The 57,370-nt window shown below is 46.7% G+C and carries 59 protein-coding genes, 1 other RNA gene, 1 pseudogene and 2 riboswitches (2 of these 63 cut by a window edge); of the genes and pseudogenes, 15 read left to right on the forward strand and 46 right to left on the reverse strand.

Annotated elements, in window-relative coordinates:
* The 7 genes from OF158_RS08915 to OF158_RS08945 all read right to left on the reverse strand — a co-directional run.
* A protein-coding gene (locus tag OF158_RS08915; protein ID WP_035184743.1) for a DnaD domain-containing protein crosses the window boundary here: on the reverse strand, positions 1-655 show its 5' portion. It extends 308 nt beyond the left edge of the window; 655 of the gene's 963 nt are visible here — the first part of the coding sequence; its start codon is at positions 653-655; the stop codon falls past the left edge of the window.
* A gap of 12 nt (positions 656-667) precedes the next feature.
* A complete protein-coding gene (locus tag OF158_RS08920) occupies positions 668-1,033 on the reverse strand; it encodes a hypothetical protein (RefSeq protein ID WP_035184742.1) in 366 nt (121 codons plus the stop codon).
* 163 nt (positions 1,034-1,196) lie between these two features.
* Positions 1,197-1,388 (reverse strand): hypothetical protein, encoded by a 192-nt coding sequence (locus tag OF158_RS08925; protein ID WP_035184741.1) that lies wholly within the window; start codon positions 1,386-1,388, stop codon positions 1,197-1,199.
* A gap of 86 nt (positions 1,389-1,474) precedes the next feature.
* A complete protein-coding gene (locus tag OF158_RS08930) occupies positions 1,475-1,756 on the reverse strand; it encodes a YqaH family protein (RefSeq protein ID WP_043052499.1) in 282 nt (93 codons plus the stop codon).
* 12 nt (positions 1,757-1,768) lie between these two features.
* Positions 1,769-2,038, reverse strand: coding sequence for a group-specific protein (locus OF158_RS08935; RefSeq protein WP_035184739.1), 270 nt, complete (start codon positions 2,036-2,038; stop codon positions 1,769-1,771).
* 24 nt (positions 2,039-2,062) lie between these two features.
* Positions 2,063-2,584, reverse strand: coding sequence for a helix-turn-helix domain-containing protein (locus OF158_RS08940; protein ID WP_035184735.1), 522 nt, complete (start codon positions 2,582-2,584; stop codon positions 2,063-2,065).
* 288 nt (positions 2,585-2,872) lie between these two features.
* Positions 2,873-3,100 (reverse strand): helix-turn-helix domain-containing protein, encoded by a 228-nt coding sequence (locus OF158_RS08945; RefSeq protein WP_035184732.1) that lies wholly within the window; start codon positions 3,098-3,100, stop codon positions 2,873-2,875.
* Between the two features lie 145 nt (positions 3,101-3,245).
* Here OF158_RS08945 and OF158_RS08950 point away from each other — a divergent pair, with 145 nt between their 5' ends.
* The 7 genes from OF158_RS08950 (at position 3,246) to OF158_RS08980 (ending at position 9,809) form a co-directional block, all read left to right on the forward strand.
* Positions 3,246-3,665: a helix-turn-helix domain-containing protein gene (locus OF158_RS08950; protein ID WP_035184731.1), complete on the forward strand. Its 420-nt coding sequence runs from the start codon at positions 3,246-3,248 to the stop codon at positions 3,663-3,665.
* A gap of 128 nt (positions 3,666-3,793) precedes the next feature.
* A complete protein-coding gene (locus tag OF158_RS08955; RefSeq protein ID WP_035184729.1) occupies positions 3,794-4,711 on the forward strand; it encodes a BRCT domain-containing protein in 918 nt (305 codons plus the stop codon).
* Between the two features lie 29 nt (positions 4,712-4,740).
* Entirely contained in the window at positions 4,741-5,703 is a 963-nt protein-coding gene (locus tag OF158_RS08960; protein WP_052042163.1) for an exonuclease domain-containing protein, read from the forward strand.
* Positions 5,704-5,748: 45 nt separating this feature from the next.
* Positions 5,749-7,749: a DEAD/DEAH box helicase gene (locus tag OF158_RS08965; protein WP_035184727.1), complete on the forward strand. Its 2,001-nt coding sequence runs from the start codon at positions 5,749-5,751 to the stop codon at positions 7,747-7,749.
* Between the two features lie 3 nt (positions 7,750-7,752).
* On the forward strand, positions 7,753-8,019 hold the full coding sequence (locus tag OF158_RS08970) for a hypothetical protein (RefSeq protein ID WP_035184725.1): 267 nt from the start codon (positions 7,753-7,755) through the stop codon (positions 8,017-8,019).
* 95 nt (positions 8,020-8,114) lie between these two features.
* Complete coding sequence (locus OF158_RS08975) at positions 8,115-8,633, forward strand: ImmA/IrrE family metallo-endopeptidase (RefSeq protein WP_337680427.1); 519 nt, start codon at positions 8,115-8,117, stop codon at positions 8,631-8,633.
* 42 nt (positions 8,634-8,675) lie between these two features.
* Positions 8,676-9,809 carry a site-specific integrase gene (locus OF158_RS08980; protein WP_264302922.1) on the forward strand — a complete coding sequence of 378 codons (1,134 nt, stop codon included), beginning with the start codon at positions 8,676-8,678 and terminating at the stop codon, positions 9,807-9,809.
* Positions 9,810-9,917: 108 nt separating this feature from the next.
* Here the strand turns inward: OF158_RS08980 and glnA are convergent, their stop codons facing one another.
* From glnA to OF158_RS08995, 3 genes are all read right to left on the reverse strand, one after another.
* Complete coding sequence (gene glnA / locus OF158_RS08985) at positions 9,918-11,255, reverse strand: type I glutamate--ammonia ligase (RefSeq protein WP_014098212.1); 1,338 nt, start codon at positions 11,253-11,255, stop codon at positions 9,918-9,920.
* A gap of 69 nt (positions 11,256-11,324) precedes the next feature.
* Positions 11,325-11,714, reverse strand: coding sequence for a MerR family transcriptional regulator (locus OF158_RS08990; RefSeq protein ID WP_014098211.1), 390 nt, complete (start codon positions 11,712-11,714; stop codon positions 11,325-11,327).
* Positions 11,715-11,806: 92 nt separating this feature from the next.
* Positions 11,807-15,406, reverse strand: coding sequence for a dynamin family protein (locus tag OF158_RS08995; RefSeq protein WP_017550446.1), 3,600 nt, complete (start codon positions 15,404-15,406; stop codon positions 11,807-11,809).
* A gap of 165 nt (positions 15,407-15,571) precedes the next feature.
* Between OF158_RS08995 and OF158_RS09000 the strand changes: the two genes are divergently transcribed.
* Positions 15,572-15,775 (forward strand): hypothetical protein, encoded by a 204-nt coding sequence (locus tag OF158_RS09000; protein ID WP_014098209.1) that lies wholly within the window; start codon positions 15,572-15,574, stop codon positions 15,773-15,775.
* Positions 15,776-15,899: 124 nt separating this feature from the next.
* Positions 15,900-16,738: pseudogene (locus tag OF158_RS09005) on the forward strand (SPFH domain-containing protein).
* A 46-nt stretch (positions 16,739-16,784) separates the two neighbouring features.
* Here the strand turns inward: OF158_RS09005 and OF158_RS09010 are convergent.
* From OF158_RS09010 to OF158_RS09055, 10 genes are all read right to left on the reverse strand, one after another.
* Positions 16,785-18,098: a nucleobase:cation symporter-2 family protein gene (locus OF158_RS09010; protein WP_014098207.1), complete on the reverse strand. Its 1,314-nt coding sequence runs from the start codon at positions 18,096-18,098 to the stop codon at positions 16,785-16,787.
* Positions 18,095-18,682, reverse strand: a complete 588-nt coding sequence (locus OF158_RS09015) for a xanthine phosphoribosyltransferase (RefSeq protein WP_014098206.1) — start codon at positions 18,680-18,682, stop codon at positions 18,095-18,097. Before OF158_RS09015 ends, OF158_RS09010 begins: the two co-directional genes overlap by 4 nt.
* Positions 18,683-18,834: 152 nt before the next feature.
* Positions 18,835-18,936, reverse strand: a riboswitch (purine riboswitch).
* Positions 18,937-19,228: 292 nt separating this feature from the next.
* Positions 19,229-20,749, reverse strand: coding sequence for a carboxypeptidase M32 (locus OF158_RS09020; RefSeq protein WP_014098205.1), 1,521 nt, complete (start codon positions 20,747-20,749; stop codon positions 19,229-19,231).
* 81 nt (positions 20,750-20,830) lie between these two features.
* Entirely contained in the window at positions 20,831-21,976 is a 1,146-nt protein-coding gene (locus tag OF158_RS09025; protein WP_014098204.1) for a THUMP domain-containing class I SAM-dependent RNA methyltransferase, read from the reverse strand.
* A 154-nt stretch (positions 21,977-22,130) separates the two neighbouring features.
* Positions 22,131-22,522: RNase P RNA component class B (rnpB, locus tag OF158_RS09030), an RNA gene on the reverse strand.
* A 183-nt stretch (positions 22,523-22,705) separates the two neighbouring features.
* Positions 22,706-23,008, reverse strand: a complete 303-nt coding sequence (gene gpsB / locus OF158_RS09035; protein ID WP_013859462.1) for a cell division regulator GpsB — start codon at positions 23,006-23,008, stop codon at positions 22,706-22,708.
* 80 nt (positions 23,009-23,088) lie between these two features.
* Complete coding sequence (locus OF158_RS09040) at positions 23,089-23,640, reverse strand: SLOG family protein (RefSeq protein WP_014098203.1); 552 nt, start codon at positions 23,638-23,640, stop codon at positions 23,089-23,091.
* Positions 23,641-23,709: 69 nt separating this feature from the next.
* Positions 23,710-23,961, reverse strand: a complete 252-nt coding sequence (locus tag OF158_RS09045) for a CotD family spore coat protein (protein ID WP_014098202.1) — start codon at positions 23,959-23,961, stop codon at positions 23,710-23,712.
* Between the two features lie 338 nt (positions 23,962-24,299).
* Positions 24,300-25,598 carry a ribonuclease H-like domain-containing protein gene (locus OF158_RS09050; RefSeq protein ID WP_014098201.1) on the reverse strand — a complete coding sequence of 433 codons (1,299 nt, stop codon included), beginning with the start codon at positions 25,596-25,598 and terminating at the stop codon, positions 24,300-24,302.
* On the reverse strand, positions 25,579-27,879 hold the full coding sequence (locus OF158_RS09055) for a DEAD/DEAH box helicase (protein ID WP_035184719.1): 2,301 nt from the start codon (positions 27,877-27,879) through the stop codon (positions 25,579-25,581). Before OF158_RS09055 ends, OF158_RS09050 begins: the two co-directional genes overlap by 20 nt.
* A 149-nt stretch (positions 27,880-28,028) precedes the next feature.
* On the opposite strand from OF158_RS09055, the gene OF158_RS09060 reads away from it, so the two are divergent.
* A complete protein-coding gene (locus OF158_RS09060) occupies positions 28,029-28,472 on the forward strand; it encodes an Hsp20/alpha crystallin family protein (protein WP_014098199.1) in 444 nt (147 codons plus the stop codon).
* Between the two features lie 65 nt (positions 28,473-28,537).
* Here OF158_RS09060 and OF158_RS09065 read toward each other — a convergent pair whose 3' ends face one another.
* The 3 genes from OF158_RS09065 to OF158_RS09075 all read right to left on the reverse strand — a co-directional run bounded on the left by OF158_RS09065 (position 28,538) and on the right by OF158_RS09075 (position 29,773).
* Entirely contained in the window at positions 28,538-29,032 is a 495-nt protein-coding gene (locus OF158_RS09065) for a YppG family protein (RefSeq protein ID WP_014098198.1), read from the reverse strand.
* A gap of 71 nt (positions 29,033-29,103) precedes the next feature.
* Complete coding sequence (locus OF158_RS09070) at positions 29,104-29,466, reverse strand: YppE family protein (RefSeq protein ID WP_014098197.1); 363 nt, start codon at positions 29,464-29,466, stop codon at positions 29,104-29,106.
* Positions 29,467-29,533: 67 nt separating this feature from the next.
* The gene (locus OF158_RS09075; protein ID WP_014098196.1) at positions 29,534-29,773 is read right to left on the reverse strand and encodes a hypothetical protein; all 240 of its coding nucleotides are present in this window, start codon (positions 29,771-29,773) and stop codon (positions 29,534-29,536) included.
* Positions 29,774-30,036: 263 nt separating this feature from the next.
* On the opposite strand from OF158_RS09075, the gene OF158_RS09080 reads away from it, so the two are divergent.
* From OF158_RS09080 to OF158_RS09090, 3 genes are all read left to right on the forward strand, one after another.
* The gene (locus OF158_RS09080; protein ID WP_014098195.1) at positions 30,037-30,147 is read left to right on the forward strand and encodes a hypothetical protein; all 111 of its coding nucleotides are present in this window, start codon (positions 30,037-30,039) and stop codon (positions 30,145-30,147) included.
* 182 nt (positions 30,148-30,329) lie between these two features.
* Positions 30,330-30,935, forward strand: a complete 606-nt coding sequence (gene recU, locus OF158_RS09085) for a Holliday junction resolvase RecU (RefSeq protein ID WP_014098194.1) — start codon at positions 30,330-30,332, stop codon at positions 30,933-30,935.
* Between the two features lie 92 nt (positions 30,936-31,027).
* Entirely contained in the window at positions 31,028-33,763 is a 2,736-nt protein-coding gene (locus tag OF158_RS09090) for a PBP1A family penicillin-binding protein (RefSeq protein ID WP_035184715.1), read from the forward strand.
* 87 nt (positions 33,764-33,850) lie between these two features.
* On the opposite strand, the gene nth is transcribed toward OF158_RS09090, so the two are convergent.
* Both nth and OF158_RS09100 read right to left on the reverse strand, forming a co-directional pair.
* Positions 33,851-34,510: an endonuclease III gene (gene nth, locus OF158_RS09095; RefSeq protein WP_014098191.1), complete on the reverse strand. Its 660-nt coding sequence runs from the start codon at positions 34,508-34,510 to the stop codon at positions 33,851-33,853.
* Between the two features lie 47 nt (positions 34,511-34,557).
* Positions 34,558-35,253, reverse strand: coding sequence for a DnaD domain-containing protein (locus OF158_RS09100; protein ID WP_014098190.1), 696 nt, complete (start codon positions 35,251-35,253; stop codon positions 34,558-34,560).
* Between the two features lie 509 nt (positions 35,254-35,762).
* Here OF158_RS09100 and ltrA point away from each other — a divergent pair.
* Entirely contained in the window at positions 35,763-37,172 is a 1,410-nt protein-coding gene (ltrA, locus tag OF158_RS09105) for a group II intron reverse transcriptase/maturase (protein WP_014098189.1), read from the forward strand.
* An 85-nt stretch (positions 37,173-37,257) separates the two neighbouring features.
* Here ltrA and asnS read toward each other — a convergent pair whose 3' ends face one another.
* The 13 genes from asnS to OF158_RS09170 form a co-directional block, all read right to left on the reverse strand.
* Positions 37,258-38,550: an asparagine--tRNA ligase gene (asnS, locus tag OF158_RS09110; protein ID WP_035184709.1), complete on the reverse strand. Its 1,293-nt coding sequence runs from the start codon at positions 38,548-38,550 to the stop codon at positions 37,258-37,260.
* A gap of 95 nt (positions 38,551-38,645) precedes the next feature.
* Positions 38,646-39,833 (reverse strand): pyridoxal phosphate-dependent aminotransferase, encoded by a 1,188-nt coding sequence (locus tag OF158_RS09115; RefSeq protein ID WP_017550453.1) that lies wholly within the window; start codon positions 39,831-39,833, stop codon positions 38,646-38,648.
* 22 nt (positions 39,834-39,855) lie between these two features.
* Positions 39,856-40,308 (reverse strand): cell wall elongation regulator TseB-like domain-containing protein, encoded by a 453-nt coding sequence (locus tag OF158_RS09120; protein ID WP_014098186.1) that lies wholly within the window; start codon positions 40,306-40,308, stop codon positions 39,856-39,858.
* A 192-nt stretch (positions 40,309-40,500) separates the two neighbouring features.
* Positions 40,501-43,293, reverse strand: coding sequence for an ATP-dependent DNA helicase DinG (dinG, locus tag OF158_RS09125; protein WP_035184704.1), 2,793 nt, complete (start codon positions 43,291-43,293; stop codon positions 40,501-40,503).
* 134 nt (positions 43,294-43,427) lie between these two features.
* Positions 43,428-43,811 (reverse strand): aspartate 1-decarboxylase, encoded by a 384-nt coding sequence (panD, locus tag OF158_RS09130; RefSeq protein WP_014098184.1) that lies wholly within the window; start codon positions 43,809-43,811, stop codon positions 43,428-43,430.
* 26 nt (positions 43,812-43,837) lie between these two features.
* Entirely contained in the window at positions 43,838-44,683 is an 846-nt protein-coding gene (panC, locus tag OF158_RS09135) for a pantoate--beta-alanine ligase (protein WP_026104511.1), read from the reverse strand.
* Between the two features lie 14 nt (positions 44,684-44,697).
* Positions 44,698-45,537 (reverse strand): 3-methyl-2-oxobutanoate hydroxymethyltransferase, encoded by an 840-nt coding sequence (gene panB, locus OF158_RS09140; RefSeq protein ID WP_014098182.1) that lies wholly within the window; start codon positions 45,535-45,537, stop codon positions 44,698-44,700.
* A 265-nt stretch (positions 45,538-45,802) separates the two neighbouring features.
* Positions 45,803-46,780 carry a biotin--[acetyl-CoA-carboxylase] ligase gene (locus OF158_RS09145; RefSeq protein WP_017550456.1) on the reverse strand — a complete coding sequence of 326 codons (978 nt, stop codon included), beginning with the start codon at positions 46,778-46,780 and terminating at the stop codon, positions 45,803-45,805.
* Positions 46,753-47,955 carry a CCA tRNA nucleotidyltransferase gene (locus tag OF158_RS09150; RefSeq protein ID WP_017550457.1) on the reverse strand — a complete coding sequence of 401 codons (1,203 nt, stop codon included), beginning with the start codon at positions 47,953-47,955 and terminating at the stop codon, positions 46,753-46,755. Before OF158_RS09150 ends, OF158_RS09145 begins: the two co-directional genes overlap by 28 nt.
* On the reverse strand, positions 47,909-49,093 hold the full coding sequence (gene bshA / locus OF158_RS09155; RefSeq protein WP_014098179.1) for an N-acetyl-alpha-D-glucosaminyl L-malate synthase BshA: 1,185 nt from the start codon (positions 49,091-49,093) through the stop codon (positions 47,909-47,911). Before bshA ends, OF158_RS09150 begins: the two co-directional genes overlap by 47 nt.
* Positions 49,090-49,797 carry a bacillithiol biosynthesis deacetylase BshB1 gene (gene bshB1, locus OF158_RS09160; protein ID WP_014098178.1) on the reverse strand — a complete coding sequence of 236 codons (708 nt, stop codon included), beginning with the start codon at positions 49,795-49,797 and terminating at the stop codon, positions 49,090-49,092. The genes bshA and bshB1 overlap by 4 nt, the downstream gene beginning before the upstream one ends.
* A gap of 18 nt (positions 49,798-49,815) precedes the next feature.
* Positions 49,816-50,616: a 4-hydroxy-tetrahydrodipicolinate reductase gene (gene dapB / locus OF158_RS09165; RefSeq protein ID WP_013859487.1), complete on the reverse strand. Its 801-nt coding sequence runs from the start codon at positions 50,614-50,616 to the stop codon at positions 49,816-49,818.
* Positions 50,617-50,622: 6 nt separating this feature from the next.
* On the reverse strand, positions 50,623-50,967 hold the full coding sequence (locus tag OF158_RS09170) for a nucleotide pyrophosphohydrolase (RefSeq protein WP_014098177.1): 345 nt from the start codon (positions 50,965-50,967) through the stop codon (positions 50,623-50,625).
* A gap of 151 nt (positions 50,968-51,118) precedes the next feature.
* Here OF158_RS09170 and OF158_RS09175 point away from each other — a divergent pair, with 151 nt between their 5' ends.
* Positions 51,119-51,982 carry a YitT family protein gene (locus OF158_RS09175; protein WP_014098176.1) on the forward strand — a complete coding sequence of 288 codons (864 nt, stop codon included), beginning with the start codon at positions 51,119-51,121 and terminating at the stop codon, positions 51,980-51,982.
* 26 nt (positions 51,983-52,008) lie between these two features.
* On the opposite strand, the gene OF158_RS09180 is transcribed toward OF158_RS09175, so the two are convergent.
* The 8 genes from OF158_RS09180 to OF158_RS09215 all read right to left on the reverse strand — a co-directional run.
* Entirely contained in the window at positions 52,009-52,491 is a 483-nt protein-coding gene (locus tag OF158_RS09180) for a QueT transporter family protein (protein ID WP_017550459.1), read from the reverse strand.
* A gap of 6 nt (positions 52,492-52,497) precedes the next feature.
* Positions 52,498-52,542, reverse strand: a riboswitch (PreQ1 riboswitch).
* Between the two features lie 101 nt (positions 52,543-52,643).
* Entirely contained in the window at positions 52,644-53,330 is a 687-nt protein-coding gene (locus tag OF158_RS09185; protein WP_013859491.1) for a zinc metallopeptidase, read from the reverse strand.
* Between the two features lie 63 nt (positions 53,331-53,393).
* Positions 53,394-54,185, reverse strand: coding sequence for a sporulation protein YpjB (gene ypjB / locus OF158_RS09190; RefSeq protein WP_014098173.1), 792 nt, complete (start codon positions 54,183-54,185; stop codon positions 53,394-53,396).
* 115 nt (positions 54,186-54,300) lie between these two features.
* Entirely contained in the window at positions 54,301-54,897 is a 597-nt protein-coding gene (locus OF158_RS09195) for a lipoprotein heptaprenylglyceryl N-acetyltransferase LhaT (RefSeq protein ID WP_017550460.1), read from the reverse strand.
* An 87-nt stretch (positions 54,898-54,984) separates the two neighbouring features.
* Positions 54,985-55,749 carry a menaquinol-cytochrome c reductase cytochrome b/c subunit gene (locus tag OF158_RS09200; protein ID WP_014098171.1) on the reverse strand — a complete coding sequence of 255 codons (765 nt, stop codon included), beginning with the start codon at positions 55,747-55,749 and terminating at the stop codon, positions 54,985-54,987.
* Positions 55,750-55,787: 38 nt separating this feature from the next.
* Positions 55,788-56,462 carry a menaquinol-cytochrome c reductase cytochrome b subunit gene (qcrB, locus tag OF158_RS09205; protein WP_013859495.1) on the reverse strand — a complete coding sequence of 225 codons (675 nt, stop codon included), beginning with the start codon at positions 56,460-56,462 and terminating at the stop codon, positions 55,788-55,790.
* 10 nt (positions 56,463-56,472) lie between these two features.
* Positions 56,473-56,985 carry a QcrA and Rieske domain-containing protein gene (locus OF158_RS09210; RefSeq protein WP_013859496.1) on the reverse strand — a complete coding sequence of 171 codons (513 nt, stop codon included), beginning with the start codon at positions 56,983-56,985 and terminating at the stop codon, positions 56,473-56,475.
* A gap of 162 nt (positions 56,986-57,147) precedes the next feature.
* Positions 57,148-57,370 carry the 3' portion of a YpiF family protein gene (locus OF158_RS09215; RefSeq protein ID WP_014098170.1) on the reverse strand. It continues 239 nt past the right edge of the window, so the window shows 223 of its 462 coding nt (coding positions 240-462); the start codon falls outside the window, past its right edge; the stop codon is at positions 57,148-57,150.

Below are 57,370 nucleotides of genomic sequence, written 5' to 3' on the forward strand. Positions count from 1 at the left end.
TTTTCATCGATTCTACAACCAAATCCGCTGACAGATCATCACACCAGCTATAAATTTTTTCAGCGACATAAGATCCGACCACACCAAAGCCATTTTGTTCAAAAAACGCAATAGCCTTTTTTGCTTCTTCGTCTTTTTTCGGAATGCACTCTTCCGAAGAAGAAGAAGTAATCTCTGTCGTAATCTCTGAAGTAATCTCTGTAGTACTCTCTGGTATTGGTCTGTTCAAAATGAACACATCGTCTGTCCATTTTGAACAGATGGACTGCTCATTTTGGACAATCGTCTGTTCATTTTGAACAGTCGACTGCTCATTTTGAACAGATGGACTGTTCAACCCCTCCACCTTTTCAAAATCAATTGTGTACCATTTTGTTTTATCAATTTGTGACCGGTTGAAATTGTTTGTAATGATGAATCCTTCCTTTTCAAGCTTGGAAATAGCCCGGCGGATGGTGCTGATAGACCAGAACGGGAATTGCTCTTCCCAATCCTCATAGGTGTTGTAGACCCATGGTTTTCCTTCATAGATGTGGTTGCTTTTTTGCAGCCAGTAATTTAACTGTTGCAAGATGATTGCCTCATTCAAGCCGATTTTTTCAGCCAATGAAGGAATAACAATAATTGGTCTTTCATCCAGAAGCAAATTACCCATGGTTTCCCTCCTTTAATTGCGTACTTTTTCTAATAAGTTCAAATGAATCATTCTCCTATGCACCGAAACCGGCGTCCGGTTCAAGCGCATTGCAAGGTGCTCGTCATCATATAAGCTTGCATGATGGATGAGGTAAAAATCTTCTTCTTCCGTCCAAGTGCCGGTTTTCGCCAAGCTGTGATCCAGTTGCTTTTCATCCTCTATAAGTTTGAATGCCAATTCTTGCAGAAGAGCACCAACCAGGCAGTTTTTCCGGCAATAAATCGTGTTATGATTGATTTTTTTGTTCCCGCGAATTGGGCAAGACTTGCAATAAAGGTCCATATTACGGCAAATTTCAAGCCTGATCTCCCGTTTTTCTTTCCTGGTGAGCGTCAATCATTCCACCTCCTCTTTATTCAGTTGTCAAAGATCAGTAGTGCCTTATTCGCACCGTGAGACGCTGAAAATGCAGGTTTCCGGGTTTTGTGGAAATAATTCCTAGGTTACCAGGCCCTATTTCAGCCTCTCACGGCAAGAATAAGGATTCTCGCCGATATGGTTATATGGACGTTGCGTGTTGAATTGACTTTTTCAACGCATCACATAATTCTTCTTTCGAAATGGTTTCTTTATTTTTTAATAAAGCCTTGATACGGCCTAAGAAAAAAGGGAAAACTGCTATTTGATGTTCCAAATCAATTGGCACATCCAAAAAATCTGCCCACAGCGTATCAAAATCCGTTTCATTCATCTCCATCACCCACCCACGCGCAAAGTACGCCATAACCGATCAGCAGCGCCGGCAGAAACAAAATTAGAAAAAATACGCCACCCATCTCATATACCTGCTTTCTTCAAAACGATCGTTTTGATATCAACATTTTGTTGTTGTAACTCAACAGCCACCTTATGGATCCGCTCCAGCATTTCCCTTTTCTCTTTCATCTTCTGCAATGCTTTAAGCGATTTCAGCAGATCTTCCGTATACTGGATGCTCTTTTCAAAGTCATTTTCACGGATCAGCAATGCTGTAGCCTCTTTGCTTAGTTCAAATGCGCATTTGTACTCAACGATTGCCTTGGCCAAATCCTGCCGCAAAAATTGGTCAACTTTCAACATTTCATTTCCTCCTCAATGTCTCGGCTGCTCTTTTAGCCAAGTTAATAGAAACTGTTTTGTTTCTTCCGCCGGGAAGCGCCAATCTCGGCCAACTTTGTATTTTGGAAAGCGTTCGTCGTAGAAAAATTCCTTTAGAATGGTGTTCCAGCTCATACCAGTGCGACGCTTCAGCTCGGCTGAATCCCAAAACACAAGCTCTGCATCCACTTGTTTCAGTTTTTCTTCGATTCTTTCCAGGTAAAGATTCCGTACTTCCTGTTCATCGATTTCAACTTTTAACATGGACATTTGGCATCACCTCTTGCATTAAAAATCTTTATCAATGTAATTACGAGATCGGAGAGACAGCCGCCACTGCGTAAAAAGTTGTTTCATGGAAAATTGGTGCTCATTACATATCACCCCTACAAGATTGACCATGCTGGCTGCCGCATCCAGTAATTCGAAAATGAGTTTCTTCGTTTCCTCGAGCTCTTGTGCTGTTCGTGTATGTACCGGTTTTGCCCAGGGAATGTCTTGCAGTTTATCCAACGCCTCGTTCGTTTCTGCCTGCACCAGAAAAGCCATGCTTGTCGGATGATGATCGATGTTTTCACCATTGAAATATGGGATCGACACCTTTCCTGCAGCATCGCACCAGGCCAGAAAGTAAAATTCCACATCATCCAGCTCATTGGCCATTACCGAACGCAAATCATCTGGAAATGTCCTGGCACCCGTTTCATATTTGGCAATGCTTTCCCGAGAAACCGGCGTATTCGATGCGAGACTTTCCTGGGTAATCCCTTTCCGCTTCCGGGCATTCGCCATTTCTTTTCCCAGCTTCATTTGAAATTTCCCCCTTTGTACCAGTAGATTAATAGGAATGTGACGACTTGCTGTGGTATTTTCTGAATTAGAAATAGAATATTTATGGACTTTCCTGCCTTCCTGCCGAATAATTAGTTCTTGTACTGAACCATCACAATCACAGCAATAGGAAGAGATAAAATTGAAATAGCCCAAGAGAGAATTGTTAATAACGAGTTTAAATTCAACACATTCACCTTCTTACAGCCGCCGTTGCCGCGGTGGCCACGGTGGCGTTCTTTTCAAGAGTAGCAACACGTTGTTCATTCAGCTCACCTCCTTGGATTTTTGTGTATTTTTTACACAATCATCATCAAAAAAAAATGTCCAATCAAATCCAAGATGATAGCCTAAAGCCTTTGCCACTTTTACGCTCGGAGTCAAGCCATTTTCAATTTTGGTATAGTAAGAGCGATCGATACCGACTAGATCAGCTACATCCTGTTGAGAGTAACCTAGCAGTTCACGGCGCTGAACCAGAAGTTTCTTTTCCATTACTTCACCACCTTTGTGCAATTTCTACACCAATTATAATGTGCATTTTTTACACTGTCAATAGTTTTTGTTCATTTTTTACACAAATATTTTAATGTGCATATTTTTCACTTATAATATAGGCAAATGGAAATGGAGAATCATTATGGGATATGGAGATCGCTTAAAAAGACTAAGAGATAAAAGGAATTTGTCACAGCAACAATTGGCTGATGCCTTAAACATCAATCGTTCAACCTATGCACGATATGAATTGGGACAAACTCAACCTGACTTTGAAACTTTGGAAAAAATTGCCTCCTTCTTTGATGTCTCAATTGATTACTTAATAAAGGGGGAAGACACTACAAACAATTCTGTAAAGTCAAATCTCCCAGAGCACAAAAACGATTCACTGGCTGAAATCAACAAACTGATTAAAGAATATGGCATTGAGCAAATTGGCTTTTTTGACATTGATAAATGGAAGAATCTTTCAAAAGATGATATTGATGAAATCAGGCGGCATTTTGAATGGGTTGCCCAGAAAGCAAAAGAACGGAATGATGAAAAGCCTTCGGATTAGTTGACGACCCAAAAACAAAAATTTAAAAAACATATATGTAAATTAAAAGAGAATGACTAGGCATTCAGAGTTTTGGCTTTGGATGCTTTTTCGAAACACAAATTTTTTGACCAGGGGGAAATGGTAAAATGGGAAAACAATATTCCGAAGTCAATGAATACCGTATGTATACAACAAAAGCTGAATTACATAAAGCTGTTAATTCTCTTATGGGACTGATCAGAGGTATTCAATATGACGGCATTATTACTAATGAAGAACTGGCTGAAGTTTTTCATTGGTGCAATCTTCATCGGCATTTGGAAAACAAGTCTCCGTTTAATGAAATCATACCTATGATTGATAGCGTTTTAGATGATGGTCAGCTCGACGAAGAAGAAATTCAGGATATCCAATGGCTTTGCAATCGTATTCTCCATCAGGACGAGTTTGATGAATTTTATGACCTAGTCACCGTGTCCATTCAAGAACTGGAAGGTATTCTACATGGCATGCTGGCAGATCGTAAATTGGATGATACTGAAATTGACCAGTTGGAAGAATGGATGGAAAATCATAGTTTTCTTCTGAAAGGTACCTACCCATTTGACGAAATCGATAGCTTACTAACTGCAGTAAAACATGACGGGGTCGTTACAAAAGAAGAAAAAAGCATGTTGACCGCGTTTTTTGCTAACTTTATTGACACGAAACTCTCCCATAATATTCATGAACCGGAGATTCGGTCCTTGCAAGAAAAATTTTCAATTAATGGTATTTGTGCTGTTTGTCCAGAGATCACTTTTGAAAATAAGATTTTTTCCTTTACCGGCACGTCTGCTCGAGCAACAAGAAATGAAATCGCCGAAGTTATCAATAACAAAGGTGGAATCTTTAATAATAACGTCAATAAAAAGACAAATTATCTGATTGTCGGAGCTGATGGCAATCCATGTTGGGCTTACTCCTGCTATGGCCGGAAAGTTGAAAAAGCCGTTCAACTAAGAAAAGCAGGCTCCCCTATCGTGATTGTCCATGAAAATGACTTTTGGGATGAAACTTATTAAAATTTATAAATTTACAAGTGGGGGTTCACATGAATATCTATAAAGAAAAATGGTATCATTCGCCCTGGCTGATCTGCCTGTTGGCTGTTCTTTGGAAAGCAAGTGTCTTCTTCCTTTTTATCTCTATCATTCTTCTAATCACGCGATCTGTTTCAATCAAAAGGTTTAAAAAACATATGCAGCAGTCCAAGCCTGCCACCCACGAACCAGATCCAATCAAAGGAGAGATTCAACAGTTGAAACTGAAAAAAGAAAATGTTGTCCGGGATACGATCAAGCTGCAGCAAGAAAAAGATGCACTCGAAAAGCAAATCAGCATGCTAAACACTGAAATTACTGCACTGAAAAAAGAAATCGAGAGCGCAAAAACTGAGAATAAAAAACCTGTTGAAAACATAGTGCCGGCGCCCGCCAAAAGGAACATGACAAAGGTCAGCAAAGCCGATTATTTTAAATACACAAAAGCGAGAGTTTATCCGGATAATTATACTGTTATTGATTTTGAAACAACCGGATTGAAACCAGAAAACAGCAAAATCATTCAGATCGGGGCCGTCAAATTTCAAAACCATCAAAAGATTGATGAATTCGTCACTTTAATCAACCCTGACGTGCCCATCCCTACGAACATAACCAGGATAACCGGCATCACAAATGATGACTTAATCGGCGCACCGTCCATCAAAGAAAAATTGCCCGAGTTGCTTTCTTTCATTGGATCTGATACACTAGTCGCCCATAACGCGCCATTCGATATGAAATTCTTGCTACATAACATGTATGCTGAAAATCTGCCTTATCAAAAATTTAGAGTCGTCGATACTCTCACCCTTGCAAGAAGGCACATCAAAAACACGGATAACCATAAACTCGAGACCCTAAAACAATATCTCGGCCTTGACACCTTCTCTTCCCACGAAGCGTTGAGTGACTGTCTGGTTACAGGGGAACTTTATCAGCATTGTTTGGAAATGCAGAGGGCGTATGTATAAAACAATTGAATTTTTTTCAAAAAAATATACAAGGGGGTAATTTATTTGAACAAATTTCAAAGTACTCAAGCCAACATTCACAATAACAATTCACTTTATGAAGCTCAAAAACAAGCATATAAAGCAGCATTTGCTCATTATCAAGAGTTTCCTGATTTTAAATTTAGAGAAACTTTGATTGTTATGCCTACAGGAACTGGAAAAACAGGCGTTATGGCTATATTGCCATATGGAATATCAAAAGGTAGAGTTCTTATAATAACTCCAGGAAAAATTGTTCGCAAGACAGTATATGAACAATTCGATTCAGCACAAAATCCGGAAAGAACTTTTTGGATAAAAAGAAATGTTATTTATGATAGAAAAGCTCTTCCAAATTCTTACTTATATAAGGGATACAATCCAAAAATAGATGGTGAAAAAGAATTGACTATGAAAAAGCTTACGATGTCTGACATCGTAATAACTAACGTGCATAAACTTGGGAGTAGCAATGACGAAGTAAATTTAATGAGTTTGGTTAAAAAAGACTTTTTTGACATGATCATTGTTGATGAAGCTCACCATGTTGCAGCTAATATGTGGAAAGAAGCACTGGAGTACTTTTCCGCCAGTAAGGTGATTAAATTAACTGCTACTCCATTTCGAAGTGACAATCAGTCCATTTCAACAAATGAATATGACCCAATTTATGAATATACACTAGGAGAAGCAATAAATGATGGTTTAATTAAAAATATTGTTAAGCAGGAAGAAATACCTGGAGAAATTATCTTGAAAAATCAAGTTACTGGGCAAATCTATTCTCTTGAGAAAGCCAAAGAAATTTTAGGAAACGATTTTGTAAGCAAACAAATTGCAATGGATGAACATTGTTCCAAACAAGTAATTGAAAGGACTAAGGATATATTGCTAAAAAAGAGGAAAAGTTATCCTAACCATCAAGTTCTTGCTGTAACTTGTAATGATGAACATGCAAAAGATATCTGTAAATGGTTTAATGACTATGATCTGAAGGCTACTTATGTAAGTACAAAAAGCCTATCTGAAAATGAAATTGAAAAAAGATTAAATGATTTTGCAAATGGTGTTTATGACGTAATGGTCAGCATTCAAATGCTTGGAGAAGGATATGATAACCCAAATATATCAATAATTTCCTTATTTAGGCCTTTTAAAACAATAAGTCCTTATGCCCAAGCTATTGGAAGAGGATTACGCAGAATTTATGCTGAGAATCTAAATCCAATTGACAATTATTGTAATGTTGTTTACCATCAGGAGCTTGGATTAGAACAATTATGGAAATATTATAAAGAACAAGAGACTTACGGTGAAAAAATAAAATTGCAACGCAAAAAATTATTTGAGCAGTTGTCTTTTAATTTTGATGAGTTGGGATTTGTAGAAAGAAGACCTTCCCCTAATGCTAGCAACACAAGAAATGAAAGTGATGACGACTTCTTTAATTCTATTCAAAAAATTTTATCTGTTTCTTCAATGACGTCAAGAGGTTTGGGAAAAGAAGATTCTTTCACGCAGGACGGTATGAAAAATTACAAACAACAATTAGAGGCACTTTTACAACAAGAGAAACAGGAACTTGATGATTATAAGCAAAGCGTTTTCGAGAGGGTCCGAAAAGGAGAATTAGATCAATTTGAAGCTGATTTACTAATTAAAACAAAAGAAGAAGCAACACAACATTCAGTTAACACCAATTATTCCGATTTTCGTGATTTCATTATTTCTGATTCGCTCAGGGAAGATTTTACAAATTGGCTTAATATAAAGTTAGAGGAATTTTTTAACTCATCAATCCTTAATAAAGAGGGCTTTGAGTTATTCAAAGACGATCCTTCAGTTGACAAACAAGAAGTAAATAATATAGGATATATTTCAAGAAACATAAGACAGTCATTATATAGTGCTTCTAAAAAACATGTTTCAGCATATAACCAAACAGATTTTGCAATAGCGAAACAACGGGTTGTTGATAAACTTAGCTTTTGGTTAAAACAATATGGGCAAAATAAGGAGGAGTAAAAATTGAAAGTATGCAAAAATACAAAGTTTCGCCCGAATATTCATTACCTAGATATTATAGCAAAAATTCAATCGCAAAATGGTCGGGTTGTGGATATCATAGTTTCCGAAACTCAAGATAAATTTTTTGTTGAATTTAAGCACAGCTATCCTTCAAATGAAGTCATCTTTACGGAAAAGTTAATTTATAATTCTACCCGGGAAATTTTAAGATGGGTAATTGAGACAAACATCAAAGTTGTTACCATTTACGATGAGTTGTCAAATTAATATTGATAAGATTGTTCAATTATTTCTAAATCTCCTTCTTTTAATTGAAGGAGATTTATTTTATAATCTTAATTGGGAACATATGTTTTTGCGAGGTGATTGAAGTGAAATTCCATGATTACTGCACAACTTCTTTAGAAGATTGGGTTACAAAATTTTACTCAAGAATCGGTATTACCAAACCGAAGCAAATCGACATTACGGCAATTTCCCGGTGTTTGCGCATTTATGTCCATTATAAGCCGATTTATTCGTATTTTGAAGTGATTGGCCGTTACCAGGGAATTGTTATTGATTGCCGGGAGCCGCCTGAGAAGCACCGGGAGATCTTTTTCCACGAGCTTTGTCACATTTTACGGCATGCCGGTGTACAGTCGATGATGCCTAAGGCTTTCCGCGAGCTTCAGGAGTGGGATGCACGGCATTTCGTAAAGTATGCCGCTATCCCCTTTCACATGCTGCAATACATCAATTTTGATGATCCACATGTTGTGGAGCAAATGACAGACATATTCAAGGTAAGTCCGGAGCTATGCCTGGAACGGCTGCTACAGCTGCAGCGAAACGGTTATTTCCGTCAATCTGTACCTACCCAGTCATTTCATTGGGACTGATTTTTTGGTAGAGTAAAGTCATTTTAGAGAGGAGAAATGAACATGGCCACTTATAGAAAACGCGGCGACAAATGGGAATACCGGATATCATATAAGGACCCCGTCACTGAAAAATATAAAATAAAGTCAAAATCCGGTTTTTCAACAAAAAAAGAAGCGCAGATAGCCGCTCAAAAAATGGAGAATGAAATTTTGGAAGGTGTTGAGCAGTCCCCTATTTCTTTGAAAAACTTTTTGAACACCTGGCTTTATGAGTTTAAAAAAGATACGATCCGAAAAAATACTTTCAATCTTCATAAACAGAATATCGAAAAGCATATTCTCCCCTATTTTAAGGAAATTAAGCTGGCCAACGTCAAGCCGATTCTATATCAAAAATTTCTATATCAGTTAATTGACCAAGGTTACAGCAAACGCACAGTCGAAATTGTACACAGCACTTTGTTTAATGCATTTGAGAAGGCCGTGATCTTGGGGAAAGTTACCAAAAATCCATGCATTGGGGCGATTGTAAAGGGGCAGGAGAAAAAAAGAGATTTGAAATATATTGAAACCGACCGTATTGCCGATTTTTTGAAAGAAGCTTACAAGTATGATTATATTTATTGGATGTTTTTCAATGTATTGCTGGAAACTGGCATGAGAAAAGGCGAAGCAGCCGCTCTGCAATGGTCAGATATCGATTTAAAAGCCGGTACGATCAGCATCACCAAAACATTGGACTTTCAGGCAAAATCAAAAGAAGAGCTGTTTGGCGATCCAAAAACTTACAATTCAAAACGGGTGATCACAATTAGCAAGGGCCTGATTAACGATCTGACTTTCCATAAAAAATATCAAAATCAAAATAAGCTCGCCCTGAACGAAATATATCACCACGACTTAAATTTGGTTTTGTGCCGTAATGATGGGAATTTTATGCCGAAGTCCAGCCTGTTTAATGCCTTTTCCCGTATCCTTAAGAGAGCAGGCATTCCTCCCCTTCCGATTCATTCGTTGCGCCATACGCATGCGGTTATTCTGCTGGAAGCCGGAGCTGATTTAAAATACATCCAGGAGCGCCTTGGACATGGCAGCATCCAAATTACATCTGATGTATACAGCCATATCTCGAAAAAAATCGAACGCGAGAAAATCGAAAAGTTTGATGACTATTACAGCCGGATCAAAAACTGAAATTTTTTTGGTCAAATTTTGGTCAACTAATTATTCACCACCCCAAAAAAGCAATTTGACCAAAATACAAAAACCCCTCAAAGCCTTACGCTTCAAGGGGTTTCTTGCTTAATACATTTCGATATACTGGTCGCGTTCCCATTGGTGGACTTGTGTGCGGAACATATCCCATTCAATTTCCTTAGCTTCAAGGAAGTGTTCGAGAATGTGATCGCCAAGGGCGTCTACCATTACATCATCCGATTTTAAGTTTTCCAGCGCCTGCAGCAGTGTGCCCGGGAGGTCGACAATGCCGGCTTCTTCTCTTTCTTCTTTCGTCATGACATAGATGTTGCGGTCGACCGGTTCCGGCGCCTGCAATTTGTTCGCGATGCCGTCAAGCCCTGCTTTTAACAGGACGGCGAGCGCGAGATACGGATTGGCAGACGGGTCAACGCTGCGCACCTCAACGCGCGTGCTTAAACCGCGGGAAGCCGGAATCCGCATGAGCGGGCTGCGGTTGCGAGCGGACCAGGCAACATAACAAGGCGCTTCATAACCCGGCACAAGCCGTTTATAGGAGTTCACCGTCGGATTCGTGACAGCCGTAAAGTTCGAAGCATGCTTCATAATGCCGGCAATGAACTGGTATGCCGTATCGCTCAGCTGCAGTTCTGCATCGTTCGGGTCATAGAATGCATTTTCTTTTCCTTTAAAAAGCGAAAGATTGGTGTGCATCCCGGAACCGTTCACGCCAAACAACGGTTTCGGCATAAACGTCGCATGCAGGCCATGTTTGCGTGCAATCGTCTTGACCACCAGTTTAAAGGTCTGGATATTGTCGCATGCCCTGACTGCATCCGCATATTTAAAATCAATTTCGTGCTGGCCGGGTGCAACTTCATGGTGGGACGCTTCAATTTCAAAGCCCATTTCCTCGAGTTCCAATACGATGTCGCGCCGGCAGTTTTCGCCAAGGTCCGTCGGCGCCAGGTCAAAATAGCCGCCGTTGTCGTTCAGCTCCAGTGTCGGTTCATTTTTTTCATTCAGCTTGAAGAGGAAGAATTCCGGTTCAGGCCCAAGATTAAAACTCGTGAAGCCAAGTTCTTCCATTTCTTTCAATACCCGTTTCAAATTATTCCGCGGATCACCTTCAAACGGGGTGCCGTCCGGATTATAAATATCGCAAATCAGACGGGCGACTTTCCCTTTCTCAGCGGTCCACGGGAAAATGACCCATGTATCATAGTCCGGATACAGATACATATCCGATTCTTCAATCCGGACAAACCCTTCAATCGAAGAGCCGTCGAACATGATTTTATTGTCGAGCGCTTTTTCAAGCTGGCTGAGCGGGATTTCCACGTTTTTAATCGTCCCCAAAATATCCGTGAACTGCAAGCGGATGAATTTCACATTTTGTTCTTCGGCATTCTTCAAAATATCTTCACGTGTAAACTTAGGCATGAACAGTATTCCTCCCTTTAGGCAATAAAAAGTATATATCTAAGCTATAAAACTAGCTTTTCAACAATGTTAATGGAAAAACCGGGGCGCATCGGACAACCGCTGGCTCGGTCTTTGAAAACGGCCGGCCTGCAGCAGTTCCTGGCGAAGCCGTTTGCGGATTTCTTCATCCGTTACATGATTTTTGACGAGTACCGGCCCGGTTCCGCGGCGGTCGTTCATCAATAAGATTTTTTTGATGCCTGCAATATTGATCCCCTGATCCAGCAAATCTTTAATATCAAGAAGCCGGTCGACATCATTTAAAGAATAAAGGCGGCGATTGCCTTCCGTTCTTGCCGGTGTAATCAGCTCGTGTTCTTCATAATAGCGGATCTGCCGGGCCGATAAATCTGTTAGCTTCATAACGGTTCCGATCGGCAAAAGCGGCATCGAACGGCGGATTTCTTTTCGACCCATGTTATACGCTCCTTTTCTTTATATTTTTACTATATTCCATGTGAGTTTTTTTGTCAACAAAATGTTATATTTTCTCACATCATTTTTTATCCTCAGGAAGGCAAAACGAGTTTTTCGCGGATTTCCATCCATTCTGCCACGTTCACACTTTCTTCAAGGGCTTCAAGACGGGCATCGAACTGTTCGGCAATATCGAGTAAAGCTTCCGATTGCATTTTCGCAAACTCTTCCTCCAGCCATGAGCGGAACGAACCGGCAAGCTTTTCTCCTTGCACGTCAAGATACTGCTGCGCAAGCGGTTCAAACATCGCCTGCAGTTCTTCCTGCATGCCGGCTTTTCCCCCTTTTTCAAAAAAAGTGCGCGCATTTTTAAAATGGCGGAATGCCTTTTCAAACGGTTCCAAATCCGTTTCCGAAAAGGCCGCAGGAAAATCAGGCGTAGCGTGTGCGCCCGCTTCAAACGTGCTGACAGACAAATCAGGAAGCAAACGTTTCATCTCCCTGTTCCATTCCGCGCTTTGCAATGTGAATAATTTCCGGCAATGGGCTTCAAGCCTTACATTTGTCGCCCGCATCTCCTGCGCAAAATCATAGCCAACGAGTTCTGCAAGCTCTTGAAGGGCGCCCGGCAAATCTTTCGCTGCCTTCACCGTTGCCGGATTAAAAGCTTCCTTGAAAAAGTCGGCGAAGCGGTAGAAAACGCGCTGTTTTACGTAATAGAGCAGCTCCTTCTGCTCCTGCATGAAGCTGTCCGTGAAAAACGCCGGCTTTGTATTTTTCAAAATGGCTTCTGCCTCTTCCCGCCGTTTCCGGAGAAGTTCCCGTTTCGCTTTCTTTGTTTCAATCGATTCATTGGCATCGCGGATCACGGCATCCACCATGGCAAGGCCGCGTTCCAGCTCGTTTTGTGCAGACTGAAGCACCATATTCAGCAAATCATGGTCGAGAAATTGGCGGAAGCCCGCTTCAAATTCGGCCATTTTCGCTTCCTCCCGCCTGCCTGAAAGCGCAAGCAGGCTTGATACACCATAAAGGCGCGGATTGCGGATGCCGAAATGGAGCAGTTGACCCCTGACATAGTCCATCACTTCTTTATATTCTTCGCCGGACGAGGCAAGATCAATCGCATTGACAATAAAAAACATCTTATCCAGTTCAAATGCTTCTTTTACCCGCCCGAGCTGGATGAGAAATTCCCTGTCTGCGCGCGCGAAGGCATGGTTGTAGTATGTGACGAAGAAAACCGCATCCGAGTCTTTAATATATTCAAATGCTACGCCGGTATGCCGGGCATTGATCGAGTCGGCTCCGGGCGTATCGACAAGCGTAATGCCAAGTCTTGTGAACGGGCAATCATAAAACAAATCAATGGATTCAACAAAACAAGACTGGGTTTCATCGGCAACAAACCGGCGGAACGCTTCCATTCCGACATTCAAGTTCTGTCCGTCCCGCCCGTTAAAATCAGGGAAGCCTTTCGCAAAGGCACGCAAAAAAGATAAATGGACTTTTTCGTTTGCTTTGCCCGTTTCTTTTGCTTGTAAAGTTTCAATTTTTTCAAGCGCTTCTCCGAACGAACGGCAACTATGCCCGAAAACAGCGAGCGACTTGTTTACATCTTCCAGCATCTGCGCCTCCGTTTTCAGCTTTACGGCTGCTGTTTTATGCGGATGTGCCGCATCAGGCGGGCAGATCCTGCAAATGGCCGCTGTGGTGGGATTCGGTGAAACCGGCAGTACTTTTTCGCCGGCAAGCGCGTTTGCAAAAGACGATTTTCCCGCGCTGAACGCGCCGAACAGCGCAACGGTATAGCGGCGGTTTTTCAGGCGCCTGCTTTTGGTTCTGAGCGTTTCGGTATACCGCCCGAAACCGTGCTGGTGCTTAAGCAGCGTAATCGCCTGCTCTATTTTGGCAAGCACGGTTTCAGGCGGCAATGTGCCGGCTTGTTTTTCTGTCGGGCCCGGGCTTTCTAAAGCCTTGCCGGTTTCTTCAGGCTGTTTTGCATCCTTTTCCCCGCGATACACCCGGTAATGCGCCTTTTCACCCGCCCATTCTTTCTCTATTTCAGCCAGCAGCTGTTCCGGATGTGCGGCAGGCGCTTTCAATTCAGTCCGTTTTTCGGCAAGCTGCCTTTCTATTTTTTCGAGATTCCTGTAAGCCTCTGCCAGTTCTTTTGCCTGCACGGCCTTTTTCCGAACCATTTTAAGCTGTTCATCCGTTTCCAAGGCAGCCTGTTTCAGGACGAGCGCTTTCCAATCGTTCCAAGCCTCACGGGCGGCTCGTTTGATTTCATCCGAGACATTTTCGCAATAATGGAGGATATAGTCGCCTGTCAGCCGTGCACCCTCTTTTACCTGGGCGGCGAGCATTGCTTCGCTGAAATCTGCTTTAAGCATGCCGGCCTGTTGTTCCAGCATTTGCGCGCCAGCAAGATGCAGCGGTTTTAAAGCTTCTTGCGCCAGCGGGCGGAGATGCCAGTCGATTTGTGCTTCGGTATTGGCTTCGAGGGCGGCATAGAAATCATGGAGCCGCTGTTTTCTTGCTTCTTCGGTTTTTTTCTTCTTTGCAAAAAAACCGCCGGCATGGAAATCTTTTTGCATGCTTTCAAGATACGCCTTTGCTTTCTCTCTCGTTTCAAACGGCATTAAATAGGCGCCGTCCAGAAGCGTTTGAAGCTTTTGCCGCGTATCCTCATCCCAATTTTCAATGCGGGTAAGAAGCGCCCGTTCTTTTTCAAGCCACTCTTGTTCCGCTTCGTACGCTTCCGTTTTCCCGGTGCCCGAATATTTTGCAAGCACTTCCTCATATGCTGCTTTTTGCGGTGCGTACTGCGCTTCAAGCCAGTCGTCATGCTCTTTTTCCAAGACGCTTAAGGATGCTTCAACAGACCGTTCCAGTCGGGCGGATTTTTCGGAAACGGCGTGGTCAATGAGCGCTTTCAGCCGGCCAAATTCATTATCGGGATGATCCGGGTCTTTTAAAGAGGTGTAAAAAATGCCGCCCGGCTGGACATGCCAGGATGCAAATGCATTTTCAACCCCCCGCCGGAATGCGGAAAACGGCAGCTCTTCGCTCTGGTGCTTGTCAATCTGGTTAATAATTAAATAAAGTTCAAGCCCGTGATCGAGCAGTTCTTTTGTAAAGGTAAAATTGAGTTCCGACTGGACATGGTTGTAATCCATCACATAAAAGACAAGATCCGCCATATAAATAGCCGATTCCGTGGCAATCCGGTGCGCATCGTTGGTTGAATCGACACCCGGCGTATCCATCACCGTCAATCCCGCCGGCAAATCGGAATCGGGCTTAGTGATTTCAATTTCCTGGACATGCCCTTTTTTGCAATAATTTTTGACAACTTCAAAATCATACGGCGCGTGAAAAATCAAAGGGGCTTCCCCTTTTTCATAAACGATGGCACAGTCTTCCGTCCCCTTTTCAATTTTGACAAGATTGGCGCTCGTCGGAATCGGGCTTGACGGAAGAACACGGCTGCCTAAAAGCGCGTTAATCATGGTGGACTTGCCGGCTGAAAAATGCCCGCAAAACGCGATATGAAAGTCTTCGCGGCGGACTTTTTTCAGCAGGTTTTTCGCTTTTTCCACCCTTTGTTCATCCCCGTTTTGCCGGAAATGTTCAATTAAGCTTAAAATCCGTGTTGTGTTTTTGCTTTTTTCCTGTAGTTTGGCCATCACTTTACTCCCCATTGTGTGTTGATAGCTCTATTTTAACGAATTTTTCATCGTATTCATACTATATTAGACTCATTTTTTCCCTTGCCTGGGCGAATGCCGCGGGCCGCGGATAATTTTCCGGAAAAAAACCTATAATATGGCTGTATCAGGAGGTGACCGCAGATGGGATTATTTCGTTCCCTTTCTGCCTGGCAGTCCGCAAGACGTGAAAAATACATATCCACGATGCAGGAACAAAACAAATGTCCGGATTGCGGCGGGCGCGGTTTTATCATGCCGGCCGCATACGAATACGCTTATCCGTTTGACTGTTCCGGATGCAACGGAACGGGCTCCTTTCAGGAATGGCAGTCAAACCGGCAGTAGCCGCCACACTTCGGCGGCTTTTTGTTTTGTTAAAATAGTACGGGATTTTCCCCGCCTCAGCGTGACGGCAATATGCCGGCATGTTATGATGAAGTGAAGAGAAATTAAAAGAGGTGGGGATAAGATGTCCGAAAAGAAAGCCTGGCACATAAACGGTTTTCTCGGGATTTTAGCGATTGTCGTTTTCGCGCTTCTAGGTTTGTTTTTCCTTTTTGCCGTCAATTTTTTTGCCGGTATTGTCCTGCTTGCCATAAGCGTCCTGCTTGTCTCGGGAATTTGTGTCATCCAACCGAATCAGGCGCTGGTTGTCACTTTTTTCGGCCGCTATGTAGGCGCGATCCGGGAAAGCGGCTTTTACGTAACGATCCCGCTCAGTGTAAGGCGGCGCGTTTCGTTGCGGGTAAGGAATTTTAACAGCGCCAAATTAAAAGTGAATGACGTGGACGGAAATCCGATTGAAATTGCGGCAGTCATCGTGTTCCGTGTAGTGGATGCTGCAAAAGCCGTGTTTAATGTGGAGGACTACGAGGAATTTGTTGAGATTCAAAGCGAAACGGCGCTCCGCCATGTTGCCACAAAATACCCTTATGACAGCGCGGAGGAAGAAGGAATTTCACTGCGCGGAAACGGGGAGGAAGTCTCCAAACATTTAAAAGAGGAACTCCAGCCGCGCCTTGACGTTGCCGGCGTGGAAATTATGGAAGCGCGCCTCACGCACCTTGCCTACTCTACAGAAATTGCCAGCGTCATGCTGCAGCGCCAGCAAGCTTCCGCCATTCTTGCCGCCCGGAAAAAAATCGTGGAAGGGGCAGTCGGCATGCCCAGATGGCGATTGCGCAACTGGAAAAAGACGGCTTTGAACTGGACGAAGAGCGGAAAATGGTGATGATCAACAATCTGATGGTTTCGATTGTATCCGACCGGGCCGCACAGCCGGTCATCAATACCGGCGATTTAAATTAACCCGAAAAAAGCTGAACCGGATTCCGGTTCAGCTTTTTTCATGCTGTCAGGATGCCTGTGTCCCGACTTTTTTCACCTTTGCTTTTGCCGCTTGTTTATTCGGAAGGATATGGAAAAAAAGATTCAGCACAATCGCCGTCACACTGCCTGCGACAATCCCACTTTGCGTAAGGAGCTGGATATTCGATGGCAAACCTTTGAAAATATCCGGTACCACCGTGACGCCAAGGCCAATCCCGATTGAACAGGCAATGATAAACAAGTTTTCGTTATTGGCGAAATCGACTTTGCTTAGCATTTTGATGCCTGACGCAATGACCATCCCGAACATCGCAATCATCGCCCCGCCGAGTACGGAAGATGGAATAATCGTCGTTAGGGCGCCTAATTTCGGAATCAGCCCAAAAAGGAGCAAAAAGGAGCCGACAAGTACCATCACGTTTTTCGATTTCACGCCCGAAAGCTGGATGAGGCCGACGTTTTGAGAAAAAGCGGTGTACGGGAAAGCATTAAATAATCCGCCAAGCATGACGGCAAGACCTTCAGCCCGATAACCCCTCGCAAGGTCATCTTCATGGAGCGGCTGTTTGGTGATCCCGCTTAAAGCGAAGTAAACACCGGAAGACTCCACAAGACTGACGAGCGCCACAAGGATCATCGTGATACAAGCGCTCCACTCAAAAGTCGGCATGCCGAAATAAAACGGCTGCACGATATGCACCCATGAGGCTTCCGCAACCGGGGCAAAGCTGACCTTTCCGAACAATGCAGCCGCGACGGTGCCGATTGCCAGCCCGATTAAAATCGAGATCGAACGGATAAACCCTTTTGCAAACCGCTGCAAAAGGACAATAATGAGCAAAGTGCCGAATGAAAGAGCAATATTGGTCAGGGAGCCGAAATCTTTGCTTCCGTCTCCGCCCGCCATATCTTTCATGGCAACCGGAATAAGCGTCACGCCGATAATCGTGACAACCGACCCAGTTACAACTGGCGGGAAAAAGCGGGCCAGCTTGCTGAAAAATTTGCTGATCAAAATGACAAACAGCCCTGATACGAGAATGGCGCCGTACACAGCTGAAACGCCGTACTGCTTGCCGATTGCGATCATCGGCCCAACAGCGGTAAAGGTGCAGCCGAGCACAATCGGAAGCCCGATGCCGAAAAACCGGTTTTTCCAGATTTGCAGCAGTGTCGCAAGGCCTGACATGAAAATATCAACGGAAACAAGATACGTCAGCTGCCTGCTGTTCATCCCCAGGGAACTGCCGGTAATAATCGGCACAATGACAGCACCCGCATACATCGCCAAAACGTGCTGGATCGCCAGTACGGTCATTTTCGTTTTTTCCGGTTTCATTTGGCATGCGCCTCCTCTTGAAATGTGACCGTACCGTTTTCAAGCGACCGGATGGATGCGAGCGACTCCACGCGGATGCCCCGGTCGCGCAGCCTTTTTCCGCCCGGCTGGAATGCTTTTTCAATCACAATGCCGATGCCGCAAAGTTCAGCCCCCGCCTGGTCTATTATATCGATCAGCCCTTCTGCTGCCTGGCCGTTTGCGAGAAAATCATCGACGATAAGCACCCGGTCAGCTTGATTTAAAAAAGCGCGCGAAACGGAAATGATATGGTTTGTTTGTTTTGTAAATGAATGAACGGAAGCTTCATATACGTCCGCGTCCTGCGTGAACGGTTTTCTTTTCCGGGCAAAAACCATCGGAACGTTTAATTCAAGTGCTGTCATTAATGCGGGCGAAATACCAGAAGATTCGAGCGTCAAAATTTTGGTTACACCATCCTGCTTAAACAGCCCGGCAAATGTTTCCCCGATCTGTTTCATAAGGACAGGATCGACCTGATGATTTAAAAAAGCGTCCACTTTCAGCACCTCGTCCGAAAGCACGATGCCATCTTTTCTAATTTTTTCTTGTAAAGCTTTCAATGTTTTTCCTCCTCTTTGCCTTCGCTGCATTGATCTTGATTGAAACATGCGGCCTTCAGAAAAAAAGCCCAAAGGCCGCTGCACCCACAAAAAATGGAGTAAGCAACGCCTTTGAGCTTTTTCATGTGCAAAAAGGAAAAGGAACATCCACAACGTTCCCATTGCCCACCCATAGTCAGGCCGTTTACGGCAGCCTGGTAGAAACTTGCGGGCCATATTCCCGCGATTATATGAGTGAATGCGTTCAGTTTTTATAATAAAAGTATAAGGGTATCTTTCCGGCATGTAAAGACGAAATTTCCGAACGGCGGATTTTCCGTCTTTCTTTTTGTTCGCGTTTGGCAAAATGCAGGCAACATCCGCCGAAAATTTTACAGAAAAGTCGGCGGGCAACATGGATAGAAAAACCGGAATATCCACCGTTTTTTCCATCGTTACAATTGCCTGTGTTAGGCTACGCACACCGGATCTGCAGCATACGCAGGTTTCCGGTTTTCTTTCTGAAACCGGCGGCTGCCGCACTGTTTGTTAGCCGAAAGTTCTATCTTAATCTTTGATCCGGTATACATCGGTATATTTTTCGGTTAAGTAATCAATCAAGTATTTCGGGTTGAGCGCTTCACCAGTGGCATCGCGCAAAATATCGGCAGGTTTTTTCAATTTGCCGAACCGGTGAACATGCGCCGTGAGCCATTCTCGGACCGGCTCCAGATTGCCCGATTCCACAAGCTTGTCAAAATCTGGAAGCGATTTTAACATCGCATGTTTGAACTGGGCGGCGTACATCAGGCCGAGCGCATAAGACGGAAAATAGCCGAAATCCCCGCCGGCCCAATGCACATCCTGGAGGACGCCTTCCCCGTCATGTGCCGGCCGGATGCCAAGATAGTCCTCATATTTCGCATTCCAGATTTCCGGGAGGTCCCCGATTTCGATTTCATCATTGAGGAGCGCTTTTTCAATTTCATACCGCACCATAATATGAAGCGGATACGTCAGCATATCGGCTTCAATCCGGATCAGGGATGGTTTCGCCTCGTTCACTGCACGGTAAAATGCTTCAAGCGGCACGTCATCAAACTGCCCGGATGCAAACTGTTTCAAAAGCGGATAATTTTTCTTCCAGAACGGAAAAGAACGGCCGATGATGTTTTCAAAAAACAGGGATTGTGATTCGTGTATCCCCATTGACGCGCCTTCTGCAAGCGGCGTACCCGACAGATCTTTTGAAATATGCTGCTCATACAAAGCGTGCCCGCCTTCATGCATGACACCGAACACATCGACGCGCCAGTCGTTTTCATTATAACGTGTCGTAATCCGCACATCCCCCTGGTTGATGCCGGTTGCAAACGGATGCACCGTTTCATCCAGCCGTCCCGCCTCAAAGTCAAAGCCCATTTGCTTTAGAATTTCAAGCGTAAACGCTTTTTGCTTTTCTTTCGGGAACGGGTGAAAAAGAAATGCCGTATCCGGTTTTTCTTCCGACATACTGATTTTCTGGACAAGCGGCACAATCGCATCCTTCACTTGTTTGAACACACGGTCGAGCACATCGACCGTCATGCCCGGTTCATACAGATCGAGCAGGGGATTATACGGATGGCCTTCATACCCCCAGTAGCGGACAAATTTCTTTTTGAATGCCACGATTTGTTCGAGATAAGGCTTGAACAAGGAGAAGTCTGCTTTTTCCTTTGCTTCTTCCCAAACATTTTCCGCTTTCGAGACGAGCACCGTATAAGCCTGGTATTCGTCAGGCGGGATTTTTTTGCTGCGTTCGTATGTTTTCCGGCATTCTTCCAATGTACCGGCTGTCCGTTCCGGCAATTGCTGCTTGTGCGGCAAAAGCTTCTCCAAAAATTCGGCCATTTCTTTTGAAGTTTGCATGTCAAAGACTTCACCCGATAAAATGCCGATCACTTCCGCGCGCTGCCCGACGCCTTTTTTCGGCGCGCCGGTCCGCAAATCCCAGTATATGAGGGCGAGCGCTTCTTCATAAGCTTTGATTTTTTTGACATATGCCAAAAAGTCCTGCTCCAGTTTTTCAATCGACTCTGTTCCCATCATCATGCCTCCCGTCAAATCACTTGCACGTCCATCTTATCATGTTTCACGCGGCGCACAAACGATAACCATTCGGCTTGCTTAGTTTTCTGTTTTCCGCGGCAGGCGCGGTCCCCAAAACTGGTACAGATCGGTTTTGATCGACCCGTTATAAAGCTTTCTCTTTTTCGTCGCTTTTTTGCCGTATGCGCGTTCAAACTGTTCGTCCGACGTCAAAATATAAACTGACCACGTGTCAAGCTTGGCAAATGCCCGGCCCATCTCCCGGTACATGTTTTCCACTTCCGCCCGTTCACCAATTCTCTCACCGTACGGCGGATTGCCCACAATCGTGCCGTATGCTTCCTGCGCCGTAAAATCGGCCACTTGCATCTGTTTAAACGTGACGATGCCGCCAAGCCCTGCCTCATTGGCGTTTTGCTGTGCGATTTCAACCATCCCGGGGTCGATATCTGAACCGGCTATATCAAGCGGCTGGTCGTACTGGGCGAGATCTTCCGCTTCTTCGCGCGCTTTTTCAAAGACGGTCTCACTCATCCACGGCCATGTTTCACATAAAAAATCGCGGTTAAAACCCGGTGCAATATTTTGCCCGATGAGCGCAGCTTCGATCGGAATCGTGCCGGAGCCGGAAAACGGATCGCGAAACGGCCGGTCCGGGTGCCAGTTTGTCAGCCGGATCAGTGCAGCGGCAAGCGTTTCTTTGATCGGTGCCGGCCCTTGTGCCGCGCGATAGCCGCGTTTATGCAGCCCGGCCCCGCTTGTATCGATCGTAATCGTGGCCACGTCTTTTAATAACGCCACTTCTATTTTAAAAAGCGGGCCGTTTTCTTCAAACCAGCTCGTTCCTTTATAGCGGGACTTTAGCCGTTCAACGATTGCTTTTTTGACGATCCCCTGGCAGTCCGGGACACTGAATAGCTTTGACTTGACCGATTTTCCGGTGACGGGGAACTCGGCATCGCGCGGCAGAAAATCCTCCCAGGGAACCGCTTTTGTCCCTTCAAACAGTTCATCGAAAGTTTCCGCCTTAAATTCAGCGGCTTTGATTTTGACGCGGTCCGCGCACCTCAGCCAAAGATTGGCACGGGCAATCGCCGATTCATCCCCGGCAAATTCGATTTTCCCGTTTTCCACCGTACAGTCGTAGCCGAGTGCGCGCACTTCTTTTGCTACAAGCGCCTCGATCCCCATTGCGCTTGTCGCGATCAATTGAAAGTCAGACATTTTCCCACCATCTCTCGTCTAATATTTCTTATTGTATGGCATGCCGTACCAAATAACACGTTTTAAAAAATTATGTATAAAAAAGGCCGGGCGCCTGCTGTATATCAAAATACCGCAGCGCCGGCCCGATTCTTCCGATTCAGCCAGAATAACGTTCTGTAAGCCATGTTCTGTGCCTTTGTACTGCAAACGATGTGGCGTCATCTCGTACGAAGGCGGTAATCATCTATCTACAAGCAATACGCTTGTCTCTTTCCTCGTTCATTTCCTCAGAAAGAGTGCCTCTACCATGATTTGAGTTGCTCACTTGCGGGGTTTACCTCGTTCCACCTTTACGGTTTCCCGTAAAGCTTCGTCACTGTGGCACTTTCAAGGGTACTCCGCCATGCCGTTAAAGGTTTAGGCGTTTTCCCTGCCGTCAGCCTTGAATCAAGGCTGCCCTGGCTTATGAATTCGCCAGGCACAAACACTACGGGCATCTCAGCACCGTGCGAGCATGGACTTTCCTCAACAGCCGTTTTCAGGCTGCAGCGATTACCCGAACGTTATTCACAACGCTTATCTATTATATAAAAAGAAACCGGGACTTGCAAGCTGTAATTTTTAACGGATGTGTCAATTTCTTCCCCCTGCATTGCCATACCGGGTTCGGGCAAGCGATTGTCTGTTTTTTTATGCCGCTTCCCCGTGCCCTTTTCCACAGAAAAATTTCACACATTTTTTAGCCGGCTATTCATTTAATTTGTTGCCGAAAACATGTTTTTCAAGATTGGACAGCCGTTTTAAAATATCGAAATTCGTTGTCCCGGTCATTTGCTGTACAGGCTGCCGTTTTGCCAGTTCTTCCGCCTGCTTTTTGAGCCGGAGGTTTTCCTGCTGGAGCTCCTCAATCGTCTGATTAAACGTTTCATAATCTTTTATGATCAGATCCAAAAATTTGTCTACTTCTTCCTGCCGGTAGCCTCTGACAGCCGTTTTAAACTCTTTTTCCAAAATGTCTTTCGCCGTCAATTTAATTTGATCCGATAACATGTTTGCACCACCTTACATCTCCCAGACATAATTTCATTTTTTCAAAAACCTTTTTATTTGTCAATTGTACCACAGCTTGCCTAAAAATCTGTCTGTTCTTCTTCTATTATTGCCTGTAAATCGTAAAAGTCAATGATGCGGATGTCATACGGATGCGATTCGCTGAACTTTTTTGCAGCTTCGAACAAGTATTTCGGAGACCCTTCGCGTTCTTCGTCATACACAATCATCAGGCAGTCGCTTTTATGTAAGAAAATCCGGTTTTTATTGCGGAACTGCTGCGGGCTTTCGTACGGCCTTTTCGAGATGGCGGCAACAAAATCGGCCTGGGAAAGCACCATCTCGTAGTATGCTTTTTGTTCGTCTTTCCACTTTTCTTCCTGCCCTTCAAATGGCATTAACACAGCGAGTTTAAGTTCCGGGTATTCCGCTTGTAGATCAAAAACGGTTTCAGCGGCCCAAAGTTCGGTGCCCTGCTGCCCGGAAATGAGGACCCATTCGTACCCTTCATCGAGCAATTCCACTAACCGCCTTCTGATGGCCGTTTGGATATAGCGAATACCCGGGTGGTCCGTCCCGAATATCCCCAGTTCATACGGTTTATAACCTGTAATGGCGACAACTTTTCCCAATGCATTTCGCTCCTCGTTTTTTGTATTCCTAAAAGCAGGACGGCAAGGTTTGCCCTTGCCGTCCATTTGTCAGCAGCACTTCGGCCCGTGCGGTTTGACTGGATCAAAAAAGTTGCTGACCGTTCCCGGATCGGTTTGATTGACGTACGATTCCGTGTGCGGAAAGTAGTTTTGCTGATGAAATACATGGTGATTCACATGGGTTGTATGCGTCGGGAAAACATGCGGCACGATGACATCCTGGACGGTGTGCGTAACGCAGCATTTTGTCGGATGCACAACAGCCGGCATGATCCGCGGCGGGCAATGGTGGTGAAACATGTTCCGATCTCCTTTCATCATCAGACGTCTTTTTTCTTACACTACTAACCTATGACTCGGAAAGGGAACATGTACTAAGGAAAAAACCCAATTTGCCGTTTTAATCCACAACTCCCTCTCCCACGTCGCCCGGTGCATCGTTTTTCGACCTCTTTAACAATTCATTTTGATCAAAAACCATTTTAACGGGACTTTTGGCGGACTGCAATAAAAATGGCGGAAATCGACAAAGGACGCGCATTTTTCTCTGATCCAAAAGAAACCGACAAATCCCAACAAGGGGCGTTTCAAAATCCCGAATTCCCCGTCGAATCATGCGCTTGCCCAGGAAATAGCGGTTAAAAACCGGTTCTTTTCCCGGACATTTCCTTGCTGAAAGAGGATCTCGCCGGGATTTGGGCTTTCCGGTACAACCGTAAAAGGCGTTTTTCCGTTTCCAAACAGCATTTTTTCCATTTCCCTGAACCGAACTTGCCGTACTTTTGATAAATTTCCAGTCCCTTTTCGGCATAGCGGACGGCTTGCAAAAGGTCTTTTTTCTTGTGTTCATACAGTTTGGAAAGCTCAATGCACGCTTCGGCTCTGATCGTATCCGGCGCATTTTCGGCTAATTCAGCCCAAAGCATTCCGGCTTTCCTGTATGCTTTTTGTTTTTTATACTGGAAGGCCAGACGGTGTTTGGCAGCCAGATCATTTTCGCCGGCGGCCGCTTCAAAACTTTTCACGGCGGCATCATCTTCGCCGATATATTCAAACCATTTCCCGATAAGCCGTTTTTCCTTTGCCGTCTGGTTTGGGTCGGTCTCAAGAATTTGAAACGTAAGGTGGGTATACAAAGAAATAAGCGATAAAATGTCCTCTTCGTTATGGCGGATGACGCCAAGCAGGCCTTCCGGATTTTTGCGCTCAACGAAATCAAAATAAATCATCGGCGCCAAATATCCCGGAATATCCTCCTCGCGTTCCACTCCCAGAATTTCACGCTCCACATTCGCTAATTTCACGGACCCAAGTTCATCTTTCCACAGCCTTTTTGCCGCGTGGTACAAGTCAAAATGGCCAAATTCAGGCAGACGCGGCACGTGGTCGCGGATAAGCGTATGGCGCGTCTTTACCTGGGGCCAGTCAAACGCCTTCCCGTTATATGTAACGAGCGCAGTGTAATCGATATTTTCCAGGAAACTGTAGTAAAGCGGCACTTCAAGCCCCGGTTCCGGAAGAATATGCTGTTTTAAAATGACATTTTCTTCGGTAAAGGAAGCATATCCGAGCAAAAAAATCGTGTTGCCCGCCCCTCCCCCGAGGCCGGTCGTTTCGGTATCGAAAAAAAACAAATCAAACGGGCTGTAGCCTTTGGCGGATAAAGGGTGCCGGACCGGCTTTTGCTGCCACAGTTTGACGGCATCAAAATAGTCGCGAAAAGCATATTTGCCGTGCTTTGTTTCAAGCGGGTAGCGGACTTCACGGATGAGGCAGTACTCGCCATCCAAATCATACAGCGAAGCGCCCGCCTTTTCCCACATTTCAAAGAAAGGAACAGAATCGGTCTGGGATGCTTCCACCCGTTCGGCAGGCTCAGGCTGGTCTCTCACGATATGGTTTTTCATCCGGTTTAATTTATCTTTTAATCCCGGCATGTTGCGCCCCTCCTTTGATCGCCCCGAGCCAGAAATCAAACAGCCGGACGGCGGCCTGTTTTGCGCCCGCGGCAGCCGTTTCTGCGCCCGTACAGGAAGGGCACCCGTCTTCGCAAGGGCAGTTTACAACCATCGCTCTTGCAGATTCCAAAATTTCCCTAGCCCCGCCATAGATTTTTTCACTCAGGCCGATGCCGCCCGGATACCGGTCATACAAAAAGATTGTTGGCTTTTCGTCATGGATCGCTTTCACCTGGGGCACGGCCTGGATATCATGGGCATCACACATGGCAAAAAGCGGCGCAATCGACTGGAGTGCGTGCGCAGCGCCGGTAAGCGCGCCTTCCAGCAAATGTTTTGGCACCGCATCTTCCCCCATGGAAAACCAAACGGCATTCGTGTGCAGTTCCATTTCCGGAAGGTGGATCGGCCCCGAGCCAATGTTTTCATGCGTGTTAAATTTAATTTTTTTGAAAATCGTCGGCATCGCCCGGACCATCACATCCCCATAGCCGATGATGGCATCCTGCAAAACGGTCTTTCGGTCTTGTTCCAGCACTTTCAGCTCCACCGCCAGATTGGCATCCGTGTAATAATCAACAGCGACTTCACGGACAAATGCCTTTTTCTCTTCCCAGTCCAGCTTTTCAACCTGATACTGCACCGCCTGATGCAAATAAATCGCCTCTTCATGGAGCAATGTCATCGCGCTGAACTGGTCCATTTCACCGATCACGCGCACATCCGGCGCATGGGTCATATCGATAATGACGACATTTTCCTGCGACGCGGAACGAAGGCTGATATTGTGGGCCGGAAAAGCATCATTCATCCAGTACCAGGCATCCCCGCGCCGGTGGAGAATCCGTTCATCCGCTAAAAACTCGAGCACGTCCTCGATTTCAACGTTGCCAAACGTTTCCCCTTTTTTAAACGGTAGTTCGTATGCAGCGCATTTGACATGGTCCACTAAAATGACAAGATTATCGGGGTTGATGCGCGCTGTCTCCGGGGACCGGTTGAAAAAGAAGCCCGGATTACGGATGATGTACTGGTCAAGCGGGCTTGAGCCGGCAACAAGGATGACGAGCGATTCCCCCTGCCTTCTTCCTGCGCGCCCGGCCTGCTGCCAGGCGCTCGCAATTGTGCCCGGATAGCCGGTCATAATACAGACCTGGAGCTGGCCGATATCGACACCGAGCTCGAGGGCGTTCGTGCTGACAATCCCGTATATGTCCCCATTTCTTAATCCCTGCTCGATTTTCCGCCGCTCCGTTGGAAGATATCCTCCCCTGTAGCCCATGATCGACTTTTCCCCGAGTTCATCTTTTACGAGTTCCTGCAAGTATTTTAAGATGATTTCGACGCGCACACGACTTCTTGCAAAAACAATCGTCTGGATTTTGTTTTTCAAAAGTTCCCCTGCAATTTTCCGGACTTCAAGCGTGGCGCTTCTCCGGATGTTCAACGGCTTATTCACAAGCGGCGGGTTGTAAAAAAGAAAATGCTTCGTTCCACTTGGCGCGCCGTTTTGGTCAATCAGTTCCATTTTTTTGCCGGTTAGCTTTTCCGCCAGCTCTTTCGGGTTTTGGATCGTCGCGGACGTGCAAATAAAAACCGGATCGCTCCCGTAATAACGGCAAATCCGCTTTAATCTGCGCAACACATTGGCGACATGGCTGCCGAACACACCGCGGTATATATGCAGTTCGTCGATCACCACAAATCTTAGATTTTCAAAAAACGACACCCATTTTGTATGGTGGGGCAAAATGGCGGAATGCAGCATATCCGGATTGGTAATGACGATATGGCCGGCTTTGCGAACGCGCTGCCGGATATTTGAAGGCGTGTCCCCGTCATATGTATAACTGTTTACCGGCACGCCGGCTTCTTCAATGATTTCGTTTATTTCACTTTTCTGGTCCTGCGCGAGCGCTTTTGTCGGAAACATATAGAGCGCGCGTGCATCTGGGTTTTGAAGGATGGTCTCGAGCACAGGCAGATTATAACAAAGCGTTTTGCCTGATGCAGTCGGGGTAACGGCCGTAAAATCTTTTCCTGCCATGGCAAGCTGATATGCCTCTGCCTGGTGGGTATACAATGACGAAATTCCTCTTTTTTCGAGTGCCGAAAGCACAGCCGGTGTGATGCTGCCAGGAAAAGGCACCGTTACAGCCGGCTTTCCTTCAATCGTATGCCAATGGACAATCCGTTCCTGGAAAGAACGGTCCATCTGCAACTGCTCCAATATTTCCTGCAAATTCTTTTTTCTGAACATCTTTCCTCACCCCGCTATCTATTATATCGAATAGACGTTCGTTTTAAAAGCATTCTTTCACATTTTCCGCTTGGTTTTCATATTATACAGCGAAAGAGTGCTGTGCAACCATTCATTTTCTTTATCATCAATAAGAAAGGAGCCTGCCGATGTCCAATTTATCCGGCCCGGATGAAAAGCATCCTTTTTACGGGCTGATGCAAGCGATGGACCAATTTTTTCAGGAAAAACCGGTCAAACATTTTTTTGAGAATCTCGATGAATTTTTTTCTTTTGATACGATCCCGGTCCGCCTTGAAGAAAAAGATGAAGCTTATGTACTGACAGCCAAACTGCCCGGGTATGAAAAAGGCCAGATTGAGATTGAAGTTTATGATCAATATCTCACCATTAGCGCCAGGCATGAGGAAGCCGTTTCAAGTTTGGATGAAACGAAAAAAGCTTACGAAAAGAAAAGCGCATTCCGCCGGATAAGCCGGACGGTGCCCCTGCCGCCACTGGTGGACGGGGATCAGATTCAGGCAAAATTTGAAAACGGGCTGCTTGTGATTTTGATGCCGAAAGGAAAGAAAAAAAAGCTGAGGATTGAATAAGAGGCCGGGAGCGTCCCGGTTTTTTCCGTTTTTTGTCCCTTTTTTAAGCAAAACGGCCCGGAAGCCTATTTTGTAAACAGGCCCCCGAGCCCTTTGACCATCGATGATACTTGATTAATCGCATTGATCATCTGTCCGGCAGTATTGACCATTTTATTAAAATCAATGGAGCCATCCTGGGATTTGAAGGAATTCAAAAAAGATCCCCCCATTTGCGGCGGCTTTGGCGGAACAGGCTGATGCGGGTACGGATGGCCGAACCCTGCCGCACCGTGCTGGGTGTTTGGCTTTTCAGCTGCCTCGAGCGGGTTTCCGAACAAATGCATGGCAGCTTCTTCCCCGGCATGCTGGCCGCTTTGTCCGTGCATATGCCAGGCCTGACCGTACCCGCCCGGATGCTGGCCGTACGGATACGGCGCTGGGGGGTATCCATAAACATGCGGGGAATGCTGCCCGGGATATGGAAATTGCGGGTAATACGGACCGGCCCCCGGCATTACAGGATACCGTCCTATGTTTCTTGTGCGCCGGCTGCTGTAAGGATCTTGAAAAACGCGCATTGCCATCGCCTCCTGCCTGCTTCACCAATAATGTATGTGGCATCTGGCAATTGGTGATGTGTCCATATCCTTTACGATTTCTCCAATGCTTCCTGCAAGCATTGGAGAATATATTTCACCGACTGAAAATGGTCGAGCATCATTTTGCGGCTCGATGACGGGTAAAAAGCACGCACCGCAACCATTTGCAAATTTTCGGCCGTATGTTCAAGCTGGGACGGAAAAAGATGCGCCGGCCTCCGGGCTTCCACCCATGCTTTTGCGGCCGGGAGCCACCTGTCAATGGCATCCTGCAACGTATCGCAAAAAGGCTTGACTTCGCTGAAAAAATCCTTTTCCACCCCTGTTTCCTTTACTTCCTGGTACAGGTCGTAAAGCTCAAGCGTGTACGCAATCAGCTGCTCGTTTAACGCTTGTAATTGCCCTTCTTCCATTTCTGTTCACCCTTCTAACCGGATATTCTCCCTTCGCCGGGTTTTTTTACGGGAGACTTCTTTCATTTTAGGAAGTTTTTTTGTTTTCATCAATCCGCAAGCTTTCCGCCCTGTATGTTTTTCTGAATGCTTCCGCCCTTTTTTCCAAATGATCCAGCTTCATTTCTGCTTTTTTCAAATGGTACCACTGCTTTATCGACTGCTTTCTTGCTTCCTTCTCCGCCTTATGCCGGATCTCTGTCCCAATATTTTCGAGTGCCTCTTCCATTTTTTCCAGCCCGTTTAAAAATGCGGCTTTCGGTATCATTTGTTTTCCCCCTTGAATTTCATCATGCCTATTCATTCTCTGCCAGGCGGCCCGGTCCCTTCATGCCTGACAAAACTAGAAGCAATTCGGCAAAGAAAACGGGTTTCTTCATTTTGCGTTTTCTTTCGACAGCGTGCCTCCATTTTGGGCGCATTTTTCCCGGCTGCGCCAACTTTCGTGCCGGCATGTATGCAAAAGGCGGAACTGCAAACAATAAATATGCCGGAAAATCCGGTGACACCAATTTCAGGAGGTGGGTTTCCATGAAAACGAATGACAACAAAGCACAACAACAGAAAAAAGCACGGGAACAGAAAGGGTCTTTGGCAAAAGGAGATAAGAAGCTGAACGGCCCTGACCGCCCTTCCACCTAATGAAAGCAAAAAGCAAGGAAATGTTTCCTTGCTTTTTGTTTTGCCTGTTTTTAGCGAAAAAAACCGGGCAGGCCGGTTCCTTGTCCCCCGCCGGCGCAAAAGGGGCCGAAAGACTGTTTTTTTTATTACATATTCTTTGTCTGTTCTGCTATGATATAATTTAGCTTATGAGGTGAGGGAACATGGAATTGCGTTATCCAAACGGAAAAAAGTATAAAGGGAAAAAAAACAAAGCCGGACGGAAAAATGCGAACCAAATTTTATACGGCAACCGTGGGATGACACTGGAAGAGGATCTGAATGAAACCAATGCTTATTATTTGCAGGAAGGCATTGCCGTTATCCATAAAAAACCGACCCCGATCCAGATTGTCCAGGTCGATTATCAGTCACGGAGCACAGCCGTCATTAAAGAAGCCTATTTTAAACAGCCGTCCACAACCGATTACAACGGGGTGATGAACGGTAAATATATAGACTTTGAAGCAAAGGAAACGCAAAACCATACTTCTTTTCCGCTTCATAACTTCCATGAGCATCAAATCAGCCATATGAAACAGGTGGTGGCGCAAGGCGGAATTTGCTTTGTCATTCTCCGTTTTGCGAAAGAAGAAGAAATTTTTTTGCTGGAATCCCGCCATTTATTTTTTTATTGGGATAGAATGCTTGCCGGAGGGAGAAAATCGATAAAAAAAGAAGAAATTGAAGAAAACGGGCACCCTATACCGGTTGGATACCGGCCGAGAATTGATTACATCGCCGTTTTAAAACAATTGTATGCTTTATAGTTGTTGCCCGGCCGGATGATTGACGGATCCGGCAACAATATGTTTTGAATCTAAATCGGCTTTTTCAGATTTAGAAGAAAGGAATGCTGAGCATGGCAGAAAAATACCAATCCCGCGAAGAACGCCGGAAACAAATGCAGGCAAATCAACATAAAAAGAAAAGGAAAAAACCGAAAAACAAATTTTTAACATTTATAAAGCGGCTCATTCTTGTCTGCTTTCTTGTCGGGCTGGCCGGAGTCATTGCGGGAATCAGCACTTTTGCGTATTACGCAAGCAGCTCCCCGAAACTGACGAAGAAGCAGTTATCCGACCCGATTCCATCGGTGATTAAGGATAAAAGCAACAAAACAGTCGCAACGCTCGGGGCACAGAACCGGAAATATATTGATTATGAAGAGCTTCCAAAACAGATGGAAAACGCGATTCTTTCGACAGAAGATGCACGGTTCTATCAGCACCACGGGATCGACCCGATTCGGCTTGGGGGTGCGGTGGTCGCAAACTTTACCAAAGGGTTCGGATCCGAGGGGGCGAGCACCCTCACCCAGCAGGTCGTTTCCATGGCGTTAAATAATAAAAACGAAAAAACATTAAAGCGGAAGGCCCAGGAAGCGTGGCTGGCGATCCAGCTTGAGCGGAAATATACAAAGCATGAAATCCTTGAAATGTATGTCAATAAAGTCTATATGTCAGACGGTGTCTTCGGCTTTGAGACAGCCGCTGAACATTATTATGGCAAATCTTTAAGCAAATTATCACTGCCGGAAATTGCCGTACTGGCCGGCATGCCACAAAGCCCGAATAATTATAATCCGTTTGACCATCCGGATCTGACGAAGAAAAGAAGGGACATTGTCCTTTCGATGATGTACAAAAACAATAAAATTACAAAGGCAGAAATGGAAAAAGCGCAGGCCACCCCGGTTTCGGCCGGACTGGTCAAAGAAAAAGAGCGGAATACAAACGCGAACAAATATCCTGCCTTTGTCAATGAAGTCATTAAGGAAGTGCAGAAACTCGGGAACTATAATGTGTATGCCGATGGTTTAACCATTTATACAACCCTGGATTCTTCCGCACAGCAATATACGGAAAAAATCTTAAACACCAATTCGATCATCAATTATCCGGATAAAAAAATGCAGGCCGGCATTGCCCTGATCGATACGAAAACAGGCGAAATCCGTGCGCTCGGCGGCGGGCGCAATATGAAACTTGACCGTGGCTTCAACTATGCCGTTGATACGAAGCGTTCGCCGGGATCAACGATCAAACCGATTCTTGACTACGGGCCGGCGATTGAGTACTTGCACTGGTCAACCGGGCACCAATTGAACGATGTGGCAACCACTTATTCGGACGGAACGCCGATTAATGACTGGGATAACCGGTTCCTTGGCAAGATGAGCATGCGCAAGGCACTGTATTTATCACGGAATATTCCTGCCTATGAAACGTATAAAGAAGTCGGCAAGGAAAGGGCCATCCGTTTTGCAAAAAAACTCGGCCTTGATTTAAACAGCAAAGAAATCGTTGAATCTTCATCCATCGGCGGAGGGGTGCAAGTTTCACCGCTGCAGATGGCTTCCGCTTACGCCGCATTCGGCAATGAAGGCATATACAACAAGCCGCATGCCATCCGGAAAATTGTCCTGCGTGACGGGGTCACGGAAATCAAACCGCATGTCCAGTCCAAAATCGCCATGAGTGATTTTACGGCTTATATGATTACGGACGTGCTGAAAGATGTGCTGACAAAAGGCACCGGGACAACCGCCCATATTCCAGGATTGCCTGCCGCCGGTAAAACGGGCACAACGAATTTTGATAAAGATGAGCTGGCAAAATACGGGATTTTGAGTTCTTCTGTGCGGGATTCCTGGTTTGCGGGCTACACGACAAGATATTCGTTAGCTGTATGGACCGGATACGAAAGCGAGAAAGGCAAAAAATATGGCGTCACAAGGCCGTATCAAACGGTCGCGCAGCAAATTTACCGCCACTTGATGCGCTATGTATCGGAAGGCAAAGAAACGCCTGACTTTACGATGCCGAAAAGTGTCGTCAGAATGGGAAGCGAATTGTATATCCGCGGCCATATCGATACAGCGATTGATAAAAAATCCGTTACCCAGGATGCGCCGGCAAATGTTCACGCAGCGTATGATGCAAACAGCAAAAAAATTACGGTTACCTGGGATTATGAAGGATCAGGTGCAACCTTTAACGTCTCCGGCACAATAAACGGCAGCGCGGCGTCATTCGGTTCGACTTCAGGAAAATCGATCACCGTTGCCAATCCGAAAGCGGGCGCAACGTATGTCTTCAATGTCACCGCCACGGTAAATGGCGTGAAAAGCAAAGCGGCATCCGCCAGTGTAACGGTTCCGGGGGATAGCACGGACACGAAGGCGGATGATAACCAAAACAAGCAACCGGAAGACAATGCCCAAAAACAACCGGATGCAAACAATTCAAATACGAATAGCAATACCGGCACTGACACCAATCAGTCCGGCGAAAACAAAGACAACACCGGCTCAGACAAGGGAACAAACAGCGGCAATTCAAACGGCACCGGCTCGGAAAACAGCGGAAACGGCAACAGCAACAAAGATAACAACAACGGTCCAGGAAACAGTTCAGGCACTGGCCCTTCAAGCGGAAATGACAGACCGGCAAACAATGGAGCAGGCACTCATGGCAAGGGAAACAGCGGTTCAAACGGAAACCAAGGGACCAATACGAACGGCGGGAACAGTTCCAATAAAGACGAAAACAGTTCGGGCAACACGTCCGCAAATAACAATACCGGTTCTGAATAAAAAAGCACGTGATTGATGGCTTCCTGTGCTCCCGCCGGTTCGCACCAAAAAAGCATGGAGAATCAGTTCTCCATGCTTTTTGTATTGTTATTTCTTGTTCTCTTTCTGCTTCATCCGTTTCTTCCCTTCCCTGCACAGGTCAAGAAGCGGGCAGATTTCACATTGCGGGCGCTGGGCCTTACAATGGTAGCGGCCGAAGAAGATCATCCGGTGGTGCGTGATCGACCATTCTTCTTTCGGCACTTTTTTCATTAAGGTTTGTTCCACTTCCAATACACTGTCTTTGTAGCGGCAAAAACCGAGCCGTTTGCTTACTCTCTCCACATGGGTATCGACAGCAATGGCCGGAATGCCAAAAGCAACCGACAGGACAACGTTTGCCGTTTTTCTGCCGACGCCGGGCAGTTTCATTAGTTCTTCACGTGTTTGCGGCACTTCCCGCCCGTATTCCTCGATGAGCATCCGACAAAGTTTTTGGATGTTTTTTGCTTTGTTGCGGTATAGGCCGATCGACCGGATGTCCTGCTGCAGTTCTTCAAGCGGCACGGCAATATAATCATCCGGCGTTTTATACTTTTGAAACAGATTTTTTGTCACTTTATTGACGAGCGCATCGGTGCACTGGGCGGATAATGTTACCGCGATCAGCAGCTCAAAAGGATTTGAATGATTCAATTCACAGCGGGCATCCGGAAACATTTCCCCCATTGTCTCAAGGCAATGCCGGATTTGTTTTTTTGTCAGCATTTCTCAAACTCCTGTAACTAGTTTACATAAAATTATTATTGTCACCTTTATTGTTCGAGCCAGTTATAAAACGGCACCGGATTGGTCGTTTTCGGTTTTTCTGTTTGCGGTTTTGACGATTTACGGAAATTCCTTCCATATTCACGTGCTTCATCCACCGTCCGGATTCCGTTCTTTTTCCATTCAAACAAAATGCGGTCTATGTAGCGGAAATTCAGTTTGCCGGAGATGACGGCTTCGCGCAGGGCGGCTTTGATCAGATCAGGGGATTGCCCGTCCTGGTCAATCCACATCGCCAATGTTTCGCATTCGAGCGGCGACAGCGGCCTGCCAAACTCCTGTTCAAACGTGGTGTATAAATCGGTTTCTTCGTTTACGCTTTTTTCAAGCTCGTCCTGTTTTTTCTCATAGATAAATTCATCGGCGAGTTTCGCCCACAGCGGCATGATCGAATATTTTTCATACAGGATGCCACCTTCCCCTTCCCCTTCTTCAATGGACAAAAACTGATGCTGGATTAGACGCCGCAAAATCGAAACGCACATACTTTCCGGAATGGTAAGCCTGCCTGCCAGATCTTCAGGCGTCGGAAACGCATTTCCCTCTTTTAAAAAAGAATAAACTTGCAGCAAAAGCACAAGTTCCGTTTCATTCAGGCCAAGCTGTTTGTATTTTTTCAATAAGAGCTGGGGGACGGTCAATATCCCTTCTTCCCACCAGGCAAGCAAAAGATCTTTATCCATGTTGGACACCTCAATGTAAGTATAGCAGTTTAAAAACGGCAAGGGAATTGAAAAAAACATCTGAAAAGAAAAACGGCTGCACACCGTCAATGCAGCCGTTTTTTCAGTGCGCCGTGCATGGCGATTCGCTAGGCGGTGTAAGTCCGCTATGGGGGTAGGTAGCGACCAACCATTAGCCAAGAGCAAGGGTGTCCATCGTGAGATGGAATCTGAAGGAAGCTGGAGGCAAAATTCTGACCCGAGGAACACGAACATCATTAGGCGTACTCTCACAGGGTAAGGCTGCTGAACAAGTCAAAGCCCAAAAGCTATCCGGATGTGGAAACGTAAATGGTGCGGGTACATGGAATGAAAGCAAATCACCTTACCACGGGAGGTCTCACGGACAGGTGGAAACAGAGTATGAAACCTGGTTGAAACAAGATTTGCCGTGAGAAGTCAGCAGAAGCCATAGTACGGAGATGCCTGGAGCATCGAAGGAAGGGCTGAACTAAAGGAAGTGGAAGTCAATGAAAGTTACCGAAGAAACGAACAAATGCAGAAAACAGGAAGAAACCTGCTGTCAAAAAGATACTGCGGAACAGGAAGGATATGGCAGAGGGCATAGTTTCAAGAGGATAACTGAAAACAACACCACTAACACCAACAGACAGAACGAATGGATGCTCGAACGAATCCTTTCAAGTAATAACCTGCACCGTGCCTATAAAAAGGTAAAGAAAAACAAAGGTGAGGGCGGTGTCGATGGAATGAAAACAGGTGAACTTTTGGCATACCTAACTGAACATCAGAGGGAACTCGTCCTCTCCATTCGAAATGGGACATACAAGCCCCAACCCGTTAGAAGGGTAGAAATTCCAAAAGACAACGGGAAAACAAGGAAACTTGGAATACCAACGGTAGTAGACCGAGTCATCCAACAAGCCATTTCGCAGGTCCTAGTCCCTATATATGAAAGAAAGTTCTCAGACAATAGCTATGGTTTCCGACCACATAGAAGTACACATCAGGCACTTCTCAAGTGCCAAAAGAATGTAAATGAAGGATACCAGTATGTAGTAGACCTGGACTTAGAACAGTACTTTGACACGGTAAACCATAGTAAGCTTATCCAGATATTGAGTGAAACAATTCACGACGGACGTGTAATCTCCTTAATCCATAAATTCCTAAATGCAGGTGTTATGATCAAAGGAATAAGGACAACAAATGATTTCGGTGTTCCACAAGGAGGACCACTAAGTCCGCTTCTTGCCAATGTAATGTTAAACGAATTGGATAAAGAAATGGAAGCAAGAAATCACCGATTTGTCCGTTACGCTGATGATGTGATCATATTCTGTAAAAGCCGAAGAAGCTGCGAAAGAACATACCATAACATTCTCCCATTCATTGAGAAGAAATTGCGACTCAAAGTGAACCGAGAGAAGACGATGATCACACATATTAGAAACATCAAGTTCCTGAGTTATGGATTTTACCTTTATGAAGGAAAATGCAAATTCCGGGTACACCCGAAGGGTGTTCAAAAATTAAAGGAGAAAATTCGCAGAATCACAGGAAGAAGCAACGGATTAAGCGTAGAGGAAAGAAAGAAAAGGCTAAACGACACTGTCCGAGGATGGGTAAATTACTACAAGCTAGCGGATATGAAAAGTCTGGTAACCAGACTGGACCAATGGACACGAAGAAGAATGCGAATGGTAACTTGGAAAAGATGGAAGAGAGTACGCACAAGATTTTATTGGCTCAAGAAATTAGGGATCAATAAAAGAAAGGCGTGGGAATGGGCTAACACAAGAAAAGGCTACTGGAGAATCTCCGGCAGCCATATCTTAGCTAGAACCCTTACAAACGAACTCTTCCGAAGAGCAAGGTATATAAGTTTTCTGGATTACTATCTGTCTGTACGGTCGTAAACTTTAGAACCGCCGTGTACGGAACCGTACGCACGGTGGTGTGAGAGGTCGGCTAATCAAATAATGATTAGCCTCCTACTCGATATTACGGATAGATCCGGTTTAAAAGCCTCGGGAACGGAATCGTTTCGCGCACATGCTCAACGCCCGAAATCCAGGCAACCGTCCGCTCAAGGCCCAGCCCGAAGCCGGAATGCGGAACAGAACCGTATTTTCGTAAATCAAGATACCATTTGTAAGCTTCTTCCGACAGATTGAAATCCTTGATCCGTTTCAGCAACAAATCATAGTCATTGATCCGCTCGCTGCCGCCGATGATTTCCCCGTACCCTTCCGGCGCAATCAAATCGGCGCACAGCACGACTTCCGGGCGCTTAGCATCCGGCTGCATGTAAAACGGTTTGATTGCAGCCGGATAATGCGTAATGAACACCGGCTTGTCGAAACTTTCGGCAATCGCGGTTTCATGCGGCGCACCAAAATCTTCGCCCCACTTGATATCCTCAAATCCTTTTTCATGGAGCAATTCAATTGCATCATCATACGTAATCCGCGGAAACGGCGCCGACACTTGTTCAAGCTTTGAAGTATCGCGGCCAAGCCGGTGCAGGTCGAGTTTGCAGTTTTCCAAAACGGACCGGACGATATAAGAGACATACTGTTCCTGTACTTTCAGGCTGTCTTCATGTTCATAAAAAGCCATTTCCGGCTCGATCATCCAAAACTCGATCAAATGGCGGCGCGTTTTCGATTTTTCGGCGCGGAACGTCGGGCCGAAAGAAAATACTTTCCCGAATGCCATTGCTGCCGCTTCCATGTAAAGCTGCCCACTTTGTGATAGATAGGCCTCTTCGTCAAAGTACTTCGTATGGAACAGCTCGGTCGTTCCTTCCGGCGCACTGCCGGTTAAAATCGGCGGGTCGATTTTCGTAAACCCGTGCGTATTGAAAAACTCATACGTCGCCCGGATGATCTCGTTCCGGATTTTCATGACGGCGTGCTGGCGGCGGGAACGGAGCCATAGATGCCTGTGGTCCATTAAAAATTCGGTCCCGTGCGCTTTTGGTGTGATCGGGTAATCTACGGCTTCATGAATGATCTCTATGCCGGTCACCTGGAGCTCGTAGCCGAACGGGGAGCGGGCATCTTCCCGGACTGTCCCGGTAACGTAAAAAGAAGTTTCCTGGCTCATCGATTTCGCCGTTTGAAAGACCTCTTCCCCGGCTTCGTTTTTTACGACAACCCCCTGGATAAAGCCTGTCCCGTCACGCAGCTCGAGAAAAGCAATTTTGCCGCTTGAACGTTTGTTGTTCAGCCAGACCCCGATCGTCACTTCCTCCCCGATATGCTGGTGTACTTCTGAAATGGTGATTTTCACGGTATTTCCCTCCAAAACAATTTCCGGCTTGTCTCCCATATGTACCGAAATCCATTATACTAAACAAAGGCGGAAAAAGGAAACAAGCCAAAGTTTCACGCTTTTTTCCGTGTTTCCACGAACTGTTTGATCCGCTTGAGCGCTTCTTCGAGATTTTCCAAAGAAGTGGCATAAGAAAGCCGGATATTGTTTTCCGCGCCGAAACCGGAACCCGGGACGACGGCAACGCGCGCTTCCTCGAGCAAAGCCTCCACAAATGCGTCAACCGTTTGAAACCCAGTCAGCTTTGCGGCTTCTTTCACATTCGGGAATAAATAAAAAGCGCCTTGCGGTTTGATGCAGGTAATCCCGTCAATTTCAATCAGCTGGTTAAAAACAGCATTGAGCCGTGCCTCGAAAGCCTGGCGCATCTCTTCCACGGTGCGTTCATCCCCGCTATATGCGGCGAGTGCCGCGAACTGGGAAGGCGTTGCCGGATTGGAAGTCGAATGGCTGGCAAGATTTGTCATCGCTTTGATGATATCCCCGTTTCCGGCCGCATAGCCGATCCGCCAGCCGGTCATGGAATGGGATTTTGAGACGCCGTTAATGATCACCGTCTGTGCTTTCAGTTCCGGTGAAATGGTGGCGATCGAGACATGCCGGCTGCCGCCGTACACCAATTTTTCGTAAATTTCGTCCGACACGATCAAAATATCGTGTTTCAGGCAGACTTCACCGAGTTTTTCAAGTTCTTCCCTTGTATACATCATGCCGGTCGGATTGCCGGGAGAGTTGAGTACAAACGCTTTTGTCCGCGGCGATATGGCTTTTTCCAGCTGCTCCGGCGTTATTTTATACTGGTTTTCTTCTTTGCCTTCTACAAAGACCGGGACGCCTTCTGCAAGCTTTACCTGCTCGGGATAGCTTACCCAGTAAGGAGACGGGATGATCACTTCATCGCCCTGGTCGAGCAGCACCTGAAACAATGTATACAAGGCGTGTTTTGCCCCGTTGGTAATGATGATTTCATTTGCTTTAAAGCCAAGCCCCTGGTCTTTTTGGAATTTTTCAATGACGGCCTCTTTCAGCGATGCCATTCCGCCGGCCGGGGTATACTTCGTCTGGCCGTCCAGCATCGACTGGTACGCGGCTTCGATAATCTCCCTCGGTGTATTAAAATCGGGTTCACCTGCGCCAAGGCCGATCACATCGATGCCTTGCGCCTTCATTGCTTTTGCCTTTGCCGTAATCGCCAACGTGGATGACGGCGTTAATGCACTTACCCTTGATGCCAGTTTCATACGATTCACCTCTCCAAACGGATCAATTGGATTTTTTTAAAAAAGGAACCTCATCATAGCCGAGGCTGTTTCCTTTTATATAAGCAACTTCCCAAATGGGAACCTGGCTTTCCATGCCGAGCCGCACAGATAAAATTTTATCCGGCTGCCTTTTCTGCACCACTTGTTTCACTGCATCCTGTTTTGAGATGCCGGTATTCAAGTCTAGGACGGTCACACGTTTCGGTTTCTTTTCAGGGATCCAAACCGCTTTTTTCTTCCCGCCTTTTCCTTTCCCCACGACAACATAATAGGTGCTTTTGCCATTGTAAAGATAAAATGCATCGGCAGCCCGGATGCCGGCTTCGCTTTTGGCAACAGCGACCGCTTTGTTGTAGGCTTCATGATACGGTTTCCGTGCTTTCCAATAAGTCTCTGCCGCAAATCCGGCTATCACGATGACCAAAATGCAAATCGAGATCAGTGCTTTTTTCATTCCGAACCCTCATTTTCCATGGCGTAAATCCTTTTAAGCAGAAATTGTCATTCATATCAGTTCCCATGCAGGCCATCCTAAGCTTAGAATCATTTCCTTCATCATTATACAGCAAAAATGAATGAAAAAATGATGCATTTGATCATTTTTCCGGTCTACCCTGTTTTGTGCTGCATTGTCGCAGCACTTTTTTTACAGCCAGCTTTCAATGACCTCAAGCGTCTCGTTCAGATCCAGGTGCCTGATGCGGACCGGCGGCAGAGACTTTGTGAACGCCGGCCCGTATGTGGCCGTTTCAATCCTCCGGTCCAGGACAAGAAAAATGCCGCGGTCATGACGCGTCCGGATAAGCCTGCCAAACCCTTGTTTGAACCTGAGCACGGCTTCAGGCAAGGCATAGGCGGAAAACGGGTTTTTCCCCTTTGCCCTGAAATAATCGGACTTTGCTTCAGTAACCGGTTCATCCGGGGGCAAAAACGGAAGGCGGGCCATCACAAGGCAGGAAAGGTCATCGCCAGGGATGTCGACCCCTTCCCAAAAGCTGCTTAAACCGAAAAGAATGGCTTTGTCAAATTTTTGAAAGCTTTTCGTTAACCTCGACCGGCTGCCGCTTGATATTCCCTGGGCGATAAACATATAATCTTCAAGCATTCCGCTTTCTTTCATCAGGTGGTACACGTTTTTCAGCAAATCAAAGGATGTAAATAAAATCATCATCCTGCCTTTTGTGGCCTCCGCAACGGCAAGCAGATAACCTGCCATTTTTTCCGCAAAGTCTTCTATACTGACGGATCCGATATCGGGAAGGTCGTTCGGGATAATAAACTGCACCTGCCTGTCGAACCGGAAAGGCGACGGAATGCGGACCGTTTTTGTGGTGTGCGCTAGCCCCGTCTCGTCCAGAAAATAGCGGAAGCTTCCGCCAACGGTCAATGTCGCGGAAGTAAGCACAACGCTCTTTTTTCGCGAAAAAAAAGCTTTTTGCAATGTTTCTCCGGCATGCACCGGCTGGCAATAGATGACAAGGCTGTTCGGGAGGGCACGCAAATCCCCTTCCACCCAGACGACATTTTCATCCCCGCCGTTTTGGCCGGCGAAAATGGCCAGGTTGTCGCGCAAAAGGCGCCAATCTTCCAAAAAGCTGTACATTTCTTCGATAAATGCGAGTGCCTGTTCTTTCATCTTTTTTTCGGAAAGCAACTGCGAAAGTCTTTCTTCCAAAGTCTGTGAAATCTCTTTCATGGACGCCCTGATCCGTTCCGTACAGAGCAGAACTGCCTGCCATGCTTTTTGTTTCCAATTTTCTTTTTTAATTCTTAATTTGATTTTCTGGTAACCATTTGTTTCCCGGTTCGCGCGCAACACTTTTTGAGCGAGCATGCCGAATAAATCATCGAGCTCGGCATCAAGGCCCTGCAGGATTGCATCGCATTCAAACGCGTGCAGTCGGGCTTTTAGCCCATATTTTTCCATCATTTTTTCCAATTTGTAAAACAGTTGTTTTTGCTCATACAGACCAAGCCTTGCCATCATATATTTCATTTGGTTGTAACTTGCGCGTTTCCCGATCGTTTCCCGGGCCGCTTGTTCAAGGCGGTGGGCTTCATCAATGATGACGTATTGAAATCCGTCAAACACCGACTGGTCCCTTTCAAGTTCCGCGCACAGCATCGCATGGTTCGTGACGGCGATGTCAGCAGAGGCTGCGCAGGCTTTGGCGTAAAGATAAAAATCCCGCGATTTCCACGGATCTTTTTTATCCGTATGCCAGCCGTCCTGTTTAATCCGCTGCCAAAAATGTTTTCCGCCGCCAGATAAATGAAGCTCGTCAAGATCGCCGCTTTCTGTTTCGGTAAGCCAGACCAGGATTTGCATTTTGGCAAATACGGCGTCGTACTGCCGGTCCGGTTCTTTTAACGACTGTTCAAACTTAAACAAATGCAGGTAATGGCTCCTCCCCTTTAGCAACACGGTCCTGACCGGGGTTTTCAGCATCTGTTCAAGCCTTTTGATTTCCTTATTTAAAAGCTGGTGCTCAAGCGCAACAGTATACGTGCTGATTAACACCGGTTTCTGTTCCGAAATCGCTTGGAAAGCGGCCGGCACAAGATAGGCAAGGGATTTGCCGATGCCCGTGCCTGCTTCTAATGCGACATGCTCCTCAGCAGAAAAAGCTTCCCGGACATGGTCCATCATTTCAAATTGGGCGGGGCGCGCTTCCATCCCGGTACCTGAAGCCGAAAACCAGGATTCTTTTTCAACTGCATCCTGCGGGTAACGGCCAATCTCACGCGGTCCGTTATCCGGCGGGAGGATTTTCCGCTTTAATGCAATACCACGGTATACTTCCATATCCGGCGGCAAATGCTCGATATGCCGCCGTTTCTCTTCCAGTATATCCTCAAAAATGCCGGCAAGGTCGTTTTTCAAGGAATAAGAAAGCGGCACGAGTTGTTCAAGTGTGACGACAGGAAGGGACGCACACTTTTCCATGCAGGCAAGAAGCAGCTTTGCCGTCACAAAAGCATCACTGTCCGCCCGGTGCGGCCGTTCATGATAAAGAGACAAAGAATCGGCCAGATCCCCCAGTTTATAACTGTTCAAAGTTGGAAATGCAATTCTCGAAAATTCAACGGTGTCAAGGCTTGGCCCGCGAAACGGCGGAAACCCCGCAGCCTTTAATTCCTGCTGCAAAAACGGCAGGTCAAACAGCACATTGTGGGCGACAAATATGCTGTCTTCCAAAATTTCCATAATGCGCGGGGCGATCTCCGAAAATACCGGCGCTTCTTCAAGCATGCCGTTATCGATCCCGGTCAATTCCGAAATAAACGGCGGTACCGGCTTTTCGGGATTAACGAAGCTTGTAAATTGCGTTTTTATCTCCCGGCCTTCAACCACAACAGCGGAAAACTGGATGATGCGATCGCCTTTTTTTGCTGAATTTCCTGTTGTTTCAAGATCTACGACTACATAGCGCTGCATAACATCACCTGACTAAAAATAATTGCCCCGTTTCTTCCATATTGTACTATTTTAACATAAAATCGATCATTCGCCACAAGCAGATGCAGAAATTAAAAAACCGCCCTGCCGGAAAAAGCAGGTGCGGTTTTACCTTACAAAATCGTGGAAGCCGGTTCTTCCGATAACATTTTTTCAATTCGGTTTTTTGCATCAAGCAGGACAATTTTCGGATGGTGGTTTTTCATTTCTTCTTCCGTCAAAAGGGCGTACGAAATGATAATCACAATATCGCCGGGTTGTGCAAGCCGGGCGGCCGCGCCGTTCAGGCAGATGACACCGGATCCCCTTTCACCCGGGATAATGTACGTTTCAAATCGCGCCCCGTTGTAATTGTTCACTATTTGCACTTTCTCATTGGGCGCCATTCCCGCAGCATCCAGCAAATCCGCATCAATCGTGATGCTTCCGACATAGTTTAAATTCGCTTCCGTCACGGTTGCCCGGTGGATTTTTCCGTTCATCACAGTCCGCAGCAAAGCAATCTCTCCTATTCTCATGTTGTTTATTCTGCAAAAATGATATTGTCGATGAGCCGTGCTTTTTCAAATTGGACGGCGACTGCGAGGATACAGCGCCCATGTATGGCATGGACCGGTTCGAGGTCAGGATATGAATACAATTCTACGTAATCGATTTTCCCGGACAGATGCGCGGAAAGATGCGCTTTCACAAGGGAAATCACTTTTTCCGGGTTTCTCTCTCCCTGTTCAACCGCTTTGTTTGCCAATTGCAAACTTTTGTATATTTCGGGTGCTTCTTTCCGCTCCGCCTCCGATAAATAGACGTTTCTCGAACTTTTTGCAAGGCCGTCCGGTTCGCGCACGATCGGGCACGGGACAATGTCAATGGGAAAATCCAAATCGCGAACCAAATTTTCGACAACGGCCACCTGCTGGGCATCTTTCAATCCGAAATAAGCGCGGTCCGGCTGAACGAGGTGAAACAATTTCGAAAGAACCGTCGCCACGCCGTCAAAATGGCCCGGCCGCTTTCTTCCGCAAAGGACATCCGTCCCTTTTGTCACTGTCATTTGAACCGATAAAGCGCGCGGATACATTTCTTTAACAGAAGGGATAAACAATACATCAACGCCGGCTGCTTCCGCTTTATGCCGGTCCCCTTCGGCATCGCGCGGGTACCGGTCGAAATCTTCATTCGGACCGAATTGGAGCGGGTTTACAAAAATACTCATGATGACAATATCGTTTTCTTTTCTTGCCTGCTTTGCCAGGGCGAGATGGCCTTCATGCAAGTAGCCCATCGTCGGGACAAACCCGATCGACTTGCCTTCCTTTTTATACCGGGATACTAGCGCCCGGATTTCCTGCTTCGTTTCTGTAACGCTCATCGCCTGTGCGGTTTTCATTTTGCATGCCCCCCGTACAGTGTTGCCAGTTCTTCTTCTTTCATCGTGTACGTATGCTTTTCTTCGGGGAACGTCCGGTTTTTTACTTCCTGTACGTATTGGCGGAGCCCCGCGCGCATCACGGCATCCGCATCGGCAAATTGCTTCACAAATTTTGCCACTTTTTCGCTTCCGTATTTTACCAGGTCATGGAATACAAGGACCTGCCCGTCTACATCAAGGCCGGCCCCGATTCCGATGGTTGGAATGGAAAGTGCGGCTGTCACTTCTTCCGAAAGCTGCCGCGGGACGCATTCCAGGACGACAGCAAAAGCGCCGGCCTCCTCGCACGCTTTCGCATCTTCCAGCAGCTTTTTGGCGGCTTCCGCTGTTTTCCCTTGGACTTTATAGCCGCCGAAAATCCCGACCTTTTGCGGCGTCAGCCCGATATGAGCCATCACCGGGATGCCTGATTCCGTAAGCGCTTCAATTTGAGCCGCGACTTCTTTCCCGCCCTCCAGTTTTACGGCATGGGCACCGCCGTCCTGAATGATGCGGGCGCCGTTTTTTAATGTTTCTTCGCGGCTCAAATGGTACGACATAAACGGCATATCGGTGACGATAAAAGTGTTTTTCGCCCCGCGTTTGACCGCTTTCGTATGGTGGACCATGTCCGCCACGGTCACCGGAATGGTCGAATCATAGCCGAGCACGACCATGCCGAGTGAATCGCCGACAAGAATCATGTCAACGCCCGCTTCTTCCGCAAGCTTTGCAGAAGGATAATCATAAGCGGTCACCATTGCAATTTTTTCTTCTTGCGCCTTCATCTTCACAAAATCCGTCGTTTGTTTCATTTTCCAACACTCCTCACCTGTCATGGATTGACCGGTGCAGAGGAAACAAACAATTGGAAAAAGGAGCCCGTCACTGGACAGACGGGCTCCCTGTTGTTTCAATTGTTCATTTTGGCCCTCTGTCCCCGTCCGTTTAAGGATCAAGGCAGAATCTATTTTGTATAAAAAGCTGAATTGGTGTAGTTCCGAAATAGATACTACCCAAGTTGATTATAGCAGGAATGGCCAGATTGCGCTATATCCGGCCAAAAATTTTGTCAATTTTTTAACGTTCGATTTCAATATCTGCGGAGTAAATGGCATGCATCTGTCCGTCTTCCCCTTCAAGCTGGAGCACGCCGTCATCCGTGATGCCGACCGCACTCCCTGAAATATCCCCTTTTAACGTATGCGCCGTGATTTTTTTCCCTGCCACATTGGCATAGCTTTCCCATAAAATTTTAAGCGGCGCAAAACCGTTTTGGAGATAAATTTCCTCGTATTTTTCCAATTTCTCAAGGATGCGCTGAATGAGCAGCGCGCGTTTTACTTTTTTACCAGAAGCAAGGGAAAGGGATGTTGCGATCGATTTTAAGGGGTCCGGGAAATCGGTTTCGTTTACATTGATCCCGATCCCTGTGATCACCGCCTGGATCCGATCCGTGTCCGCTTCAAGCTCTGTCAGGATCCCTGCGCATTTTTTTCCGCCGATTAACAGGTCATTCGGCCATTTGATCTCCGGCACAATCCCCGCTGTTTCTTCGATTGCCTGTGCGACCGCAACGGCGGCAATGAGCGTAAACGGGGGCGCCATTTGCGGCGGAAGATCCGGCCGCAGGACAATACTCATCCAGATACCGGTATATTTAGGGGAATACCAGGACCGCCTGAGCCTGCCCCTTCCTCCCGTCTGCTGCTCTGCAATCACAAGCGTGCCATCAGGACAGCCTTCCTGTACGAGCTGGTGCGCAAGCCGCTGGGTAGAATCGATCGTTTCCCGGTAATGAATGTTTCTTGCAAGCCGTTTTGTCCCGAGCCCGTACCGGATTTCATTTTTCGTCACTTTGTCGCCCGTTCCTTTAATCCGGTAGCCTTTTTTCCGAACCGCTTCCAATTCAAAGCCTTCTTTGCGCAGCTCTTCCATATGCTTCCAAACTGCCGCCCGCGAGCAGTTCAGCTTTTTCGCCAGCGTTTCTCCCGATACAAAGCCGTCCCCAGCTTCCGTTAGCAATTCTATTATTTTTTCTCTTGTGGATATTTGCACAAAACCCACCTCCGGATTGCCTCATATTGGTTTTCGATTTCGCCGTTTATCAGCGCTTTTTCAATCTCACGGAGCATTTCTTTCAGCCACGGGCCGCCTTTTTTCGAAAAAAGCGCCATCAGCTTTTTCCCGTCGATTGCCAGCTCGCTGCGGTTTTTCACCGGCAATTTCTGGAAAGCCTGCCGGAGAGCGGAAATGCGGGGCGCCGGGTTTTCGCGGCGAAAAGCACAGAAAACCGCTTCAGCATCCAATGCCGTTTGTTCGCCAGCATCGTAGAGCATAAGCGGATCCCACTTTCGCCCGGCGCGCATCCTGAAAAGGCTGAGCGTACGCACGATGGCTTTCCGTTTTTCATTCGGCAGTTTCCATTTTCGCAAAAAAGCGTTGGCATCTTCCGGGTTCGCGGCGGCAACAAGGTACACCCAAAGCTGCTGTTCTGACAATTCGTTTAACACCGGGTGCAGGACGGAAAAAAGCTGTGCTTCCCTGTCGCAAAGACCGGGGAGAAACCCCAGCAGCCCGGTTTCCTGAAGCAGTTGAAGTGCTTCATACGGATGCTCTCCTTCCAGCAATTTGATGAATTCCTGGGTTATCCGCTCAACAGCAATATGTCGGATAAGCGGTGCATGGCGCTTGATGGCCTGCTTCGTCCCGGGTTCAATACCAAAACCGAGCTGACTTGTAAACCGGGCGGCCCGCATCATCCGGAGCGCGTCTTCCCGGAATCTTTCTTCAGGGGATCCGACCGTTTCAATCCGCTTCATCCGGATGGCTTCACTGCCTCTAAACGGATCAATCAGTTTCCCGTTTTTATCCATCGCCATCGCATTCATCGTGAAGTCGCGCCGTTTTAAATCTTCAAGCAATGAGTCCACATATTCAACCGATTCCGGACGCCGGTAATCTTTATAGGCCGACTCGGTCCGGAACGTCGTGATCTCGTACTGGTTTCCTTTATATAATACAAGCACTGTTCCATGTTCAATGCCGATGTCAACAGTATGTTTAAAAAGCGCCTTTACCTCTTCCGGTTTCGCCGAGGTGGCAATATCGACATCGTGCACCGGCCGCCCGAGCAGGCTATCGCGGATCGAGCCCCCGACAAAAAAAGCTTTGAACCCTGCGTCTTCAAGCGTCCGGATAATGGGAAGCGCCGTCTGAAATGGCGGGAGCATGTCCATCAACCTCATTTACCGTTTGTTCATATATTTGTTCGTATTGTTTCAAAATGTTGCGGGAATAAAATTTCTCTTTTACCGTCTTTTCGCACGCTTTCGAAAATGCAGCATAAAGGCCTGGATCCTCAAGCAGCCGGACGGCTTTTCGGGCAACGTCGCTCACATCACCCAACGCGCACAAATAGCCGTTCACCCCGTCTGTGATGACTTCCGGAATGCCGCCGACCCGGGTGCCAATGCACGGGACACCGCACGCCATCGCTTCAAGCGCAACAAGGCCGAAACTTTCCTTTTCCGATAAAAGCAGCATCAGGTCGCTGATTGCGTACAACTCCTCGAGCCGGTCCTGCTTTCCTAAAAACAAGACATCTTTTTCTATACCGAATTGGGCAACGAGCCGGGAGACGACAGTCATTTCCGGCCCGTCGCCGACAAGGAGCAGTTTCGCCGGCATTTGTGCCCGCACTTTCGCAAAAGCCTTGACGACATCGGGCACGCGCTTTACCGCCCGGAAATTGGAAACGTGAATCAGCACTTTTTCCTTTTCCGAAATGCCGTAATCCTGTTTTAAATGGCCTGCCTCCCTTTTCCGGTATACGCGTTCATCGACAAAATTATAAACCGTCGAAATGTTTTTCTGCGGCCGGATCAAATCGTACGTTTGCCGGACGAGCGCTTCAGAAACGGCCGTTACTGCATCCGACTGTTCAATCCCGAACCGGATGGCGGAAACAAGCGACGGGTCATACCCGAGCACAGTGATGTCCGTGCCATGCAGGGTGGTCACGATTTTCATCCGGGTGCCGGCCATCATTTTGCCGAGAATGGCGCAGATGGCGTGTGGAATTGCATAATGGACATGGAGCACATCCAGCTTTTCCCTTTCCGCCACTTCTGCGATCTTAGAGGCAAGCGCAATATCATAAGGCGGATATTGAAAGACGGCGTACTGGTTCACTTCCACCTGATGGGTATAAATATTCGGGTACATTTTATTGAGCCGAAACGGGACACTCGAGGTAATAAAATGGATCTCGTGGCCGTTTTCGGCAAGCAGCTGGCCGAGTTCCGTTGCAATGACGCCGGATCCGCCTACGGTCGGATAGCACGTAATCCCGATTTTTAACTTTTTCATAAGTCGAGCACATCCAAATTCACAAGAACCGGTTTTTTGCTTAAAAACCCTTCTGCATATTTCACCCCGAGCTCTTTCCCGAACATCCTCTCACGCGCGGTGACCGCTTCAATATAGCCATCCGTAAGCGGTGTATGGACACTTCTTTCCCGTATCGAAAACTGGCTTTCATAGGCATGGAGGCTCTCAAGTTTTTTGTCCATAAAGTTGGTGACATCGACGACAAAATCGGGCGGATGAAAACCGTTTACCATATAAAAATAAAGATGTTTCGGTTTATGGGAAGGAAGATCCGGTTCAGAACGGTATTTCCCGATGCCGGCCGAAAAAAAGGCTTCCTCTGTAAGCCTGCCGCAGTTACCGTGATCGGGATGGCGGTCTTCATGAAAAGGCGCAAACACGACATCCGGCTGAAACTTCCGGATGACACCGGTAACGGCACGGATAGCGTCCGCTTGCATAAAAAGGCCGCGGTCTGGCAATTTCAGCGTTACTCTTTCTCTAACCCCGAGGCAGGCTGCCGATTTTTGCGCCTCTTTTTTGCGGTTTTCAACCGTCCCGTTCGAAGACAGCTCCGCTTCTGTCAAATCGCATATCGCAATTTTTTTCCCCATTGATGCCCATTTGGCAATAGATGCCGCCATGCCGATTTCGACATCGTCGGCATGGGCCCCGAAAGCGAGAATATCCACCTTGCCGGCCATTTCCTTTCCTCCTTCCGGTTAATCCAAAATATTTTCGAGCCCATAAACAAATGTATTGAGGTTCATCACCGTTTCAACGGCTACTTTCACCCCTGACATGAAAGAGGCGCGATCCATCGAGTCATGGCGGATCGTAAGCAGCTGGCCGTCCCCGCCGAACAGCACTTCCTGGTGGGCGACAAGGCCGGGCAGGCGGACGCTGTGGATATGCATGCCTTCAAAATCCGCGCCTCTTGCACCTTGTAATGTTTCTTTTTCATCCGGATGCCCCTGTGTTTTTTTTCTTCTTGCTTCCGAGATCATTTGCGCCGTTTTTACGCTCGTGCCGGACGGGGCATCTTTTTTCCGGTCATGGTGTAGCTCGATGATTTCCACATCCGGGAAATATTTCGCCGCCATTTGCGCAAATTTCATCATCAGCACTGCCCCGATTGCAAAATTTGGTGCAATGATACAGCCGATTCCTTTTTGTGCGGAAACGGCCTTTAGTTCTTCCAGTTCCGCATCGGTAAACCCGGTCGTCCCGACAACCGGGCGGACACCATGTGCAAGGGCCGTTTTCGCATGGAGGAACCCTGCTTTCGGCACCGTCAAATCAATCCATACATCCGCCGGGCAATTTTCAAGGCATGCTTCCGGGTCGGTATACACCCGGACCGGTTCGCCGTTATAATCGGATACATCATTGAACAGTTTGCCATCAAAAGTCCTGTCCACTACGCCAACGAGTTTAAAATGTTCCGTCCGCTCGATCAGCCGGACCGCCTCGCTCCCCATTTTCCCGCGGGCCCCGGCAACAATAATCCGAATATCATCCATGTTTCATTACTCCTCCTGCTCTTTTCGCGTCCATCTGTCTTTATCACGCGTGTTAAATTTCTGCAAAACCATTGTATGGGCTTCCTGTAAATCAATATGTAAAGCATTTGCCATGCAAATGACGACAAACAGCAAATCGCCGAGCTCTTCTGCTACGGTTTTCGGCTTCTCATCCGGTTTTTTCGGTTTTTCCCCGTAATAATGATTGATTTCGCGCGCCAGCTCCCCAAGTTCTTCCGTCAGCCTTGCTGTAAGCGCAAGCGGACTGAAGTACCCTTCTTCAAACTGGCTGATATAATCATCGACTTCTTTTTGCATTTGCCGGATCGATTTGTTTTCTGCCATTTTCATCCCCCAATCCTGTAATCCTCTTCCATGTTAGCCAAAAACGGCAGATTTTACAAATCATATATTTGCTTTTCTCTCTGCCTGATTGCCCTTTTGTACCGCTTTCGCTATAATGGGAACGCCGGATATATACCGGGGAAGGAGGATACGGATTATGCTGAAAATGAAAAACATCTTTTTTATCCTGCTCGGCTCTTGCATCTTTGCCTTTGGCATTGTCCATTTTAATATTCAGAACCATCTGGCGGAAGGCGGTTTTACCGGAATTACGCTGCTGCTTTACTATTTATTTCATATCAACCCCTCTTACTCCAATCTGATTTTGAATATTCCCGTATTTTTTGTGGGATGGAAGCTACTTGGAAAAAAATCGTTTTACTATACACTGGTCGGGACGGTCGGCTCCTCTCTTTTTTTATGGATTTTTGAGAAGAAACATTTCCATATTCCGCTTCGCGATGATATGTTTCTTGCGGCGCTGTTTGCCGGGGTATTTATCGGCGTCGGTCTCGGCATTATCTTCCGCTACGGGGGGACATCTGGAGGCGTCGATATCATTGCCAGGCTCGTGTTTAAATATAAAGGCGTGGCGATGGGCAGGACCATGTTCATGTTCGACGCATGCGTGATTACGCTGTCGCTTATCACCTATCTGCATTACCGTGAAGCGATGTACACGCTCGTTGCCGTTTTTGTCGGCTCGCGTGTTGTCGATTTTCTGCAGGAGGGGGCCTATACGGCAAGAGGCGCTTTTATCATTTCGGACAAGCATGATGAAATTGCCGAGAAAATTATGAAGCAGATGGACCGCGGCGTTACGGTTTTTCGCGGGCACGGTATGTTCACGAAACAGGACCGGGATGTACTGTACTGTGTCGTCGGAAAACATGAGGTGTCCCGTTTAAAAGGCATTATCCATTCCGTTGACCCCCATGCCTTTGTGTCGATGATGGAGGTCCATGATGTGCTCGGGGAAGGCTTTACACTCGATGAGAACAAACAGCCGATTGAAGATTAAAAAAGAGCTGCCGCGGCAGCTCTTTTTTAAATCTGTTTTTCAAAATGCAGGCGTTTGTTGATCAGGTAGATGACCGGCATACCAATCAGCATCACAGCAAGTTCACCGATCCCTGCCGTCAGCCAGCCGAAAAAGAAAGGCACGCCGTTAAACCATTGCATTTCCCATGCGATAATAAACATGGAGGCCGTAAAAGCAATGGAATTAAGGATCATCTGCCCCCAGACGCCCTTTATAAACCGTGCGGATAAAATGGTAATCGCAAGCGCAAGGACGGACTGACCCGTGCCGATGAACATATCATACTTGATCGGCGAGAAAAACAAGTTTGAGAGAAAAACGCCTAATACAATGCCAATCATATACTTCTTGTTAAACACAACGAGATGGTTAAAAATTTCAGAAACACGGAACTGGATGTTCATAAACGCAAGCGGCTGAATAAAAAATGTCACCGCAATATACAGCGCGGCGACAATCCCGTTGACGACGAGTGTTTTCAGTTTCATATGCATCTCTCCTTAGTTTTTTTACGTGGGATGGTTTCGAACCACGGGTTGGAAACAACCAAACTTCTTTATTATAATGCAAACTAGAACATGCAGCAAGACAAAAAAAGCTTTCCGGGTTGCCGATTCACCCCGGAAAGCTTTTCGTACTGTTAATTATTGTTGTTATTGCCGTTTAAGTTGGTAAAGATGAGGATTAAACGCAGCAGTTCAATGACCGCAACAGCCGCGGCAGCCACATATGTGAGCGCGGCAGCCGATAACACTTTGCGCGCTTCCCTTTCTTCCCCGCCGCGGACAATGCCGAGCGATGTGACTTGTGCAAGCGCACGGGACGATGCATTGAATTCAACCGGCAATGTCACAAGCTGAAACAACACGGCAAGCCCCATGAGAATGATCCCGAGCAGGAACATGCCTGTCGCATGCGTGAACATCCCGATCAAAATAAAAATCCAAGAGGCATTGCTGCCGATATTCGCCACAGGCACGAGGCGGTGACGGAAACGGAGCGGCCCGTAATTGACTTTATCCTGAATGGCGTGTCCGCATTCGTGCGCCGCAACAGCAGCCCCCGCAATCGAACGCCCGTGGTAGTTGGCAGTCGACAAATTGACCGTTTTGTTAATCGGATTGTAATGGTCGCTTAGAAAGCCGCTGTGTTCCAGCACTTTCACATGGTATAAGCCATTTTCGTCCAAGATCATCCTTGCCACCTCGGCGCCTGTCATGCCGGATGCATTTGCGACCTTTTCATACTTGCTGTATGTGTTTTTTACCTTCAGCTGGGCCCAGATCGGAATGATTGCCAAAATGAGATAGTAAATCAAAAACGACATTTGCCACCCTCCATACCCTCCATGGTAATCTTACCTTTATTGTATCCGAATAAGGTCAAAAGGTCAATCCATATGATCGGTCTCGTGACGCTCTTCTTTTTGCCCTTTGTATTTTCTCCATCCGACATACGATAAAGTAAGAATGATGATGCTGCCGGTGGAAATCATAATCCACCAGAGGGAGGGGTCGGCTTCATCTTCCTTCATGGCTTCAAACAGCTGCTTCAAATCTGTCCGGAGCGCCTCCAGTTCCTTTTTTCCGGACCCGCTGCCTGCCACCTTGTCCCGATAACGGTCAATATAAGCGATTTTCGAATCGAGCCGCTGTATTTTTTCAACCGGCAGATCCACTCTTAAACTCGGCTCGATCACTGCATATTGTTTGAGGAACAGGTTTAATTTTTCGTTGTACGTTTCACGCTTCCCTGTTGCGGCTGCTTTTTGCACCTCTGTAAATGAAGACATCACCGGCCCTTCCATCTGCGTCCAGAGCGGCTGATACTTCGATTGGATCGCATCCACCACGAGCCGGAATGACGTGCAGGCATCCACTTTCTCCTCAGGCTCTGCGCTTACTTTCGTCAACGCCTTTACCGCTTCATCATGAGTGACGGTCAAAACTCTCAATTCATCCATCGTTAAACGTTTATTTTTAAACGATTGCCTGGAAAATGTTTTCGAAAATTCATTCAGCACATTTTTTGCTTCTGCATATTGCCCGTTTTTCGCCAGCTGCAATGCCTCGTCGCTTAGATCATTTAAATGTGCCAAAGCATCATCCGAACCTTTTGCAAAACTTTTTCCGGCAAAACTTAACATGAACACACAAAGAAGGATCACTACTTTTCTCCTCATCCTTGTCCCCCCTCATACTGTTACTAACTTATGAAGGGAGGGACAAGAGTAGACCATAAAAACAGCCCGGCGTCCATTTCGGGGATTCCTGCTTTCTGTCGACGGAAAAAGCGATTTAAAGTTCGAGGCGGAGCCGCCTTTTGTGCACGGCAAACCGGTATGCAAGCAAAAGAGAAAGGATGCTCAGCCAAAAGGTAAAATAGCCGATTTCACGGATATACCGGTATACATCTTCGTACCGGGGAAACTGCATAAAAACGTAGTCAATAATATCATTGTGCAAAGTCCATACCGCCGCAACCAAAAGATGCTTCCATTTGAATTGGTAAAACGGCGCATACAATATTCCCTCTATCGCCATTGCCAAATGGGAAGCCATCAGCATATATCCCTGCCGTGGCAATGAGCCGTTTACGATCAATACGAGAAGGTTCATCGCAACCGCCCAAATCCCGTATTTAAAAAGCGTCACCATTGCAAGTGCCTCCACATACGGCCAGTGTTTCCGCCATAAAAAGGCAAGCAGCACAAACAGAAAGAACAGGCTTGCGGTCGGGCTGTCCGGGACAAACAGCCAAAACGCAGGCGGCGTATCGCGAAGCTGCCACCCGTACCAAATGTAACCATAAATGGTCCCTGCAGCATTGGCTAAAAAAAGCATCCAAAGGACACGCCTGTCTGCCAGCGCCGCATACAATGCCGGTACATTCATCGTCTTCCCCCATTTCAAAAAAGATAGATTCATTTTAACAAAACAGAAAGCACGAAAAAAGCCGGCTTCTGCCGGCTTTTTTTGCTTTTATTTCGATTTTAGCCCGGCGATATAATCCGCCAGTTTTTTCAAATCCTGATCCGAGCCTTTAAATTGGTTAGGCGGCATTTTCCCCTTGCCTTTTTTGGCGATTTTTGCGATTTCATCCGCACTTAAGCCTGTGCCGACTAAAGAAGGGGCTGCCGCACTGCCCTGGAGATTTTCTCCGTGGCACGTCACACACGTCTGCTTGGCAAATATTTTATAGCCTTCTGCGTTTTTGTCAATGGCAACCTGTTTCACGATTTTCCCCTGCTCTTTCGCTTTTTTCCAATCGTGGTGGGCCGCCGCTTCCCATGTCAGGTAGAATATTGCACAAACCGCGAGCAGCATAAACCCGGTTGCAAGGGGCCTGTCAAGCGGCCGCCGCTTAGGGCCGCGGTCAATAAACGGTGCCAACAGCAGTGCAAGAAAAGCAACGCCCGGGATCGCGAGCCCGATCACCTGGTACGGGCCGGAAGAATAAGTATACTTTAATAGTTCATACAGGAATAGAAAATACCAGTCCGGCATCGGAATATAACTCGTATCCGTCGGGTCCGCAATTCGTTCAAGCGGCGACGGGTGTGCGGCAGTGAGACATAAAAAGCCGACGAGAAAAACAGCGCCGACGAGCCACTCTTTCAGCAAAAAGTTCGGCCAAAAAGCTTCCGTTTTACCGGGATACTCCGAGTAATCCTTAGGAATATTCGGTTTGCGGTCCGCATTAATTCTGGAATCACCAACAAATCTCATTCCTTTTCCGCGATGCATCCTTCCCCCTCCTTTTGCCCGTTATGGATACTTATTCATTACAGCGGTCCGGAAATTCCCTGCTTGCGGATCATCAAAAAATGGGCTGCCAAAAGCAGCATCAGCACCGCTGGCAGGAAAAAGACATGGATGGCAAAAAATCTCGTCAGCGTCTGGGCACCGACAATATCCGGATGGCCGGCCAAAAGCGTTTTAATATACGGCCCGATAAACGGCACCGAATCCGCAATCTGCAGGCTGACTTTTGTCGCAAAAAGCGCTTTCATATCCCACGGAAGCAAATAACCGGTGAGGCCGAGCCCGAGCATGACGAAAAAGATGAGCACGCCGACAATCCAGTTCAGCTCGCGCGGCTTCTTGTATGCGCCCTGGAAAAACACCCGCAGCGTATGTAAAAACATCATGACGATGACGAGGCTTGCCCCCCAGTGGTGCATTCCTCTCACAATCTGGCCGTATGCCACATCATGCTGCAAATAATAGACAGAGTGCCAGGCATTTTTAATATCCGGAACATAGTACATCGTTAAAAACATACCCGACAGAATCTGGATGGCTGTTATAAAAAAAGTGAGCCCCCCAAAACAATAGACAAAAGCGGAAAAATGGTGCGCCGGGTTGACATGCTCCGGCACTTCATGGTCAGCAATATCCCGCCAAAGCGGCGTAATATCAAGGCGCTCGTCGACCCAGTCATACAATTTGCTAAGCATCTCTTCCCCCTCACTTCACATATGGATTTTTCTGCGGTTTGCCCAGGTACAGATAGCCGCCCTTTGTTTTGACAGGGTATGCATCCAAAGGCGCGGAAGGTGGTGTTCCCGGTATGTTTTTCCCGTTTTTCTCATACCGTCCGCCGTGGCAGGGGCAAAAAAACTGATTCGGATGCGCTTTGTTCGTATTCCAGTTCACGGTACAGCCAAGATGTTTGCAAACCGGTGAAAGCGCCACAATATCGCCTTTACTGTCTTTATACACCCAGGCCGTCTGGGTGACATCCGACTTATACCAGCCGTCCGTCTGTTCGTATTTAAAATCGACACGCACCGGTTCGCTCTTAATATCAGAAACTTTCAATTTGGTTGGATGAAAGTCGCCGGCTGCTTCCGCCTCGAGCACCGGGTCGACGGCAAAACGGAGCATCGGCATCAGCGCACCCGCAGCCATAAATCCGCCTACGCCCATCAGCGTGTAATTTAAAAACTGCCTCCTTGACACCGGATCTTTTTTGCTCAACCTGTTCCCCCCCTTACAGAACTGTTGGTTTCCTAATATTTTCAAGATGTAGCAAATACACTCTTATGATAAAACAAAGATATTTGCCGGTCAATGAATATTGTCTATTTTATGTCAAGTATCTTTCTACTCGAAATAAACTGATATTTTAATATAACTTTTTCAGTTTTCTCCCCATGACCGGACAATAATGGAGATAAGCTGTTTTACCTGTTCATCTACAATGGCATCCTGCTGTTTTTGTTCCATATGTTCAAGTGGGACAGCCGGTAGCCAGACCACATTTCCGTTCAGTTCGGCCTGAAGCCTTTGCCAGCCGGGATCGCTGGTCAAATAAAAAATATGCCGGAACCCGCTTTCAGTCAATTCGGCTTCCCATGACTTG

The organism is Weizmannia sp. WK01, assembly GCF_025905465.1.
GTDB lineage: Bacteria > Bacillota > Bacilli > Bacillales > Bacillaceae_C > Weizmannia > Weizmannia faecalis.

Excerpts from the sequence above, each read along its gene's own strand:
- OF158_RS08925 (WP_035184741.1), bottom strand. The coding sequence starts at position 1,388 with ATGAATGAAACGGATTTTGATACGCTGTGGGCAGATTTTTTGGATGTG.
- OF158_RS08930 (WP_043052499.1), bottom strand. The coding sequence starts at position 1,756 with ATGTTGAAAGTTGACCAATTTTTGCGGCAGGATTTGGCCAAGGCAATC.
- OF158_RS08935 (WP_035184739.1), bottom strand. The coding sequence starts at position 2,038 with ATGTTAAAAGTTGAAATCGATGAACAGGAAGTACGGAATCTTTACCTG.
- OF158_RS08940 (WP_035184735.1), bottom strand. The coding sequence starts at position 2,584 with ATGAAGCTGGGAAAAGAAATGGCGAATGCCCGGAAGCGGAAAGGGATT.
- OF158_RS08945 (WP_035184732.1), bottom strand. The coding sequence starts at position 3,100 with ATGGAAAAGAAACTTCTGGTTCAGCGCCGTGAACTGCTAGGTTACTCT.
- OF158_RS08950 (WP_035184731.1), top strand. The coding sequence starts at position 3,246 with ATGGGATATGGAGATCGCTTAAAAAGACTAAGAGATAAAAGGAATTTG.
- OF158_RS08955 (WP_035184729.1), top strand. The coding sequence starts at position 3,794 with ATGGGAAAACAATATTCCGAAGTCAATGAATACCGTATGTATACAACA.
- OF158_RS08960 (WP_052042163.1), top strand. The coding sequence starts at position 4,741 with ATGAATATCTATAAAGAAAAATGGTATCATTCGCCCTGGCTGATCTGC.
- OF158_RS08980 (WP_264302922.1), top strand. The coding sequence starts at position 8,676 with ATGGCCACTTATAGAAAACGCGGCGACAAATGGGAATACCGGATATCA.
- glnA (WP_014098212.1), bottom strand. The coding sequence starts at position 11,255 with ATGCCTAAGTTTACACGTGAAGATATTTTGAAGAATGCCGAAGAACAA.
- OF158_RS08990 (WP_014098211.1), bottom strand. The coding sequence starts at position 11,714 with ATGGGTCGAAAAGAAATCCGCCGTTCGATGCCGCTTTTGCCGATCGGA.
- OF158_RS08995 (WP_017550446.1), bottom strand. The coding sequence starts at position 15,406 with ATGGCCAAACTACAGGAAAAAAGCAAAAACACAACACGGATTTTAAGC.
- OF158_RS09000 (WP_014098209.1), top strand. The coding sequence starts at position 15,572 with ATGGGATTATTTCGTTCCCTTTCTGCCTGGCAGTCCGCAAGACGTGAA.
- OF158_RS09010 (WP_014098207.1), bottom strand. The coding sequence starts at position 18,098 with ATGAAACCGGAAAAAACGAAAATGACCGTACTGGCGATCCAGCACGTT.
- OF158_RS09020 (WP_014098205.1), bottom strand. The coding sequence starts at position 20,749 with ATGGGAACAGAGTCGATTGAAAAACTGGAGCAGGACTTTTTGGCATAT.
- OF158_RS09025 (WP_014098204.1), bottom strand. The coding sequence starts at position 21,976 with ATGTCTGACTTTCAATTGATCGCGACAAGCGCAATGGGGATCGAGGCG.
- gpsB (WP_013859462.1), bottom strand. The coding sequence starts at position 23,008 with ATGTTATCGGATCAAATTAAATTGACGGCGAAAGACATTTTGGAAAAA.
- OF158_RS09045 (WP_014098202.1), bottom strand. The coding sequence starts at position 23,961 with ATGTTTCACCACCATTGCCCGCCGCGGATCATGCCGGCTGTTGTGCAT.
- OF158_RS09050 (WP_014098201.1), bottom strand. The coding sequence starts at position 25,598 with ATGCCGGGATTAAAAGATAAATTAAACCGGATGAAAAACCATATCGTG.
- OF158_RS09055 (WP_035184719.1), bottom strand. The coding sequence starts at position 27,879 with ATGTTCAGAAAAAAGAATTTGCAGGAAATATTGGAGCAGTTGCAGATG.
- OF158_RS09060 (WP_014098199.1), top strand. The coding sequence starts at position 28,029 with ATGTCCAATTTATCCGGCCCGGATGAAAAGCATCCTTTTTACGGGCTG.
- OF158_RS09065 (WP_014098198.1), bottom strand. The coding sequence starts at position 29,032 with ATGCGCGTTTTTCAAGATCCTTACAGCAGCCGGCGCACAAGAAACATA.
- OF158_RS09070 (WP_014098197.1), bottom strand. The coding sequence starts at position 29,466 with ATGGAAGAAGGGCAATTACAAGCGTTAAACGAGCAGCTGATTGCGTAC.
- OF158_RS09075 (WP_014098196.1), bottom strand. The coding sequence starts at position 29,773 with ATGATACCGAAAGCCGCATTTTTAAACGGGCTGGAAAAAATGGAAGAG.
- OF158_RS09080 (WP_014098195.1), top strand. The coding sequence starts at position 30,037 with ATGAAAACGAATGACAACAAAGCACAACAACAGAAAAAAGCACGGGAA.
- recU (WP_014098194.1), top strand. The coding sequence starts at position 30,330 with ATGGAATTGCGTTATCCAAACGGAAAAAAGTATAAAGGGAAAAAAAAC.
- OF158_RS09090 (WP_035184715.1), top strand. The coding sequence starts at position 31,028 with ATGGCAGAAAAATACCAATCCCGCGAAGAACGCCGGAAACAAATGCAG.
- nth (WP_014098191.1), bottom strand. The coding sequence starts at position 34,510 with ATGCTGACAAAAAAACAAATCCGGCATTGCCTTGAGACAATGGGGGAA.
- OF158_RS09100 (WP_014098190.1), bottom strand. The coding sequence starts at position 35,253 with ATGGATAAAGATCTTTTGCTTGCCTGGTGGGAAGAAGGGATATTGACC.
- ltrA (WP_014098189.1), top strand. The coding sequence starts at position 35,763 with ATGAAAGTTACCGAAGAAACGAACAAATGCAGAAAACAGGAAGAAACC.
- OF158_RS09115 (WP_017550453.1), bottom strand. The coding sequence starts at position 39,833 with ATGAAACTGGCATCAAGGGTAAGTGCATTAACGCCGTCATCCACGTTG.
- OF158_RS09120 (WP_014098186.1), bottom strand. The coding sequence starts at position 40,308 with ATGAAAAAAGCACTGATCTCGATTTGCATTTTGGTCATCGTGATAGCC.
- dinG (WP_035184704.1), bottom strand. The coding sequence starts at position 43,293 with ATGCAGCGCTATGTAGTCGTAGATCTTGAAACAACAGGAAATTCAGCA.
- panC (WP_026104511.1), bottom strand. The coding sequence starts at position 44,683 with ATGAGCGTTACAGAAACGAAGCAGGAAATCCGGGCGCTAGTATCCCGG.
- panB (WP_014098182.1), bottom strand. The coding sequence starts at position 45,537 with ATGAAACAAACGACGGATTTTGTGAAGATGAAGGCGCAAGAAGAAAAA.
- OF158_RS09150 (WP_017550457.1), bottom strand. The coding sequence starts at position 47,955 with ATGCTCCCGCCATTTCAGACGGCGCTTCCCATTATCCGGACGCTTGAA.
- bshA (WP_014098179.1), bottom strand. The coding sequence starts at position 49,093 with ATGAAAAAGTTAAAAATCGGGATTACGTGCTATCCGACCGTAGGCGGA.
- bshB1 (WP_014098178.1), bottom strand. The coding sequence starts at position 49,797 with ATGGCCGGCAAGGTGGATATTCTCGCTTTCGGGGCCCATGCCGACGAT.
- dapB (WP_013859487.1), bottom strand. The coding sequence starts at position 50,616 with ATGGATGATATTCGGATTATTGTTGCCGGGGCCCGCGGGAAAATGGGG.
- OF158_RS09170 (WP_014098177.1), bottom strand. The coding sequence starts at position 50,967 with ATGAAAATGGCAGAAAACAAATCGATCCGGCAAATGCAAAAAGAAGTC.
- OF158_RS09175 (WP_014098176.1), top strand. The coding sequence starts at position 51,119 with ATGCTGAAAATGAAAAACATCTTTTTTATCCTGCTCGGCTCTTGCATC.
- OF158_RS09180 (WP_017550459.1), bottom strand. The coding sequence starts at position 52,491 with ATGAAACTGAAAACACTCGTCGTCAACGGGATTGTCGCCGCGCTGTAT.
- OF158_RS09185 (WP_013859491.1), bottom strand. The coding sequence starts at position 53,330 with ATGTCGTTTTTGATTTACTATCTCATTTTGGCAATCATTCCGATCTGG.
- ypjB (WP_014098173.1), bottom strand. The coding sequence starts at position 54,185 with ATGAGGAGAAAAGTAGTGATCCTTCTTTGTGTGTTCATGTTAAGTTTT.
- OF158_RS09195 (WP_017550460.1), bottom strand. The coding sequence starts at position 54,897 with ATGAATGTACCGGCATTGTATGCGGCGCTGGCAGACAGGCGTGTCCTT.
- OF158_RS09200 (WP_014098171.1), bottom strand. The coding sequence starts at position 55,749 with ATGCATCGCGGAAAAGGAATGAGATTTGTTGGTGATTCCAGAATTAAT.
- qcrB (WP_013859495.1), bottom strand. The coding sequence starts at position 56,462 with ATGCTTAGCAAATTGTATGACTGGGTCGACGAGCGCCTTGATATTACG.